Source organism: Pontibacter deserti (assembly GCF_023630255.1).
GTDB lineage: Bacteria > Bacteroidota > Bacteroidia > Cytophagales > Hymenobacteraceae > Pontibacter > Pontibacter deserti.
In genome coordinates, this window is record NZ_JALPRS010000001.1 from 2,191,512 (window position 1) to 2,249,182 (window position 57,671).

58 protein-coding genes and 1 tRNA gene (1 of these 59 only partly in view) are annotated in these 57,671 nt (G+C 43.9%); 31 read left to right on the forward strand and 28 right to left on the reverse strand.

Annotated elements, in window-relative coordinates; genetic code table 11:
- From MJ612_RS09540 to xerD, 5 genes are all read right to left on the reverse strand, one after another.
- Positions 1-23, reverse strand: partial view of a TlpA family protein disulfide reductase gene (locus tag MJ612_RS09540; RefSeq protein ID WP_187033256.1) — the 5' end (the start) only. The gene continues 505 nt to the left of window position 1, outside the view; only the first 23 of its 528 coding nucleotides appear in the window; its start codon is at positions 21-23; its stop codon lies off the left edge, out of view.
- A 41-nt stretch (positions 24-64) separates the two neighbouring features.
- Positions 65-1,129, reverse strand: a complete 1,065-nt coding sequence (locus tag MJ612_RS09545; protein WP_187033257.1) for a M48 family metallopeptidase — start codon at positions 1,127-1,129, stop codon at positions 65-67.
- Positions 1,130-1,134: 5 nt separating this feature from the next.
- Positions 1,135-2,115: a YjgN family protein gene (locus MJ612_RS09550; protein ID WP_187033258.1), complete on the reverse strand. Its 981-nt coding sequence runs from the start codon at positions 2,113-2,115 to the stop codon at positions 1,135-1,137.
- Positions 2,116-2,246: 131 nt separating this feature from the next.
- Positions 2,247-2,486 (reverse strand): hypothetical protein, encoded by a 240-nt coding sequence (locus tag MJ612_RS09555; protein WP_250419112.1) that lies wholly within the window; start codon positions 2,484-2,486, stop codon positions 2,247-2,249.
- Between the two features lie 200 nt (positions 2,487-2,686).
- Complete coding sequence (gene xerD / locus MJ612_RS09560) at positions 2,687-3,586, reverse strand: site-specific tyrosine recombinase XerD (RefSeq protein WP_187033259.1); 900 nt, start codon at positions 3,584-3,586, stop codon at positions 2,687-2,689.
- Between the two features lie 319 nt (positions 3,587-3,905).
- Between xerD and aroQ the strand changes: the two genes are divergently transcribed.
- The 6 genes from aroQ to MJ612_RS09590 all read left to right on the forward strand — a co-directional run bounded on the left by aroQ (position 3,906) and on the right by MJ612_RS09590 (position 7,791).
- Entirely contained in the window at positions 3,906-4,358 is a 453-nt protein-coding gene (aroQ, locus tag MJ612_RS09565) for a type II 3-dehydroquinate dehydratase (protein ID WP_187033260.1), read from the forward strand.
- 82 nt (positions 4,359-4,440) lie between these two features.
- Entirely contained in the window at positions 4,441-5,505 is a 1,065-nt protein-coding gene (locus tag MJ612_RS09570; RefSeq protein ID WP_394802022.1) for an aminotransferase class V-fold PLP-dependent enzyme, read from the forward strand.
- Between the two features lie 43 nt (positions 5,506-5,548).
- A complete protein-coding gene (locus MJ612_RS09575; protein WP_187033545.1) occupies positions 5,549-6,115 on the forward strand; it encodes a MarC family protein in 567 nt (188 codons plus the stop codon).
- 105 nt (positions 6,116-6,220) lie between these two features.
- On the forward strand, positions 6,221-6,685 hold the full coding sequence (gene rnhA, locus MJ612_RS09580; protein ID WP_187033261.1) for a ribonuclease HI: 465 nt from the start codon (positions 6,221-6,223) through the stop codon (positions 6,683-6,685).
- 26 nt (positions 6,686-6,711) lie between these two features.
- Positions 6,712-7,068 (forward strand): helix-turn-helix domain-containing protein, encoded by a 357-nt coding sequence (locus MJ612_RS09585; RefSeq protein WP_187033262.1) that lies wholly within the window; start codon positions 6,712-6,714, stop codon positions 7,066-7,068.
- Positions 7,069-7,074: 6 nt separating this feature from the next.
- Positions 7,075-7,791: a tRNA1(Val) (adenine(37)-N6)-methyltransferase gene (locus MJ612_RS09590; protein ID WP_187033263.1), complete on the forward strand. Its 717-nt coding sequence runs from the start codon at positions 7,075-7,077 to the stop codon at positions 7,789-7,791.
- A 259-nt stretch (positions 7,792-8,050) separates the two neighbouring features.
- Here the strand turns inward: MJ612_RS09590 and MJ612_RS09595 are convergent, their stop codons facing one another.
- Positions 8,051-9,391: a saccharopine dehydrogenase family protein gene (locus tag MJ612_RS09595; protein WP_187033264.1), complete on the reverse strand. Its 1,341-nt coding sequence runs from the start codon at positions 9,389-9,391 to the stop codon at positions 8,051-8,053.
- 130 nt (positions 9,392-9,521) lie between these two features.
- On the opposite strand from MJ612_RS09595, the gene cdd reads away from it, so the two are divergent.
- From cdd to MJ612_RS09610, 3 genes are all read left to right on the forward strand, one after another.
- A complete protein-coding gene (gene cdd / locus MJ612_RS09600) occupies positions 9,522-10,007 on the forward strand; it encodes a cytidine deaminase (protein WP_187033265.1) in 486 nt (161 codons plus the stop codon).
- 57 nt (positions 10,008-10,064) lie between these two features.
- Complete coding sequence (locus MJ612_RS09605; protein WP_187033266.1) at positions 10,065-10,712, forward strand: alpha/beta hydrolase; 648 nt, start codon at positions 10,065-10,067, stop codon at positions 10,710-10,712.
- A gap of 258 nt (positions 10,713-10,970) precedes the next feature.
- On the forward strand, positions 10,971-11,801 hold the full coding sequence (locus tag MJ612_RS09610) for a hypothetical protein (RefSeq protein ID WP_187033267.1): 831 nt from the start codon (positions 10,971-10,973) through the stop codon (positions 11,799-11,801).
- Between the two features lie 123 nt (positions 11,802-11,924).
- Here the strand turns inward: MJ612_RS09610 and MJ612_RS09615 are convergent, their stop codons facing one another.
- The gene (locus MJ612_RS09615; RefSeq protein ID WP_187033268.1) at positions 11,925-12,326 is read right to left on the reverse strand and encodes a VOC family protein; all 402 of its coding nucleotides are present in this window, start codon (positions 12,324-12,326) and stop codon (positions 11,925-11,927) included.
- A 102-nt stretch (positions 12,327-12,428) separates the two neighbouring features.
- Here MJ612_RS09615 and MJ612_RS09620 point away from each other — a divergent pair, with 102 nt between their 5' ends.
- Positions 12,429-13,283 (forward strand): hypothetical protein, encoded by an 855-nt coding sequence (locus tag MJ612_RS09620; RefSeq protein ID WP_187033269.1) that lies wholly within the window; start codon positions 12,429-12,431, stop codon positions 13,281-13,283.
- A gap of 48 nt (positions 13,284-13,331) precedes the next feature.
- On the opposite strand, the gene lgt is transcribed toward MJ612_RS09620, so the two are convergent.
- From lgt to MJ612_RS09645, 5 genes are all read right to left on the reverse strand, one after another.
- Positions 13,332-14,183: a prolipoprotein diacylglyceryl transferase gene (gene lgt / locus MJ612_RS09625; RefSeq protein ID WP_187033270.1), complete on the reverse strand. Its 852-nt coding sequence runs from the start codon at positions 14,181-14,183 to the stop codon at positions 13,332-13,334.
- A gap of 148 nt (positions 14,184-14,331) precedes the next feature.
- On the reverse strand, positions 14,332-16,218 hold the full coding sequence (gene nadE / locus MJ612_RS09630) for an NAD(+) synthase (protein WP_187033271.1): 1,887 nt from the start codon (positions 16,216-16,218) through the stop codon (positions 14,332-14,334).
- A gap of 232 nt (positions 16,219-16,450) precedes the next feature.
- Positions 16,451-17,185 (reverse strand): ribonuclease III, encoded by a 735-nt coding sequence (gene rnc, locus MJ612_RS09635; RefSeq protein ID WP_187033272.1) that lies wholly within the window; start codon positions 17,183-17,185, stop codon positions 16,451-16,453.
- Positions 17,185-18,438, reverse strand: coding sequence for a beta-ketoacyl-ACP synthase II (gene fabF, locus MJ612_RS09640; RefSeq protein ID WP_187033273.1), 1,254 nt, complete (start codon positions 18,436-18,438; stop codon positions 17,185-17,187). Before fabF ends, rnc begins: the two co-directional genes overlap by 1 nt.
- A gap of 56 nt (positions 18,439-18,494) precedes the next feature.
- Positions 18,495-18,731, reverse strand: coding sequence for an acyl carrier protein (locus tag MJ612_RS09645; RefSeq protein WP_026462992.1), 237 nt, complete (start codon positions 18,729-18,731; stop codon positions 18,495-18,497).
- 154 nt (positions 18,732-18,885) lie between these two features.
- Between MJ612_RS09645 and MJ612_RS09650 the strand changes: the two genes are divergently transcribed.
- Entirely contained in the window at positions 18,886-19,314 is a 429-nt protein-coding gene (locus MJ612_RS09650) for an IPExxxVDY family protein (protein WP_187033274.1), read from the forward strand.
- Between the two features lie 2 nt (positions 19,315-19,316).
- Positions 19,317-20,744 (forward strand): pyruvate kinase, encoded by a 1,428-nt coding sequence (gene pyk / locus MJ612_RS09655; RefSeq protein ID WP_187033275.1) that lies wholly within the window; start codon positions 19,317-19,319, stop codon positions 20,742-20,744.
- Between the two features lie 188 nt (positions 20,745-20,932).
- On the opposite strand, the gene rpsT is transcribed toward pyk, so the two are convergent.
- From rpsT to MJ612_RS09670, 3 genes are all read right to left on the reverse strand, one after another.
- Positions 20,933-21,190 (reverse strand): 30S ribosomal protein S20, encoded by a 258-nt coding sequence (gene rpsT / locus MJ612_RS09660; RefSeq protein WP_187033276.1) that lies wholly within the window; start codon positions 21,188-21,190, stop codon positions 20,933-20,935.
- Between the two features lie 274 nt (positions 21,191-21,464).
- Entirely contained in the window at positions 21,465-21,923 is a 459-nt protein-coding gene (locus MJ612_RS09665) for a hypothetical protein (protein WP_187033277.1), read from the reverse strand.
- Positions 21,924-22,034: 111 nt separating this feature from the next.
- Entirely contained in the window at positions 22,035-22,400 is a 366-nt protein-coding gene (locus MJ612_RS09670) for a hypothetical protein (RefSeq protein ID WP_187033278.1), read from the reverse strand.
- Positions 22,401-22,556: 156 nt separating this feature from the next.
- Between MJ612_RS09670 and MJ612_RS09675 the strand changes: the two genes are divergently transcribed.
- Positions 22,557-23,522: a YheT family hydrolase gene (locus tag MJ612_RS09675; protein ID WP_187033279.1), complete on the forward strand. Its 966-nt coding sequence runs from the start codon at positions 22,557-22,559 to the stop codon at positions 23,520-23,522.
- 244 nt (positions 23,523-23,766) lie between these two features.
- Here the strand turns inward: MJ612_RS09675 and rsmG are convergent, their stop codons facing one another.
- The 4 genes from rsmG to MJ612_RS09695 all read right to left on the reverse strand — a co-directional run bounded on the left by rsmG (position 23,767) and on the right by MJ612_RS09695 (position 26,520).
- Positions 23,767-24,405, reverse strand: coding sequence for a 16S rRNA (guanine(527)-N(7))-methyltransferase RsmG (rsmG, locus tag MJ612_RS09680; protein WP_187033280.1), 639 nt, complete (start codon positions 24,403-24,405; stop codon positions 23,767-23,769).
- Between the two features lie 32 nt (positions 24,406-24,437).
- Positions 24,438-24,659 (reverse strand): hypothetical protein, encoded by a 222-nt coding sequence (locus tag MJ612_RS09685; RefSeq protein ID WP_187033281.1) that lies wholly within the window; start codon positions 24,657-24,659, stop codon positions 24,438-24,440.
- Positions 24,660-24,817: 158 nt separating this feature from the next.
- Positions 24,818-25,426 carry an RNA polymerase sigma factor gene (locus MJ612_RS09690; protein ID WP_162347085.1) on the reverse strand — a complete coding sequence of 203 codons (609 nt, stop codon included), beginning with the start codon at positions 25,424-25,426 and terminating at the stop codon, positions 24,818-24,820.
- Positions 25,417-26,520: a glycosyltransferase gene (locus MJ612_RS09695; protein ID WP_187033282.1), complete on the reverse strand. Its 1,104-nt coding sequence runs from the start codon at positions 26,518-26,520 to the stop codon at positions 25,417-25,419. Before MJ612_RS09695 ends, MJ612_RS09690 begins: the two co-directional genes overlap by 10 nt.
- A gap of 295 nt (positions 26,521-26,815) precedes the next feature.
- On the opposite strand from MJ612_RS09695, the gene tgt reads away from it, so the two are divergent.
- The 3 genes from tgt (at position 26,816) to MJ612_RS09710 (ending at position 30,057) form a co-directional block, all read left to right on the forward strand.
- Positions 26,816-27,946, forward strand: coding sequence for a tRNA guanosine(34) transglycosylase Tgt (gene tgt / locus MJ612_RS09700; RefSeq protein WP_187033283.1), 1,131 nt, complete (start codon positions 26,816-26,818; stop codon positions 27,944-27,946).
- A 93-nt stretch (positions 27,947-28,039) separates the two neighbouring features.
- Positions 28,040-29,116, forward strand: a complete 1,077-nt coding sequence (locus MJ612_RS09705; protein WP_187033284.1) for an LptF/LptG family permease — start codon at positions 28,040-28,042, stop codon at positions 29,114-29,116.
- Entirely contained in the window at positions 29,116-30,057 is a 942-nt protein-coding gene (locus tag MJ612_RS09710) for a DMT family transporter (protein ID WP_187033285.1), read from the forward strand. The genes MJ612_RS09705 and MJ612_RS09710 overlap by 1 nt, the downstream gene beginning before the upstream one ends.
- Here MJ612_RS09710 and ispE read toward each other — a convergent pair.
- A complete protein-coding gene (gene ispE, locus MJ612_RS09715) occupies positions 30,013-30,822 on the reverse strand; it encodes a 4-(cytidine 5'-diphospho)-2-C-methyl-D-erythritol kinase (RefSeq protein ID WP_187033286.1) in 810 nt (269 codons plus the stop codon). The genes MJ612_RS09710 and ispE overlap by 45 nt on opposite strands.
- Positions 30,823-31,160: 338 nt before the next feature.
- Between ispE and MJ612_RS09720 the strand changes: the two genes are divergently transcribed.
- Positions 31,161-32,300, forward strand: coding sequence for a DegT/DnrJ/EryC1/StrS family aminotransferase (locus MJ612_RS09720; RefSeq protein ID WP_187033287.1), 1,140 nt, complete (start codon positions 31,161-31,163; stop codon positions 32,298-32,300).
- Position 32,301: 1 nt separating this feature from the next.
- Here the strand turns inward: MJ612_RS09720 and MJ612_RS09725 are convergent, their stop codons facing one another.
- Entirely contained in the window at positions 32,302-33,432 is a 1,131-nt protein-coding gene (locus MJ612_RS09725) for a trans-sulfuration enzyme family protein (RefSeq protein ID WP_187033288.1), read from the reverse strand.
- Between the two features lie 215 nt (positions 33,433-33,647).
- Here MJ612_RS09725 and MJ612_RS09730 point away from each other — a divergent pair, with 215 nt between their 5' ends.
- The 3 genes from MJ612_RS09730 to MJ612_RS09740 all read left to right on the forward strand — a co-directional run bounded on the left by MJ612_RS09730 (position 33,648) and on the right by MJ612_RS09740 (position 38,567).
- On the forward strand, positions 33,648-35,738 hold the full coding sequence (locus MJ612_RS09730) for a prolyl oligopeptidase family serine peptidase (RefSeq protein WP_187033289.1): 2,091 nt from the start codon (positions 33,648-33,650) through the stop codon (positions 35,736-35,738).
- 480 nt (positions 35,739-36,218) lie between these two features.
- Entirely contained in the window at positions 36,219-37,985 is a 1,767-nt protein-coding gene (locus tag MJ612_RS09735) for a glycoside hydrolase family 13 protein (protein ID WP_222619737.1), read from the forward strand.
- A 201-nt stretch (positions 37,986-38,186) separates the two neighbouring features.
- Complete coding sequence (locus MJ612_RS09740; RefSeq protein WP_187033291.1) at positions 38,187-38,567, forward strand: rhodanese-like domain-containing protein; 381 nt, start codon at positions 38,187-38,189, stop codon at positions 38,565-38,567.
- 78 nt (positions 38,568-38,645) lie between these two features.
- On the opposite strand, the gene atpC is transcribed toward MJ612_RS09740, so the two are convergent.
- From atpC to MJ612_RS09755, 3 genes are all read right to left on the reverse strand, one after another.
- Positions 38,646-38,891, reverse strand: coding sequence for an ATP synthase F1 subunit epsilon (gene atpC, locus MJ612_RS09745; protein WP_187033292.1), 246 nt, complete (start codon positions 38,889-38,891; stop codon positions 38,646-38,648).
- 95 nt (positions 38,892-38,986) lie between these two features.
- Positions 38,987-40,492 carry a F0F1 ATP synthase subunit beta gene (atpD, locus tag MJ612_RS09750; protein ID WP_187033293.1) on the reverse strand — a complete coding sequence of 502 codons (1,506 nt, stop codon included), beginning with the start codon at positions 40,490-40,492 and terminating at the stop codon, positions 38,987-38,989.
- A gap of 236 nt (positions 40,493-40,728) precedes the next feature.
- A complete protein-coding gene (locus tag MJ612_RS09755) occupies positions 40,729-40,959 on the reverse strand; it encodes a hypothetical protein (protein WP_187033294.1) in 231 nt (76 codons plus the stop codon).
- A gap of 227 nt (positions 40,960-41,186) precedes the next feature.
- Here MJ612_RS09755 and purL point away from each other — a divergent pair, with 227 nt between their 5' ends.
- The 8 genes from purL to MJ612_RS09795 all read left to right on the forward strand — a co-directional run bounded on the left by purL (position 41,187) and on the right by MJ612_RS09795 (position 49,525).
- Positions 41,187-43,403 (forward strand): phosphoribosylformylglycinamidine synthase subunit PurL, encoded by a 2,217-nt coding sequence (gene purL, locus MJ612_RS09760; protein ID WP_187033295.1) that lies wholly within the window; start codon positions 41,187-41,189, stop codon positions 43,401-43,403.
- A gap of 108 nt (positions 43,404-43,511) precedes the next feature.
- Positions 43,512-43,584 (forward strand) — tRNA-Gln (locus MJ612_RS09765).
- Between the two features lie 167 nt (positions 43,585-43,751).
- Positions 43,752-44,681 (forward strand): ribose-phosphate pyrophosphokinase, encoded by a 930-nt coding sequence (locus MJ612_RS09770; protein ID WP_187033296.1) that lies wholly within the window; start codon positions 43,752-43,754, stop codon positions 44,679-44,681.
- 140 nt (positions 44,682-44,821) lie between these two features.
- Positions 44,822-45,409 carry a 50S ribosomal protein L25/general stress protein Ctc gene (locus tag MJ612_RS09775; protein WP_187033297.1) on the forward strand — a complete coding sequence of 196 codons (588 nt, stop codon included), beginning with the start codon at positions 44,822-44,824 and terminating at the stop codon, positions 45,407-45,409.
- Between the two features lie 285 nt (positions 45,410-45,694).
- Complete coding sequence (gene pth / locus MJ612_RS09780; protein WP_187033546.1) at positions 45,695-46,258, forward strand: aminoacyl-tRNA hydrolase; 564 nt, start codon at positions 45,695-45,697, stop codon at positions 46,256-46,258.
- A 7-nt stretch (positions 46,259-46,265) separates the two neighbouring features.
- Positions 46,266-47,342 carry an acyltransferase family protein gene (locus MJ612_RS09785; RefSeq protein ID WP_187033298.1) on the forward strand — a complete coding sequence of 359 codons (1,077 nt, stop codon included), beginning with the start codon at positions 46,266-46,268 and terminating at the stop codon, positions 47,340-47,342.
- Positions 47,343-47,455: 113 nt separating this feature from the next.
- Entirely contained in the window at positions 47,456-48,715 is a 1,260-nt protein-coding gene (locus MJ612_RS09790; protein ID WP_187033299.1) for an MFS transporter, read from the forward strand.
- A gap of 153 nt (positions 48,716-48,868) precedes the next feature.
- Positions 48,869-49,525: a GAF domain-containing protein gene (locus tag MJ612_RS09795; protein ID WP_187033300.1), complete on the forward strand. Its 657-nt coding sequence runs from the start codon at positions 48,869-48,871 to the stop codon at positions 49,523-49,525.
- 76 nt (positions 49,526-49,601) lie between these two features.
- Here MJ612_RS09795 and metG read toward each other — a convergent pair whose 3' ends face one another.
- Positions 49,602-51,647 (reverse strand): methionine--tRNA ligase, encoded by a 2,046-nt coding sequence (gene metG, locus MJ612_RS09800; RefSeq protein ID WP_187033301.1) that lies wholly within the window; start codon positions 51,645-51,647, stop codon positions 49,602-49,604.
- Positions 51,648-51,789: 142 nt separating this feature from the next.
- Here metG and MJ612_RS09805 point away from each other — a divergent pair, with 142 nt between their 5' ends.
- Entirely contained in the window at positions 51,790-51,999 is a 210-nt protein-coding gene (locus tag MJ612_RS09805; protein ID WP_187033302.1) for a hypothetical protein, read from the forward strand.
- Between the two features lie 66 nt (positions 52,000-52,065).
- Here the strand turns inward: MJ612_RS09805 and MJ612_RS09810 are convergent, their stop codons facing one another.
- The 3 genes from MJ612_RS09810 to msrB all read right to left on the reverse strand — a co-directional run bounded on the left by MJ612_RS09810 (position 52,066) and on the right by msrB (position 53,895).
- Complete coding sequence (locus MJ612_RS09810; protein ID WP_187033303.1) at positions 52,066-52,386, reverse strand: hypothetical protein; 321 nt, start codon at positions 52,384-52,386, stop codon at positions 52,066-52,068.
- Between the two features lie 97 nt (positions 52,387-52,483).
- Positions 52,484-52,744, reverse strand: coding sequence for a hypothetical protein (locus MJ612_RS09815; RefSeq protein ID WP_250419113.1), 261 nt, complete (start codon positions 52,742-52,744; stop codon positions 52,484-52,486).
- A 599-nt stretch (positions 52,745-53,343) separates the two neighbouring features.
- A complete protein-coding gene (gene msrB, locus MJ612_RS09820; protein WP_187033304.1) occupies positions 53,344-53,895 on the reverse strand; it encodes a peptide-methionine (R)-S-oxide reductase MsrB in 552 nt (183 codons plus the stop codon).
- Positions 53,896-54,107: 212 nt separating this feature from the next.
- Between msrB and typA the strand changes: the two genes are divergently transcribed.
- Together typA and MJ612_RS09830 are read left to right on the forward strand one after the other, a co-directional pair.
- Positions 54,108-55,919: a translational GTPase TypA gene (gene typA, locus MJ612_RS09825; protein WP_187033305.1), complete on the forward strand. Its 1,812-nt coding sequence runs from the start codon at positions 54,108-54,110 to the stop codon at positions 55,917-55,919.
- Positions 55,920-56,157: 238 nt separating this feature from the next.
- Complete coding sequence (locus MJ612_RS09830; RefSeq protein WP_187033306.1) at positions 56,158-57,363, forward strand: OmpA family protein; 1,206 nt, start codon at positions 56,158-56,160, stop codon at positions 57,361-57,363.
- Positions 57,364-57,671: the final 308 nt, after the last annotated feature.

Genomic DNA, 57,671 nt, shown 5'->3' on the forward strand with positions numbered 1-57,671 from the left:
AAAATAGCAAGGAGTATTTTCATGTTAGTAGTATTTCAGGCTTGTTACTGGCCGGAATGTCTGATTACTTCTTCAGCTTTGCCCAGTCTGCTTCCAACTCGTGGTTTGGCTCAGGTTTATACTTTGTCTCTTTTATCTGGATTTCTATTTCTTTGATGCGGTCGTTGGTGCTGGGGTGTGTGCTGATAAATTTCAGGAACTCAGGATCATCTGACTGTAGTCGCTCCATCAGCCACACCATACCTTTGGGGTTCAGTTTGTTTTGCTTCAGGAGTTCCAGACCAGCTTTGTCAGAATCTGATTCGGCACTGCGGCTGTATTCCAGGTTATTCAGGGTAGAAGCATTATCTACTATCACGGCTGCAATGCCACTTACATCACCAAAAAGTATAGACAACAGCATATAATAAGATAAACTGCGGGCTAAGGCTTTGGTAGAGTGGCGCATCTGCACGTGGCCTATCTCGTGGCCCAGCAAGCCAGCCAGTTCTTCGTGATGCTTCATCTTATCCAATATGGCATCATGCACCACTACAAACCCGCCCGGTACGGCAAAGGCATTTACTGCATCATCTTTTACTACCGTAACTGTTATCGGAAAATCAGATTTCACATCCAGCGCTGCCAGATACTCACGTAATGCAGCAGTTTTAGCGGAATCTATCGTTTGACCCAACATCAACTGCTCGTGCAACTGCTCTCCCATAGCCCGCTCATACGCTAACGGAAAATGTGCTGCGGCTTTTTCGGCCAGTGCCGGTACTCCCCACACAAACAGCACTATAGCCAATGTCAGCAAGCTTAGTCCACCTACCAGCAAGCCTTTTATACCTGTTTTCTGAAAGGCATTATACTTTGATCTCAGGAATTTGGCGTCGCTATACTTCTGCTCCAGCGCCTCTCTAAAGCCCTGCTCAAACACAGCTATACTTTGCCTCGGAAAATCGCCGTACTCTAGTAGGGTAGTTGCATCATTAAATTCTGATTTATGTATTTCAGACAGTTGCCAGATCTCAGTGCCGCTTTCTTCGCCGGCCTGCCAGGCAACACGGATGTAAGTGGGCTCGAGTGTAATGAAAGCGGGCATACCTTTAGAGGTACGCCCGTTATAATATTTTCCTTCAAACATAATTGCTATACTAATCCAATGTCCAACATGTCGGCCATGTCTTCAAAGGTAGCATTTTTATAGTCTTCTTCGGTCTGCGCCAGCGCATCCGGATTGAATTCTCCAAGTATTTCGCAGTTGTTAAAGATCGCAGCCATTGTTCGGGTAACTACCCAGGCGTAACCAAGACCAAGTGTAAATATCATGATCAGCAGGTTACCAACAGCCAGTTTAAAATACTGCCCACCCGTCAGCGACGAATCGAGGCGGCTATACTTGCCATCCTGCTCAATTAAAATGTTATTGATATAGAAGTGTATCAGGTCTTTCATGTACCAGAAGCCATAAATACCAAAAGTTATTACCGTCAGGAAATAGCCTTTGATGTGCACCAACAACAGGTCGCTGCCATCGCCGATAAAGCGGAACTTTGCATTTCCGAAACGGGTGTTGCCCAGTATCTCTTTGCGCAGGTTTGTTTCGAACCAGAAGCCATAAATACCCAATGTTATTACGCTTAGGAAGAAACCTGTAAAGTACACTTTATACATGTTGCCCAGCGTGCCACGGTAGCCCATATGTATGCCACGCCAGCTGGTGCGCGACGTGCGGTATCGCATCATGCCATGTATAGCCAGCGGTATAAGAGCCAGTATACCAATAAAATAAGCTGCGAAGCATAAGAATTTAACGCCGTTATCGCCATGCATATAACCATACATGAACACGCCAATCAGCACAGCAAATATGCCCAGGCCCTTAATAAAGCCAATAAACATTTCTTTACCAGTACCATGAAAGGTAAAAGGGCTGCCAGCCAGTTCGGTTTTGCGGTAAATGTACTGTAGGTTTTTAGCTTTCGCCCATGGGTAGTATAAGCCCAGCGTTACCAGCATAAGCGCTATGTTCACGATCTGGATGCTGAAAAGCTCAGAGCCCTGTCCTTTAAAAGCCAGGGTTGGATTGGTAACAGTTGTTTCCTGTTTTAGAGTAGAAGTTTCGTGCATAAGGTTTGTTTAGGTTGGTTGATAGATTAGTAAGTATAGCCTGCATCTTTAAATCATACAGATTATCCTCTTCTAAATATATATAACACAAGCTATATTACCAAATGCGGGAGGGAGTTTTTGGTTAGAATTTAATCTCTATAAGTACCTTCAACTATAAACTTTTCGCCAAATGCTTCCTGCAGCCACTCCTGGTATACTTTAGTTGTATGACGCTGCCAGATGTATAGTTTATGCGTCTTACCGGCTATAGTTACATACACTTTGTTTTGCCAACTAGAATGTTTGAGTAATATTCCACAATCAGAGCCATAGCTAACTTTCTTATAGGTATGTTCTTTTAGAAAGTTCTCAAAGTTTTCAAGAGTCAAGCCATCTACGGGGTCTGTGAAAATTGGTAATTCACGGGAGATATAATATTTGATCGAAGCTTTCCTATTTAGTGTTACAAAAAAAAAGTGATAGTCTAATAGTAGTAACACCGCAGTATTCCACCCAAGATACCCGAATTGACCAAGGACTTTCATTGGCTTCAAAGACTAATTTTTCAGTTCTTAAAGTTTGAAACAACCTAACTCCTCGGATGAAAATCCTTGATCACCTGTTTCAGGTAATCTCTGTCTAAGTGAGTATATATCTCGGTGGTGGTGATGGATTCGTGGCCCAGCATTTCCTGCACGGCACGCAGGTCGGCGCCGCCTTCTATTAAGTGCGTAGCAAACGAGTGACGGAACGTGTGCGGGCTTACCTGTTTCTGTATTCCGGCTTTGGCGGCCAGGTCTTTAATGATCGTGAATACCATAACCCGAGTAAGCTTGGCACCTCGACGGTTCAGGAACACAAAATCCTCATGCCCTTTTTTGATCTTGAGATGGCAGCGCACACCCTCGCGGTATAACTGGATATGCTTCAAAGCATCGCGACCGATAGGCACTAATCTTTCCTTGTCGCCTTTACCGGCCACTTTTAAAAAGCCCATATCTTCGTACAGGTTGCTCAGTTTCAGATCCAGCAACTCCGAGACACGCAGACCAGAACTATAAAGTGTTTCGAGCATGGCACGATTACGGGTACCTTCGGGCGTAGACAGGTCTATGGCTGCCAGCAGTTGCTCGATCTCATGAAAATTCAGCGTATCGGGCAGTTTGCGATCCAGTTTAGGGGCTTCTATGGTTTCGGTAGGATCGGTGGTCATCATATCTTCCATGATCAGGAACTTGTAATAAGCCCTGATACCGGAAAGTGTTCGTGCCTGAGAGTGCACCGTCATGCCCAGTTCGTTTACCCATTCCAGGAAATCGCGAAGTATAGCCGGCGTTATGTTTTCTGGTGCAACCTGTAATCCTTTCAGTTCCAAGAAATCTGTCAGCTTACGCACATCGCGCAGGTAGGCTTCCACGGAGTTACCCGACAACGATTTCTCCAGGCGCAGGTATTGCTCAAATTGCTTTACAGTGATATTCCAGGTCATGCGGAGTTAGAAAGTTTACAAGTTAGAAAGTTTAGGAGTTGTCCAACCACCCCTACCCCTCCTTGTCTAAGGAGGGGAGCCTGTAGTTACCAATTATTAACTACAGGTTCTATAGTTAAATGTCTTTACACCTAAAACACTAACTATAAATAATAAAGAAAGAGAAGCAAAACTCCCCTCCTTAGACAAGGAGGGGCAGGGGTGGTTTGACTCCTCTCAACAATTCAACAATTATAACAATTTAAAGTATGGCAAATATAGTTATTCCTTACCTTTGCAGCATCCGTTTTATGCGGAAAACCAGCTACACGCAAACTCTATGAAAATACTGATCCTGAATGGCCCTAACCTGAATTTGCTGGGCATCCGTGAAAAAGCAGTTTATGGCTCCCGTTCTTTTGAAGATTATTTCGAAGAACTGAAGGAAACTTTTCCGGCGCTGGAGCTTTCCTACTTCCAGAGCAACACCGAAGGCACCCTGATCGATAAGCTACACGAAGTTGGATTCAGTTATAAAGGAATCGTGTTCAACGGCGGTGCGTATACGCATACTTCGGTTGCTATTTCAGATGCCGTTAAAGCCATCGAAACACCGGTTGTAGAGGTGCACATCTCTAACATTTACGCCCGTGAGGCTTTCCGTCATAAAAGCATGATTGCGCCTTATTGCGCCGGAAGTATAGTGGGTTTCGGATTAGAGAGCTACAGGCTGGCGCTGCAATACTTTGAGCGGTTAAAACCAAAACAAATAGGCTTTGGCTCTAATAAATAAGAAGTAATGCCGTTAGTGTAGCGAATTTAAGTTTTCACATAGAGACTATAGGATTAATACTATATTTTCTTTATTTTCCCGAATGATGCTCAATTTTTACCCAGGCCCATCCAAAGTATACCCCGAAGTGCGCACCTACATGACAGATGCGTACGACGAAGGAATATTGGGTGCACCGCACCGCGGAGAGCAGTTTGTACAGCTTTCGAGAGCTACGGTTGGCCTTGTAAGGAGAAAACTAAACATACCGGAAGATTATTATGTATTCTTCACCTCATCGGCAACCGAATGTTGGGAAATACTGATCCAGAGCCTTACAAAACATAAAAGCTACCATATTTATAACGGCTCTTTCGGGGAGAAGTGGCTGGAGTATGCCAAGAAACTTCGTCCGAAATCAGAGGGGCATGCCTTTGACCTGAACGAACCAATGCCGGTGGAGCAACTTACTATCAGTTCTGATACCGAGCTTATCTGTTTTACACAGAACGAAACATCGAATGGTACGCAGGTATCATCCACAACTATACTTAACCTGCACAACCGCTACCGCGATACCCTGATTGCCGTAGATGCTACTTCCTCTATGGCTGGACTTAACCTTAAAATAATTAAGGCTGATATCTGGTTTGCATCCGTGCAGAAATGTTTTGGATTACCGGCTGGCCTTGGTGTACTGGCATGTTCGCCACGTGCTATTTTCAGGGCAAAGCAGATGGCCGAGCGCGGACATTACAACAGCTTGGTGAGCATGTACGAAAAAATGCTGAACTACCAGACCACCCATACACCTAACGTGCTTAACATTTACCTGCTGCGGCGTGTGCTGGAAGACCGACCGTTTATTAAAGGTTTAGAACAGGATCTGATTGACAGATCGGCAGGCCTGTACGAGTTCTTTAGCCAGTTCCAGGACATACAGTTGCTGGTAGAAAATGAAGAAGTTCGTTCTAAGACTGTTATTGCCCTGCAAGCCAGCGAACGATTGGTAGACGATATTAAGAAACGTGCTCTGCATCACAACATCAGGCTGGGCAATGGCTATGGTCCATGGCTGCGCAATACGTTCAGGGTGGCTAACTTCCCGGCTATACTTGACGAAGAATACGAAGAACTTAAACGCTTTTTCCTGCACTATTACAGCTAAACTTATACCTTTGCGCCAAAATCAAGTATAAGCGCACATGGATATTTTTAACTTCAAGGAAATCATATCAGTTACGCTGATCCTTTTTGCGATCATCGATATTCTGGGCTCTATACCGATCATTATTAAACTGCGTCAGCGCGAAGGTGTCATTCAATCTGAGAAGGCAACCATCATTTCCGGCATCCTGATGATCGCATTCCTGTTTGTGGGTGATGGAATCCTCAAACTTTTCGGAATTGATTTTGAGTCGTTCGCTATGGCGGGTGCTATCATCATTTTCCTGATTGGTCTGGAGATGCTGCTCGGCAAAGACTTTTTCCATACCGATCCTGAAATTAAAAGTGGCTCTATAGTTCCGCTGGCTTTTCCGCTTATAGTTGGTGCCGGCACCATGACCACCCTCCTATCGCTGCGTGCCGCTTATTCGGTACCTAACATTCTGGTGGGTATTATACTTAACCTGCTGTTCGTGTATGTGGTACTAAAAGGCTCCGGCTGGATAGAGCAAAAGCTTGGCAAAGCAGGCGCTGACGTACTACGTAAAGTATTCGGGGTTATACTTCTAGCAATCGCTATCAAGTTATTCAAGAGCAACCTGCCGATTTAATCCTTATAATTTGAAAATATGGAGATGTGAAGATGTGGAAATGACTCACCACATATTATTTATCATTTTCAAATCTTCAAATTCTCAAATCTACAAATCATATAAATGATCGAAATATTTACAGACGGTGCTTCGCGAGGGAACCCGGGGCCAGGCGGCTATGGTGTTATACTTCGCTGGGGCCCGCACGTGAAAGAGCTGTCTGCCGGCTTCCGCAAAACCACCAACAACCGCATGGAGTTGCTGGCCGTGATCGTGGGGCTGGAAGCAATTACCAAACCAGGCATACCTATTACCATTTACTCCGACTCTAAGTATGTAGTGGATGCTGTTGAAAAGCGCTGGGTGTTTGGCTGGCAGAAAAAAGGCTTTGCCGGTAAAGCCAATGGTGACCTGTGGGCTCGTTTTTTGCGCATTTACGCTAAGCACAATGTTAAATTTGTATGGGTACGCGGCCACGCCGGCCACCCCGAAAACGAACGCTGCGACGAATTAGCCGTTGCCGCTGCCCTCTCGCCTAACCTGCCTGCCGACGAAGGCTTTGAATCGGGTATGTTTAATTCCAAGTAATATATATTTTTACTATTCTTGTCTATATGACAATAGGTGAAAGAATTAGAACTGCGCGGAAAGCTGCCAAAATGAGTGGAGAGCAACTTGGCGCAGCTATTGGAGTGAGTAAATCTCAAATTTCCAATATAGAAAAAGGGACTAGCGATGTAACAAGAGCCAATGCTATTGTAATTTCATCTATTCTCAATGTAAGCTTGAACTGGTTATTGTTCGGTTTAGAAGATGAGACAACTACTCAAATTATCACCATCAATGATACGTCGCCACATAAACATTCTGAATGTGAACAACGTTTGGCTTTAGCATTAGTAGAAATTGATGGACTGAAAAAAGAAATAGAATTGTATAAGCAGCTTGTTGAAGCATTAAAAAATAAATAAGCCTAAATGGCAAATTCCTATTTCCAGTTCAAGCAGTTTCGGGTAGAGCAGGGTAATTGCGCCATGAAGGTTTGCACCGACTCGTGTTTGTTTGGGGCAATGGTAGATGTGCGGCAGGCAAAGCGCATCCTGGATATTGGTACTGGTACAGGTTTGCTTTCGCTGATGGTGGCGCAACGGTCGGAGGCAAGTATAGATGCAGTGGAGATTAATACGGAGGCAGCCACACAGGCCGCTGAAAACTTTGCCCTCAGCCCTTGGCAGGATAGACTACAACTGCACCCGGTAAGTTTGCAGGAATTTGCCAAGTATAACCAGCAGTACTACGACGTTATACTTTCAAATCCTCCCTTTTTTCTGGCCTCGCTTAAATCGGGCAATGCAGCTAAAGACAGCGCCAAACACACCGGCGATCTTTTTTTTGAAGACATCCTGGCCTTTGCACAAAAGCATCTAACTCCTGAAGGGAAACTATACATTTTACTTCCTCCCCCCGAGGCCAGACACTTTGCAGAACTGGCAACCGATCACCAGCTATACTTAGCCGGAACAACAGAGGTCTTCACTTACATCAACGGGCAGTGCATCCGCCACATCCAAACTTACACTTTTGTAGAACAGCCCTCCCCAACTATAAACCAACTCCACATCCGCGAAGCTGATAAAGTAACCTATACTTCTGAATTTACTGAGTTGCTACGCCACTATTACCTGCATTTATAGTTTTAATAGCGCGAGCGTCTCGCCCTCGCTCGCCTCTGGCGAGTGTGAGCTACCAGCGGACTCTGGCCGCTTTAGTTTAAATTTTAGCTATACTTTAGATTAGTAGATAAACGTGGCGAGACACCACCAAATAACTTATACTCCCCAGAGGCGAGCGAGGGCTTCGAGGGTAACTAGAGTGAATTTAATACAAGATTGGCCGGAGGTCCAACTATAATTCGACACAAGAGAGGACGCTCGCGCCATAAAAATATTATAGTTAAGTCAGAACGGTTTCCCGCTCTACAAAATTAATTCCATAGGCTTTCAGTTCTTCCAGCACCGGCTCGTATAGCTCCGGATGAATTGGAATAACTACTCCTCGGTGGGTGATTTTGCCCTGCAGCAGCAATTTGGCAAGTATAGCAACCGGCAAGCCTACAGTTTTTGCCATGGCGGTGTGCACTTCATCGTCACCTTTCACTACCAACGAAGAGGTAAGTTCGTGCTTTTCCCCTGCCAGTTCGTATTCAAACAAATGCTGCATCACGATCATATCCTTATCGCCGGGAGCCAGCTGCCATTTCTCTTTCAGTATCTTTTCCAATACCTGCGCCGGAGTGGCACCTGCAAGTTCTACAGGCTTCTCAGTAAACAGATCCAGCCAGGCTAATTTCTGAAGCACAACACTTTGTTCGTCTATATTTAAATAAGCAGCCACCCTTTTTTCTATACTTTCGCCGTTATAGGCAGGCGGCAGAAAAGCTTCCAGGTAGCTGCGGTAGGTCATGTTCTCCGAGTCCTCTAAAGTATAGCTATCGTCGGTAAGGCCTAGTTGCACAAAAGCATCCCAGGCAGCACAGTAACCGGGTTTGCGCAAAGTGCCACGTAGCATGGTTGGTATATCGAGCAGGTTGTATGGTTCGCGGTAACTAAGCGAGTCGCGATTGGCATAGCCCTCAAAGTAACCGTATCCTTCCACATAAATCTCATCGGTGCGGCGGAAAAGCTGGTGATACGGAATGTACTTGTACCCACCATCTTTTATATACTTGGCGGTACCCTGCCCGGCTAATACTACATTGCGTGGGTTCCATGTAAACTTATAGTTCCAGGGGTTGGTGTCAGACTCAGGTGCTACAAGGCCACCGGTATAAGATTTAAAAGAAGTAAGCTTGCCGCCTTTAGCCTGAATGTGATTAATTGCTGCCATTGCCGACATATGGTCTATACCCGGGTCTAGTCCAGACTCCATAAGTATAGTCAGGTTCTTTTGCTGTGCTTGGGTATGCAGTTCTAAAAAAGCAGGTGTAACATATGATGCCGTGATCAGGTGCTTTTCCTGCTTCAGACACTCCTTCGCTACCTCAATATGAAACATAGCCGGCAATAGCGATATTACCAGGTCTGCCTGCTTTACCTCTGCTTCGCGTTGCGCATCATCGTGCACATCAAACACAATTGCTTCGGCAAACGATAGCTCATCAACGATAGGGTGCAGGTGGTTTACCACGATATCACCTATTCTAATGTGCCAGCTTTCTGTAGGAGCATGCTGTAAAAGATAAGCGATGAGTGAGGAAGCGGAACGGCCGGCGCCAAGCAGCAGTATATTTTTCATAGGTAGTGCAAGTCTGAATCTGTTTTCAAGATAAGGATTAAGGACAATAAGCGAAAGCTTTCATTGCTTTTCAGGAATATAGCGCTAAATTTATAGCCCTTTTCTAATTTTTGTATTGATACGAACCTGAATGGCAACTAAACTGACCATTAACATAAACATTGACGTGCTGGAGTCGGCTGCTGAACTAAGTGAGCAGGAACTGAAGGCCATGGAACTGGCACAACAGGCCGCCGCCGATGCTTATGCCCCTTATTCTAATTTTCTGGTTGGCGCAGCCCTGGTACTGGAAGACGGCACCATGTTTAAAGGCAGCAACCAGGAAAATGCAGCTTACCCATCTGGCTTGTGTGCAGAACGTACGGCCTTGTTTGGCTTAAGTGCCCACTACCCTAACGCAAAAATTAAATTACTGGCTGTTACTGCCCGCCGCCGTCATGAGCAGGAGTTTTTACCGGCTATGCCCTGTGGGGCCTGCCGCCAGGTAATGGCAGAGTACGAGTTCAAGCAAAAGGAGCCGATTCCGGTGTTGTTGCAAGCCGCTGATGGTAAATTCTATCGTTTTAAATCCGTAGCTGACCTGTTGCCTTTCCAGTTTACTCCAGAGCACTTATAGACAAGAAGATTAAGCGTTGGTACTGCCTTAAAGCAGCTTTATAGTCATCCCTTTTTCATGACCGAACAACACCTGCTAACACAGCGCACCGCCCGGTACTATACTTTAGGCACAGCATCAGAGCAAATCACTGATCTTTGGATCGTTTGTCACGGGTATGGGCAGCTGGCGCGTTATTTTCTTCGTCATTTTGCCCCACTGGATAATGGTCGCACCCTTATAGTTGCCCCGGAAGCTTTGTCGCGGTTTTACCTGGACGGCTTTTCGGGGAGAGTGGGTGCCACCTGGATGACCAAGGAAGATCGACTTGCTGAAATTGAAGACCAGGCTACTTATTTGAACCTGCTGTTACAGACCCAACTTCAGCAATTACCTGCCAGCGTGCGGGTAACTATACTTGGCTTTTCGCAGGGTGGTGCTACGGTTAGTCGCTGGCTGGCCTCCGGTGCTGCACCTGTGCACCGGCTTATACTCTGGGCCGCCTCCTTCCCCGAGGACATTGATTTTAGCAGCGGCAAAGCTGCGTTTGAGCACCTGCCCGTAGTTATAGTTTATGGTACCCAAGATGAATTTATAACCTCGGAATCCCTGAAGAAGAAGCAGCAACTCATGAACGAACTAGGCATACAACCCCAGGTTTATACTTTTGAAGGCGGCCATACTTTACATAGTGAGACTCTTCTACTGGTAGACAAAACGCTCTGATCGCTCGTCTGTCTTTATTCCTTAAACTTCAGAAGCTTCCCTTTCTTCCTGTTTCTTAGCCTTATTGGCTATAGTAGCTGCTCCCTATATTATATGCTTTACATATAAATTGGGTAAACATACATTTTTAGTTAGTATAAATATTTAAATATTTTATTTACATATTTATATTTGCATCAACTTGCTCTCTACCTATAGTTCGCATTGGCAACCCTGTTTTGCGACTCGAAATCCATTTAACAATCTAAAAAACATCTTATGAAAAAACTATGGATGCACAGCCAGAAACTGGTGCAAATGATGTCGTTAATTTTTGTAGCAGCTTTAGCCGGGTGCGATAGTAACCAGGATATAGCACCATCTGCTTCTACTGCTAATCTGCAAAAAGCACATGGAGCCGAAACAAAGATCTTTTATGGCCCTGCGACTGAGGTTGGAGAAGGTACTGCCAGGGTATGGGTAGAGACGCTGCAAGGCAAACCAACTGCATTAGGTATAGAACTTACCGAAGAAGCTTTGAACAACCTGGAGGCTTACGACCTGTTTGAAACGACATTGAAACTGCCAGGTCAGGCGCACGCAACTGGTTTCAAAACTGTTGCAGTTGGCTGGAACCCAATGGGCCACGAACCTGAAGGAGTTTATACGTTGCCACACTTCGACTTCCATTTTTTCCTGCAGACCGAAGGACAGATCATGCAGATAGAAGGTGGCCCTGATCCTGAAGCCTGGTCTTTAGCAGGAACTGTATTTCCAGCATTTTATACTTTCGGCCCGGAACCTTTAGCTGTACCGCATATGGGCGTGCATTGGGTCGATTTCAGATCTCCTGAATTTTCTCCTGCAGGTTTTTCCAGAACGTTCATCTATGGTTCTGACCAGGATAAAGTTACTTTCTTAGAACCTATGATAACCCTGGAGTACTTACTAGGCTTAGCTGTGGGCGAATCCGAAACTATACCTGTACCATCACTGCTTTCTTACGAAGATCCGGGTTATTATCCTGAATCTTACACCATCAGCCACAACACCGACGGAACCTACTCTATTATACTTACCGATCTGGTTTGGCATAACAGCAACAGATAACAACTAATCTATTCTGTTGATACCCTTCGAAGTATAGGCAACTCAGTTTATACTTTGGAGGGTATTTTATTTTATCTGAGTCAAGAACCTCGATTATGTGAATCGAGGTTCTTGTTTTATAGTTTATTCCTTACCCCTCTCCCACATGCCTTCCATCACCACTTCCAGCAAGTGTAGGTCAGGGTCCCGGAAGTAAAACGATAAAAAGCCGCCGCCCCAGTCATACTCCTGTTCCAGTTGTATACCATTCTGTTCAACTTCTGCTTTAGTTTTGTGATACTGCTCTTTACTAACCTCAAAGGCCAGGTGTAATTGTCCGCTCCCGAAGTGTGGTGGCAGACTGCCGGGCTTCCGCGATACAGCTGCTATGAAACACAATAATACAGAGCTCCCTACCCTGAAAAATATGTGTCGCCCAGGCACCTCCCCTATCACTTTAAACTTCAGTAGCCCGTTGTAAAAGGCTTTGGTCTGTGCAAGGTCGGTTACGTAAAGGCAGGTTTCTTTTATTTTAATGCTATCCATTGCTCTTCAAAAAAGGTCATTCTCATATTTCTATATAGCAAACGTATCTCCTGATGGTACGTTAAGGGAGGGTATCAGCACCTTTTATACTCCACAAATGCTATGAAGCTTATGATTAAGATTTTTATTGTTTTCTTATCTGTACTGGCTATTGCCTTTTACTTTTTACGAGATAATATTTTTCCGGAAGCTACAACATCTGAAGTTGCCACTGATAAGTTTGAAACATTAGCCCAGCTGCCCCACGATGTGCAGGAAAGCTCAGGTATAGAAGTGATGCCCGGTGACGGTAATTATATTACACACAACGATGCAGGTAACCAGCCTTATCTGTATGAGATAAACGGGAAAGGCAAACTGGTAAAAACTCATAAAATGAAGTTGCCCAACGTAGACTGGGAAGACCTGGCCCGTGACAATAATGACAATTTATACATCAGCGACACCGGCAACAACGACAATAAACGCAACGATTTTGCTATCTATAAAGTGAGCTTCAGTAATCTAAAAAAGCCTGAAGCTATCCGCTTTACCTACGAAGATCAGAAAGGCAAAACCTCTAAAAAAGATAAGAATAGTTTTGATTGCGAAGCCCTTTTCTGGAATAATGGTAATTTATACCTGGTTACAAAAGACCGAAATGGCAGCGACGAAGCCAAAGTATACCAGCTAACAGATAAACCCGGGAAACAAAAAGCACGGAAAATTGGTGTAGTAAAAATGAAAGAAGCTGTTACCGGTGCTACTGTCAGTCCTGATGCAAGTATGGTAGCCTTGTTAAGCGAAGAAAGAATTCACCTGTTTCAGAATGTAGCATCGCCGGATAAATTCTTTAAAGGCAAGGCCAGAGAGATAAGCATTACTGGTGCCGGACAAACCGAAGGAATCACATTTAAAGACAACCAGACGCTTATACTTACCAGCGAAGGCGGCAGCCTTTTCAGGTATACTTTGTAAGCACTACCTATAAAAAAGGGCTGTAGTTTATCTCTACAGCCCTTTTTGTTATCTCGCTTCTGCCAGTTTACCACCTGGCAATGCTGGCCTCGGGTTCTGCCATACTTTGAACAATACAAACAAACCAACAAGTATAAGTGGTATACTTAATAGCTGCCCGATATTCAGTGTCATAGTTGCTTCTTTAGCTACCTGGTCTTCTTTCAGAAACTCAACTATAAAGCGGAAGCTGAACAGCAGCGTTACAAACAGCCCGAATAGTAAACCAAGTGGCAGCGCCTGCTTATACTTTTTCCAGAGCCAGTATAATAATACAAAAAGTCCGAACACCATTAAAGATTCATATAACTGTGCCGGATGGCGCGGGTCTTGTGATGCGGCTACGCCGTTAATAATTTCGTTGTTACGCAAAAACTTAAACGCCCAGGGCACATCGGTTACTTTACCAATTATCTCGGAGTTCATCAGGTTACCCAAACGGATAAGCGCACCACCCAGGGCTACAACTATCACAATGCGGTCTAACACCCACATGTAGTTAAACTTATGATTGCGGCTAAACAACCACAGCGCGAAAAGTATACCTATAGTTGCTCCATGGCTGGCAAGTCCGCCTTCCCATATTTTCAGTATCTCAATGGGGTTTTTCAAGTAGTATTCCGGCGAATAAAAAAGCGTATGTCCTAAACGTGCACCAACCACTGTACCGATGATCATGTAAAGTGTAATAGCATCTACATCGCCTTCGGTGCGGCCTTCGGTTACATAAATTTTACTTAGGATGCGTTGCCCGAATACAAAAGCAAGTGCGAAAAATAAACCATACCAACGAACAGAAACAGGTCCGATATTAAATATTTCAGGATCTACGTTCCAGGTAATAAAATTCAGTAAGCTCATAATAAGGGTGATGATCGTGTGTAGCCAAAGTTACAATAAATCGGGCAGGTACAAAACGGAAGGTTTACTACTATAAAGTATAGGCTTCTAAAATAGAGATTTGTACTTCATAAAAAAGGCTTCTTTAAAAGAAGCCACTTTTTAATTTTTATTCCTGCTCAAGCTGTTTCAGTTCATCCCTGAAGCTACCACTCAGTATCGGGAAGCGCAGCCAACTGCGCGGGTCAAGGCTATAATCATCTAGGTGGAAAGAGGGAGCAAAACGCTCGCGCTTCCATTGGTTACGACTCCACAAAGTATAAAACTTCTGTACCCATAGCTTTATAGTATCGGTATCGGCTATGCCTGCTTCCAGCAGTTTATTGTATACTTCGTTTGGTGAGTAGCGATCATAAAAGGCCAGCCGTTCTATCTGGTTCAACACTTCGTATGGCATCAGGTCTTTTTCGTCAGTCTGTGCTTCTTTTGCCGGGCGTAGTTCTGCGGTAGGTTGTAGCCTGTTTACATATTGTAATCCTTCGTATCCGAGTTCCCGCTCGCACCAAACTAGGAACTGCCTCACAAATGCTTTATCTATACCTGCAATAGGAGAAATACTACCGGCTGTGTCGCCATCCATGGTTGCGTAACCAACAGCAGCTTCACTTCTGTTTGATGTTGCCAGTAGCAATGCACTCTTTATGTTTGCCAGCATCCAGATAGCAGGAGCACGTACCCTTGCCTGAATATTTTGAAGTGTTATGTCATCTTCGGCCCATGTAAGAGGTCTGTCAATAGCTCCTTCAATAATAGAAGTATATCCTTTTACCTGCTCGTCTATTGTCCAGCTATAAAATACGGCCCCAATGCTGTTAGCCAGTTCTTTCGCAGAAGTATAAGTATCATCAGAGGAGTTTATAGTTCCCTGGTATGCGCAGGTAAGTAAACGGCTAACTAATTCTCGGGTAACCTGTTCTTTAGAAAGTGTGTCGAAATAAGCAGCATCTTTAAGCGTGAACATCTTTGTTTTGCCCACAAACCCTAATACGCCCAAACTTTCTATACCCCGACGCACCATCTCTGCTACAGCCACTGCGCACAACGAAGAATCGGCACCACCACTCAACGACAGCACAAATCCACGGCTATAACTTTTGCGCATATAATCGAACAGGCCAAGGCTTAAAGCAGCCATTAGTTCTTTGTTCTCATCTATTGGAGGCAGGTAATGTATAACTTCTTCCGAGACAGGGGTATCAGTGAATGTAACTTCTGCCACTTCCATGTCCACATTTTTGAAGCAGAGCAGGTCGTTGCGTTTAATCACCCTCCCGTTTTGTGCAATAAGTACTTCACCGTCATAGATCACTTTCCCGGCTTCGTTGCCCAGCAGGTTAGCATACAAGTAAGTACATTGATATTTTTTTGATGCTTCTACTACCAAACGGTAACGCACATCTGTTTTACTCAGAGCAAAATGACTGGCACTTGGGTTAAGTATAAGCTGTACTCCTTTAGCCATGTGGCGCTCAGCCGGACGGTTTGGCCGCCACGCATCTTCACATATCTCGAAGGCAAATTTTACACCCTGCTCCTCGTAAATCAGGTCACCAATTTTATACTTCTGCCCCAGTATCTCAAACTCGCCCACCTGGTTAGCCGGCCATTCGGTAAACCAGCGAGGTTCGTAATGTATGCCATCTTTAGCCAGAAATTGCTTAGCTGTAAAACCTACAATCTCTTGATTCCTGATAACGCAAGCCGTGTTATATACTTGTTTATCAATCCAGATATGAATTCCAACACACACTGTAATACCGGCGCACCAATCCTTTATCTGCAGCAATTTCTGAAACGCTTCCTCACCCAGCCATGGGCTCAGGAAAAGATCTTCGCAACCATAGCCGGTAATACTTAATTCAGGCAGCAGCAGAATATCAACGTCATGGGTAATCGCCTCAGTAATGGCATCCTTAATATTTTGCAGATTGTTGTCCCAATCGAGTGGGGTTTGGTTCAGAGCAGCGCCTGCCAGCGTGAGTCGGATTTCTTTCATAGGGTAGTTAAACGCAAGTATATTGAGGCAAGTTAAAGTTAATTGCTGATTGTTGGATGTTTAATTGTTGCTGGACTACCTGATAAATTCTAAGATTTCTGGCAACTGAAATTGGAGTGCTTCACAAGAGAAGTATATTACTAGGTACCTTATTTAGCAACTATGGCTATAAAACAAAAAAGGCCGAGAAACATATTCCCAGCCAAAAATTCAGCAATTTAACAATCAGTAATTAAGAAATCTTCAGTATTTCGAGGCTCTTTTCAGCAGCTGCCTGGTCGGCTTTCTTCTTAGACAGGCCAACACCTGTAGCCACAGGCTTATCGCCAATGTATACTTCGGTTGTGAATTCGGTAGTGTTACCCTGCTGCTTCTTTTTTATGTTTTCGAACCTGATCTCCATGTTCTGGCTCTGCGCCCACTCAATCAGCTTACTTTTAAAGTTAGCAGTAGTGTTTACCAATTTGTGCAGGTCAACGTGCGGTTTAATGAGCTTACCAAGTATAAACTGGCGCGTCATGTTATAACCTTTATCCAGGTAAATAGCACCTACCAATGCCTCCAGCGCATTACCGTTAACTGACTTATGCCTGTTAGAGCCGGTTTCTACTTTTACCAGCAGGTTTAACCCGATTTTTACGGCAATATGGTTCAGCGACTCACGGTTAACAATACGTGAGCGGATTTCGGTTAGAAAACCTTCGTCTTCGTACGGAAACTTACGGAAAAGCAGTTCAGCTACTACGGCACCTAATACGGCATCCCCCAAAAATTCCAGTCGCTCGTTTGTATCGTGCTTGCTGCTTGCTGCCTGGCGTGCAAACGAGGTATGCGTAAGCGCAAGTTTATACAACCTAATATTATCGGGTGTATTGCCAATAATACCGGCAATAGCGCGTACTAAATCTCTGTCTTTGTTAAAAACTCTCTGGTAGAAACGCCGAACCGGTTTAATAGGACCAAACACTAATCTTTCAGTTCTCTGAAAATTACAGATGTGTTATGACCACCAAATCCGAATGTATTGCTCAACGCTACTTTCACGTCGCGCTTCTGTGCCTTGTTGAACGTAAAGTTCAACTTCGGATTAAAGCTTTCGTCGTCAGTAAAGTGGTTAATAGTTGGCGGAACCAAACCGTTTTTGATGGCCAGAATAGACGCAATTGCCTCTATAGCACCGGCAGCACCCAACAAGTGGCCCGTCATGGATTTGGTAGAGCTGATGTTCAGCTTATAGGCATGTTCTCCGAACACGGTTTCTATCGCTTTAGCTTCGCTAACGTCGCCAAGTGGTGTAGATGTACCATGTACGTTAATGTAATCTACCTCTTCAGGTTTAATTTTTGCATCACGTAATGCATTTTTCATTACGTTAAGTGCACCTAAACCTTCTGGGTGTGGAGCTGTAATGTGGTAAGCATCTGCTGACATACCGCCACCTAATATTTCGGCATAGATCTTCGCACCGCGGGCCTTTGCATGCTCATACTCTTCCAGTATAATAGCACCGGCACCTTCGCCAAGCACGAAACCATCACGGTCTTTATCAAATGGGCGGGATGCAGTTTCAGGAGAATCATTGCGCTCTGAAAGGGCTTTCAGGGCATTGAATCCACCTATACCAGCTTCTGTTACTGCTGCTTCCGAACCTCCCGAAACGATGACATCAGCTATACCTAAACGGATATAGTTAAAGGCATCAAGCAGGGCGTTGGTAGCAGAAGCACAGGCTGAAACTGTTACAAAGTTTGGCCCACGGAAGCCATACTTTATAGATATTTGTCCTGCGCTGATGTCAGCGATCATTTTTGGAATGAAGAACGGGTTGAAACGCGGAGTTCCATCGCCATTGGCGAAGTTCACGCATTCTTCCTGGAACGTGCGCAGACCGCCAATTCCAGAACCCCAGATCACCCCAACTCTGTCAGGATCGAAGTTTCCTTCTGTTAGGTTTGCGTCTTGTACCGCCTCGTCGGCTACTACAAGCGCAAACTGCGTAAACAAGTCCATTTTTCGGGCTTCCTTACGATCAAAGTATTTTTCAGGATCGTATCCCTTTATTTCACAGGCGAACTGTGTTTTAAACTTACTCGCGTCGAAGCGTGTGATAGGCGCGGCCCCACTCACGCCATTAGACAGGCCGTCCCAGTATTCTGCAACGGTATTTCCAAGTGGCGTGAGTGCGCCTAGCCCAGTAACTACAACTCTCTTAAGCTCCATAAGCTGTTACCAGAGGATAGATAGTAGAAAAATTCTTATAATAAAAACAGAAGGTATTATTTAGCGTGCTCTTCCAGGTAGCTGATAGCTTGACCTACAGTGCCGATGTTTTCAGCCTGATCATCTGGAATAGATACGTTAAACTCTTTCTCGAATTCCATGATAAGTTCAACTGTATCCAATGAATCTGCGCCAAGGTCGTTTGTGAAGCTAGCCTCAGGAGTAACCTCTGACTCTTCCACGCCAAGCTTATCGATGATGATAGCTTTTACTTTTTCTGCGATTTCTGACATTTTTCTTATAGTTTATTAAAACACTGTGCAAAGAAATATAAATAGACAGACAATGTCAAAAAAAATTACTCTATTCGTGTTATTACAAAAGTTTTGACGTCTGACTATAGTTTTACGAACTAGCTTCTTTAAATTTAGGGGCCAAAGTTTAAACATGAAAACATTTTACCTTGATACCGACTATGCGTACGATTTTGACCTGTATGGGTTGGTTTCGCCGGACAAAGAGTACAAGGTGGCCTGGTGGTTGAACAAGCTATTTTCGATGCACCTAACCAAACAAAAAGATTTGTGTTATACTTTGCCAGGCAGAGAACAACTACTGGTTTCTAATTACGAGTTTAGTACCGACCATAGTATCATAAGACTGTTCCGGAACAGAGGCGTAGGCACAAGTACTATTCGTAAGCCGTTTTTGCTCCCTGATATAAAGGAATATGATTATGTATTACAGATAGCAGGATCAACTTCTAAGTTATCTGCTCAGAATTTTATTAACACACTGCTTCGCATCCCGTTAGTACAGTATGTGAAAAAGTTCGACCCCCAATTACTTAAATTTAAGGAGAATCTGATTTTTTAAATATGAATATTACCTTTAACAAAACAAAAGTACTTGCAACGGTAGGTCCCGCTTCCAACACTTTCGAGAGCCTGTTAGCACTGGTGCAGGAAGGTGTTGATGCTTTCAGACTTAACTTCTCTCATGGCGAGCATTCAGAGCACCTTGAAGTTATTAAGCATGTAAGAGAAATTAATCGCCAGTTTAACACAACCGTTTGCCTGGTACAAGACCTGCAGGGACCTAAGATCCGGATGGGTGAAGTTGAAAATGGCGGAGTTGAAATAAAGCAGGGACAGGAGATCTTACTTCGCTGCGACGGTTCTCTAAGCACAGCGGATAAACTAGCCACTAACTATAAGCAACTGGCAAAAGATGTAAAAGTTGGTGATGCTATACTTATAGATGATGGTAAACTGGAGCTTAAAGTGCTGCATACCGATCATGACATGGAAGTGCGCTGCGAAGTTATTTATGGCGGCGTGGTAAAGCCACGTAAAGGAATCAACCTACCTGACACAAGTGTATCTGCTCCTTCACTTACCGAAAAAGATTTACGTGATCTGCACTTCGGCCTTGACCATGACATAGAGTGGGTAGCCTTGTCTTTTGTAAGAACTGTAAAGGATATTCAGGAGATCAAACGCATTATTGAAGAGCGTGGTAAAGATACCCGCGTTATAGCCAAAATCGAGAAGCCGGAAGCGATCAAGAACATTGACGAGATTATAGATGCTACGGATGCGATCATGGTAGCCCGCGGAGACCTGGGTGTAGAAGTTGGTATGGAGAAAGTACCTATGATCCAGAAGATGGTGGTTGAGAAAAGTAATCGTGCCGCTAAGCCGGTAATTATTGCTACCCAGATGATGGAAAGTATGATCGTGAATCCGCGCCCTACCCGTGCCGAAACCAACGACATTGCTAACGCTGTAATAGACGGGGCTGACTGCCTTATGTTAAGTGCGGAAACTGCTGTAGGTGCTTACCCTGTTGAAACTATCCGCAGTATGAACCTTACCATCCGGACGGTAGAAACCCATGCAGATATCTTCAACAAAAACTTTGTGCTAAACCCGCACTCGCCTCACTTCTGCAACGATAGTTTGGTAGCCAATGCCTGTAACCTGGCCCGCGACACCAATGCCCGTGCTATTATCGGTATGACCAAGTCAGGATACACAGCGTTTCAATTAGCTAAGTACAGACCAAAATCAGATATCTTTATTTTTACAGAGAACTATAAGCTGCTTTATACTTTAAACTTGGTTTGGGGTGTAAGAGGCTTCCACTATGATAAGTTTGAATCTACAGATGCTACCATTGCTGATATTAAGCAAGCACTGTTAGATGGCGGCTTTATAGATAAAGGGGATGTTTTCATCAACACAGCCAGTATGCCTATTAACGAACAAAAGCGTACTAACATGATCAAGCTAAGTATAGCTTAGACAGTAAATAACAAAATAAAAGCGGCGGCAATAGATGCTCTATTGCCGCCGCTTTTATTTTGTGGCTATACTTCCCTTCTTTTATAGTAGTCCTATCTTATCAGTCTCAGACACAAGTAGAATTATTCAGAAACACAAAAAGCCTTGCGCGTATGCACAAGGCTCTTGCTATTATATTCCTGCAAAAATTAAGCAGCTAGTCCGTTTACAAACTTAGCAAGTTTAGACTTGTTATGAGCCGCTTTGTTTTTGTGGATGATGTTTTTCTTAGCCAGACGGTCAATCATTGAAGAAACTGTTTTGTACAGCTCTTGCGCCTCGGCCTGATCAGTCGTGTTTTTCAATTTCTTGATAAATGTACGAGTAGTTTTCGCCTGGTATCTGTTGCGAAGACGTTTAGCGTTGTTCGCTCTGATTCTCTTTAATGCCGACTTATGGTTAGCCATGTTATTTTATACTGATTAAATATTTTGTTCCGTATCTTGAATGAGTTTGCAAAGGTAAATGCTTTGCTTCTAATTTCCAAAGGTAACTCCTGATAAAATATTTTGAAGCCCCTCTGTTTGTAACTCTGCAAAGGTAGCATTTACATTATATATTCTGCAACTCTAACACTGCATATATTATGCTACTACTATAAAGATTGCGGAATAAAGCATGAAAAACAAAAGCCGCTGCAACTATAGGCTGCAGCGGCTTTTGTTTTTATACTAACTGATCTTAGTTATTATCGTTATCGGCTTTAACATCAACGTCTACATCAATGTCATCAATTTTACCCAAGCGTTTCTGAACTTTGTTTTCAAACTCATTCCAGTCAGCTTTGGTTTCTTCCCAATCACGACGGGTTTCGTCATCCCATGTAGAAGACTCCGCTTCAAATTTGGCTTCTTTTTCCTTATACTCTGCACGCATCTCACGGTATTCGTCAGCAGTTACAGTTTCAGCTTTATCGGTATTTGTTTTTACCCAGCCAGAGAACTCATCGTACTCTTGGTTAGCTTCAGCACCAGCTTCGTTCAGCTCAGCATTAGCTTCTGCGTTCTCTTCACTTACCTCAGTTTGTGCTTCATCTACTTCAGCATTGGTTTCGTTCTGAGTTTCCTGGTTACAGGCAAAAGTAAATGCTCCTAAGGCTAGAGCAAGACCTATCGTTTTAAATTTAGATGCAATTTTCATAGTAATATATTATTTGTTTCTGCTCTCTTATACGCTATATATCAAATATTGATATAGTAAATATTCAATTTCAATATTCTGGCTAAGACCAAGCTCTTTTTAATTGCAACATCATTCTTCCTTTACCGTGTCCATGTCTAAGTCGGCATCAACAGCTTCCACTCTCTGATCTTTTTGTTTAACCTGCTGTTCTGCTTCTGCCCATTTTGCTTTTATCCCCTCCCATTGCTGCCTGGTCTGGTCATCCCATTTATCACTTTCGGCCTCCAATTCAGATACCCTGTTTTCATACTCTGTATTCAACTCCTCCCACTCCTCGTTGGTCAGCATCGGGGCACGTTCAGCATTCTGATTTACCCAATTACTGAAATCGCTGAGGTCGCGACTGGCTTCCTGTTTTGTATTTGGATCGCAGGCAATAAGACAGGTACATAGCAGTACCGGCAGCCACATTTTTAGATTAGATATAAACTTCATAGTCTTTATAGTTGTTTTGCTTAAACCGTATACGAGCAATTTGGCTGTAGCATTTGTCTTACTTAAAAGATATAAATTTGCAATGCGCTGTAAGCATAACATTTTATTTGCACTCGTATACTATACTATCTAGTGTAGTACTTCAACTTTACCGCCATGCCTATCCTAACATCAACTCACAAGGCACCCTTTTACCTTTTTAACGGCCACCTCCAAACTATTATCCCTGGCTTGTTCAGGCAGGTAGAAGGAATAACGTACACACGCGAACGTCTTTTTACTCCTGATCTGGATTTTATTGATGTAGACTGGTCTCAGGTAGGCTCAGAGAGTTTAGTTATACTTTCGCATGGCCTGGAGGGAGATAGTAGCAGACCTTACATATTGGGCATGGTGCGCGCTTTTAATGAACGTGGCCTGGATGCCCTTGCCTGGAACTACAGAAGCTGTAGCGGCGAACCTAATAAACTGCTCCGGTCTTATCACCTTGGTGCTTCCGACGACCTGCAGTTTGTAATAGAACATGCTTTGCAAACCGGCAACTATAACACCATACATCTGATCGGTTTTAGTGCAGGCGGAAACATAACGCTTAAATATCTGGGGGAGAACCCGACTCAGGTACCATCAGAGGTAAAACGTGCTGTAGTATTTTCTGTACCGGTAGATCTGAAAGCATCTGCCCAAAAGATCTCGCGTGTGTATACGCAGCGCTTTCTTAAAACTTTGGGAGAGAAACTGGAGCAGAAGCGACAACTTTACCCGGAAGAAGTGGACCTGACTGACTACAGTATTTTCTGGACCTTTCCTGAATTTGATAATCGGTATACAGCGCCCATACATGGCTTTAAAAATGCTGATGATTATTATGCCCGCGTTAGCTCTAAACAGTTTCTGCAGGACATACAGAAGCCGACACTGTTGGTAAATGCCAAGAACGACCCGTTTCTGGCAGAAGAATGTTACCCGTTCGAAGAGGCAAAGACCAACCCCTACTTTTATTTTGAGATGCCTGAGAATGGCGGCCACGTAGGCTTTGCCGAGGACTTCAGAAAAAATATTTATTATTCTGAGGCGCGGGCTGTAAGGTTTTTATTAGAAGAGGGAAGATATTGCTTGTAATGCTTTGGTTTGTATCTAGTTGACCTTATGAGCCTTAACAAGATACCTGTTCTTTTTTCTAAGCAAAGTCAACTATAGCAGTTACAGAAAAACTCCCTTCCTTAAACAAGAAAAGGATAAAGGGGTGGCTAGATTCCAGTAACCATAAAACTATAGATTAGACGATCACTGGATCTGCGCACGCTGCGAGGTTTAGAAGCCTCCTATTAATCTTCAAAATCCTGGAAATCCTAATTTGGACATTTTATTTCAATGGAACATACACCACTTTCTTTGTCTCGAAGAATTCTTCTGTAAAGTAGTCACTAAGATCAAACTGTTTGGTAATTAATCCTGATTCGGCAATCTCTTCTTCCAGGTCGCCGCCCTTCAGGTAGTATAAGCCTTCTATCGGGGAGCCAGTTTTCTTAAAACTGTTCATGATCCAGGGCCAGAAATTAGCCAGACGGGTAACGGCTCGACTTACTACAAAATCAAATTTATCACGCACCTGTTCTGCCCTGGTATGGGAGGCAGTTACATTTTGAAGATGCAGCTCACGTGCAATCTCCTGCACCACGTGTATCTTCTTACCAATAGAATCTACAAGGTGAAACTTTACATCCGGAAACATAACGGCTAGTGGCAAACCCGGTAAGCCACCGCCTGTGCCCACATCCAGTACCGAAGTATGCTCCGGAAACTGAACTACCTTTGCTATGCCCAATGAGTGTAAGATATGGTGCACCCCTAACTGGTCCATGTCCTTACGCGAGATCACGTTTATTTTCTGGTTCCACTCCTGGTACAGCTCGCCCATACGCTCATACTTTTGCAGTTGGTCTTCGGTAAGCTCCGGAAAGTAACCCGATAATAAAGTGCGGATAGCAGTAGAATGAGGCATGTTTATAGTTAGAAAGTTAGAGAGTTAAAAAGTTATACGGTAGTAAAATACAGCAGCACAGCCACCAGGCCTACTACAGCCACTACAGCCAGCGCCATAAGTATATCGAACAGCAGCATTACTCCGGCATTGCGGTACTGGCCTTCGTATTTTATACTTAGCTCCCGCTCTATCTTTTCTATGTTACGCAAACGCAACTGTAAGTATAGTTTACCTGCACGCGAAAGTATAGTATCTGTTAAGGAACGAGGCATTGTTATCGTATACTCCTGAGTCTTGCTACTTGTATTCTAAATAGGCTGCAAAAGTATAAAATAAGTATGGTATTGGCACTAAAAGTATAAAGCCCCTGCTGCTTACGGGCAACAGGGGCTTTTAACGTAATCAATAGTAACCTTAATTTTATTTCGTATTAGATCAGGTGTTTCTTGTTTTTCACCATATCATAGAGCAACTCGCGGGCGCGGTGCAGCTGGGCTTTTACAGTACCCAGTGGCGCGTTCAGCTCGGTTGCTATTTCTTCGTAGCTTAGCTCGTTAAAGTAACGCAGTGTAACCAGTCGTTGGTATTTTTCTGGCAGCTTAGCCACCACATACTGCATAATCTCGATCTTCTGATTTTTGATCGCCTCTTCCTGCGGGTTCAGGTTCTTATCCTTAAAGTCTATCGTAATCTCATCGCCATTATCAATTTTAATAGCTGAGTCGATGCTCATGGTCTTGATCCTGTTTTTTCGGATAAAGTCGATGCAGTTGTTTGTAGCAATTCGGAACAACCAGGTACTGAAGGCATATTCCGGGTTAAACTTGTGCAGGTTTCTGAAGGCCTTTGCAAAAGCTTCTATCGTTAAGTCTTCGGCATCGTCGGCGTTGCGCACCATTTTGAGTACCACGTGGTACACAGGCTTTTTATAGATACTCATCAGCTCAGCATACGCTTTCTCGTCGTTATCTTCAACGGCTGCTTGTATCAGCTTGAAATCGTGTTTTGCTTTCGCTGAGAATTGTTTATTTACTTCCATCTGATTCGTTTATACAGTAGTACAGATATACCAAGGAACAGGTAATTAAAAAAGTACACAATGTCGAGTACCGGCAATAAAAACAAGGAGAGCTTGTCGTTTAGTCTGCGAGCTACTGATGTATACGCGGAAAACATTACAATGTACCGCAAACCGACTAAAGCGGCTAATATAGCTAAATGACTATTTACAACAAGAAGAATGATAGCTAATACGTAAAAAAGAATGTTCGAGATTACGAATGCGCCAACTTTTCTTTTATCATTTGCCTTGTATTGCTTACCAACAGATAAATGTCTTCTTTTTTGGGTAAACCATTCCCGAAACGTCTTTTTGGGAATACTCCAGGTCTGTGCCTCTTTGTCTATAACAATATTTACTTTGCTATTGTTGACGGCATCTCTAACAAAAAGGTCATCATCGCCGCCAGTTGTTTTGATATGAGAGGCAAACCCTTTGTTTCTAAAGAAACACGCTTTCGTATAAGATAAGTTTCTGCCTACCCCCATATAGGCGTGTCCTTTGTTTGCCTGAGACAAATACTGAATAGCCGTTAGTAATGTTTCATAACGGATAAGATGATTCAAAAATCCTTTTAATTGTGCATATGGAGAGTAGCCAAGTACCAAATCACCCCCTGTTACATATCCACTTTGCATCTTTTCTATCCATTTCGAACTATAAGGCCGGCAGTCAGCATCGGTAAATAGCATGTGCTCGTACTTTGCTGCACGTATACCTAAGGCTAACGCATATTTCTTCGGGTTAAGATATTCCGGTGTCTTTTTTACAGTAACAACTTTAAAATTCGGGAACTGCCGCTCCAGCTCGAACAGGTAAAATTCAGTATCATCTTCTGAACGGTCGTTTACTACCAGCACTTCAAATTCAGGATATTCCTGGTCCAGCAGCATAGGCAAAAGCTCAAACAGGTTGTCCTGCTCGTTATGGGCAGCAACTATAACTGATACCGGAACATGTTTTGTAACCTCCGGATCCCGGTGACGACTGAGAGGGAAAAAGTAGACAAGAGCGTAATATAACTGCACCAGCACACAAAGGCCAAGCAGCACTAAAAGTATAAGTGAGATCAAGATGAGTAAAAGTTTATTTCAGATTGTCGGATCGTAAAATTATCAGGTGGTTTAATTGCATCACCAGCAGCAACAGTTCAATCAGGCTGCAAACAAACCAATTTCCAAATATCTCTCAAAAATAGGTATTCTATGGGCATTTCCGAATGCTGATGCTAATTATTAAATGTTTAAGGTTTGTACTGCTGCTATTCGTATCTTTGCGGCTTATTTACAGGAAGTATAATAAACTGCTGGTGAGCACACATAGCTGCAGGCAGGAGCTTCTCTATCCGAGGAGCATTTAAAGCACGATATGCAATTTTCGTTAGTAGCAACAGATAAACAATCCAAAGCGCGTGCAGGCGTAGTACAAACTGATCACGGTGCCATCGAAACGCCTATTTTTATGCCGGTGGGTACGGCAGGTACCGTTAAAGCCGTGCACCAGCGCGAACTAAAAGAAGACATAAAAGCTGAGATCATACTGGGCAACACCTACCATTTATACCTGCGCCCGGGCCTGCAGGTACTGGAGCAGGCTGGTGGCCTACACAAGTTCAATGGCTGGGACAGACCTATACTTACCGACAGTGGTGGTTACCAGGTATTCTCGCTGGCAGGTACGCGCAAGATCAAAGAAGAAGGGGTAAAGTTTAAGTCGCATATAGATGGCTCTGCCATGGACTTTACACCAGAGAATGTGATGGATACGCAACGCACCATTGGCGCTGACATAATCATGGCCTTCGATGAGTGTACTCCCTACCCTTGCGATTATACTTACGCCAAGAACTCGATGGAGCGCACACACCGCTGGCTGCAACGCTGTGTAAACAGGTTTGACAGTACCGAGCCAAAGTATGGCTATTCGCAAACGCTATTCCCTATAGTGCAGGGTAGCACTTACAAAGACCTGCGTGTGCAATCTGCAGAAACTATTGCAAGCTTCGGTAGAGAAGGTAATGCTATCGGTGGTTTGTCGGTAGGTGAACCTGCCGAGATGATGTATGAGATGACAGAAGTGGTGTGCGACATACTGCCAAAAGACAAGCCTCGTTACCTGATGGGTGTTGGTACACCAGCTAATATACTGGAGAACATTGCATTGGGCGTAGATATGTTTGACTGTGTATTGCCAACCCGTAACGCCCGTAACGGAATGTTGTTTACCACGCAGGGGGTTATCAATATCCGTAATAAAAAATGGGCCGATGACTATAGCCCGATAGATGCGGAACTGGGCGGCTATGTAAGCACGTTCTACACCAAGGCTTATTTACGACATCTGATACACAGCGGCGAGTACCTGGCAGGGCAAATAGCCAGCGTGCATAATCTTACCTTCTATTTATGGTTGGTAAAGCAGGCACGCCAGCAGATCATTAACGGCACTTTCCGGGATTGGAAAGACGTGATGGTAAAGAAATTAATGACACGGTTGTAGTTAGAGAGTTAAAGAAGTAAGAGTTAGAGAATGTATCTTTAATTCTTAAATTCTTAAACTCTCTAACTCCTAAACTCTTAAACTATAAATCTATTGAAGCTCCTCGATTGGTATATACTGAAGAAGTTCCTGAGCACCTTTGTGTTCGCGGTGTTGATATTGGTGTCCATTATTTTGGTAATTGATTTTACTGAGAAGAACGACGACTTTATCCAGGAAAATGTAGCTGTATCAGAGATCATATTTGATTATTACATCAACCTGATCCCCTTTTACGCGAACATGCTTAGCCCCATTACGGTGTTTATAGCAACTGTATTTGTTACAGCTAAGCTGGCATCGCATACAGAGATTGTGGCTATGCTAAGTAGTGGTATTAGTTTCCGCAGATTAATGGTGCCTTATGTTGTTGGTGCTACGCTTATTGGTGCGCTCATATTTGGTTTAATTGGCTGGGTAATACCAAATGCCAATAAAAAGAGCGTAGCCTTCCAGGTGAAGTATGTAAAGAGCCCTTATACTTACGACAGTCGTAATATCCATATCAAAATAGCGCCGGATACTTATGTGTACATGGAAAGCTATAACAACAATGCCCACATTGGTTATAATTTTGCGCTGGAGCAAATTACTGGAACTTCACTGAAGAGTAAGCTGACATCCAATAGTATTTCTTGGGACGAAGAAGCCGGCAAATGGCACATGGATTTTTATACTTTGCGTACCTTTAACGGCGAAAAGGAAACCATCTTTAAAGGTCAGGATCTGGACACTACACTGAACATGCGCCCGAAGGATTTTGAAAGTACCTATAAACTGGAGCAAACCCTTACCCTGACAGAACTTAACAAATTTATTGCTGAGAAAAAGCAACGCGGAGCTGACGACCTTGAAATTTACCTGGTAGAGAAGTATGAACGCTTCAGCTATCCTTTTGCCATTATTATACTTACCGTTATAGGAGTGATTGTAAGTGCGCGTAAAGCACGTGGTGGTGTAGGTGTGCAGATTGCGTTAGGTTTCTTCCTGGCATTCGTGTTTATTGTTTTTGTTATTACCAGCCGCAGCTTGGCGCAGGTTGGTGATATTCCGCCATCTATTGCCGCCTGGATACCCATTATAGTTTTCACCGGGATCGGCTTTTTACTTTACCGTTACATACCGCGCTAATGCCCCGATTAAAAGATTTTTTAGAGCTTCACTTTGTTATTTTACTGTGGGGCTTCACAGCTATACTTGGTAAGCTCATAACTATACCTGCCGTTGAAATGGTAGCTATACGTACACTGATAACTGCACTGGCACTTGGCCTGATCATCTATAAAACAAACGCTCCTTTCTGGCTGGGTCATGTTAGAGGGCTGCAGATGCTGGGAGTTGGTTTTTTAATAGCAGCCCACTGGATTCTGTTCTTTGCTGCTGCACGTGTATCATCGGTCTCTATCTGTTTAATTGGTATGGCCACCGCCAGCCTCTGGACTTCTTTCCTGGAGCCAATGTTTACAAAGAAAAAGATAAAGCCTTACGAGGTATTCCTGGCGCTCCTGATCATACTTGGTCTATACATTATTTTCCGGAAAGAAACAGACTTTAACAGTTTCCTGGGTATTAGCATGGCCATAGGCTCGGCTCTACTGGCATCTATCTTTACTATCATAAATGCTGGGCTGGTAAAAAAGATACCATCCACTACCATTACCTGCTACGAAATGGGCGGTGCTTTTCTGGGTACAATCTTATTCCTACCGGTTTATGCGGTATATTTTGTAGAGGGAAATCAGCTGAATTTTAACCTGATCCCGATGGATTGGGTGTACCTGGCAGTACTTATACTTGCCTGTACAGTTTATGCCTACACAGCCGGTGTACGTTTAATGCAGCGCATCTCCGCCTTTACCATGAACCTGACCGTGAACCTGGAGCCTGTGTACGGCATTATCCTGGCTATTTTTATTTTTAACGAAAGCAGCCAGCTATCTGCAGAGTTCTATATTGGCGCAGGCATAATTCTGATGAGTGTATTTATCTACCCTGTAATTAATACGGTTGCAGAACGACGCAAAAAATTACAGAAGGCCTTTCCAGAGGAGGTAGTGCTTCGGGAAGACTAAATTCGCCGGAGCATCGCCTTTAAAAATGCCATACACAGCAGAGCCTGAGCCTGTCATAGAAGCATAAGCAGCTCCTGCCTCGTATAAATTTGCTTTTAGCTCCGCCAGCTCCGAATACTTTGGAAACAGTGACTTCTCAAAATCATTGTGCATGATGTCTTTCCAGAGCCTGATATCCTGTTTCAGCACCATTTCGATGGTACAGGTTGGCTTCTCGGGTGTTACGCCGGCATATGCCTCAGCGGTTGTAATGTGTATGCCCGGATACACGATCACGCAACTATAGCCACTCAAATCTATAATGGCAGGATCAAAAACATCGCCTCGTTCTACAGCAATTACAGGCTTGTTCTCTATAAAAAAAGCGCAGTCGCTGCCCAGCTGACGTGCATAATCCTGCAAAGCCTCTACTGACAGGTTCAGTTCGAACTGCTTGTTCAGGATACGCAGTACAAAGGCAGCATCTGCAGAGCCTCCACCCAAACCGGCTCCCATAGGTATAACCTTGTGCAGGTGCATGTGCACAGGCGGCAGCTTATGTTCCTTCTCCAGCAGTTTGTAAGCTTGCAAACACAAGTTGGATTCCGGATTGCCGGGTACAGGTAGCCCGCTCATTGTAAAGCTATTCTCTTCAGCAGGCAAAATCTCCAGCGCATCGCACCACTGCACCGGGTAAAAGCACGACTCCAGGTTATGGAAACCATCAGGTCGCTTCTTTATTATCTGTAAGCCTAAATTTATCTTGGCGTTCGGGAAATCAAGCATAAAGGGTAGTATTATTGCTGCAAGTAAGCAAATAACGGTTATTGTCTGTACTTGTTCGGGTCTGTTTTTACGGCCAGCACTTTATTTTTAAAACTTCAGTATCCGTGGCAAACATACTGAAAAGTATATACGTATGCGTTAGCTGCACAGCTGCCAATACCTGGTACCTCTCTTTTTAATGCTTTAATTATAAATTTCAGGAGCTGCACTTACAATAAAAAGAAGTATAATCGTTGGCAAAGTATAGTGCTTATTATTCCGCAACAGCTGGCTGATTGCCAGTATGTTCTTCAAAAGATTTTCGCTTACTTGTATAGCAGTAACTGCCACCAACCCTGATGAAGCAATTAAATTACAGACCGGGTCGCATCTTTTTATCGGTGCCGCATATGGGCGGGCATGAACGCAACTATGTGCAGAAAGCACTGGAAGATAACTGGGTAACAACAGCTGGCCCTAACATACCAGGGTTTGAACACGACGTTTGCCAGCACACCAATGCACAACATGCCGTGGCGTTGAGCTCTGGCACGGCAGCACTGCACCTGGCCCTGCGCGTTCTAGGCGTTCAGCCCGGCGATGAAGTGATCTGCTCTACTTTTACGTTTGTGGCATCAGCTAACCCTATTTTGTATGTAGGCGCTACCCCGGTTTTTGTAGACAGCGAACCGGAAACCTGGAACATGAGCCCCGAGCTACTGGAGCAGGCCATAAGTGCAGGTATAGCGCGCGGCAAAAAACCTACTTGTATCATGCTGGTGCACCTGTATGGTATGCCCGCTAAAATGAAGGAGATAATGGAGGTGGCTGACCGTTATGAGATACCTGTTCTGGAAGATGCTGCCGAGGCACTTGGCTCCAGGTACAGCGGCCACCAGGTAGGCACCTTCGGTAAAATTGGTGTATTTTCTTTTAACGGGAATAAAATAGTTACCACTTCGGGAGGTGGTGCTCTGGTTACTGCAGATGCCAGACTGGCTGAAGAAGCTGCTTTTTTAGCTAACCAGGCAAAAGAACAGGCGCCTTTTTACCTGCACTCCCAGATGGGCTACAACTACCTGTTAAGCAATGTAAGCGCAGGTATTGGCCGTGGGCAGTTAGAAGTACTGGAGAAAAGAGTGAAGCAGCGTCGCGAGATTTATACTTACTACAAAGACCAGTTACGCGACATAGAAGGTTTATACTTTGCCCCTGAGCCGAAAGGCTGTTTCTCGAACCGCTGGCTTACTACTGTGCTGCTACCTGAGGGTTTTAAACCGGAGCAGGTACGCCAGGAACTGGAAAATGACAACATAGAAACGCGCCCACTTTGGAAGCCCATGCACCAGCAGCCTCTTTTTGCTGAGCATACATTCTTCGGCAACGGTACCAGCGACCAGTTATTTGAACGTGGCCTTTGCCTGCCAAGCAGCAGCAGCATGACCGAAGAAGAACAGGAAAAGGTGATCAGAGCGCTTAAGCAGGCGCTAGCTGATTAAGCTATACTTTACTTAGCCCTCGTTCAAGGTCAGCAAGTAGTTCCTCTGGCTCTTCTATACCTACTGATAAGCGTATTACCCCGGTTGTTATACCTATCTTTTTTTGCTGCTCCGGCGAGAGTGCTCTATGTGACGTGCCAAGCGGGTACGAAATAGAAGTACTTACCCCTGCCAGCGATGGTGCAAAAGGTATCTGCTCCAACCCTTGCATAAACCTGTTCACAGCCTCCGTGTCATCCTTAATCCGGAAACTGAGCATTCCTCCGAACATGCCTTTACCCTGGTTTTTAGTTAACTCATGCTGCGGATGCTGTGGAAGCCCCGGGTACCATACCTGCTCTACTTTTGGGTGTTGCTGCAGGTACTCAGCTATAGTTTGGGCATTGCTGCAGTGCTGCTTCATACGCAGACGTAACGTTTTTAAGCCACGTGCAGCCAGCCAACTCTCAAAAGGGCTTAGGTTCAGGCCATAGGTCATCATAACTTTCTGCACACGCTGCAGGTCCTCCTCCGTCTGGCATACTACCACACCCGCTGTTACATCGCTGTGCCCAGACAAGTATTTGGTTACACTATGGATCACGATATCTGCCCCTAAGCCAAGTGGCTTGGTAAGTACAGGGGTGGCAAAGGTGTTATCAATAACTAATTTAATCTGATGCTTCTTCGTCTGCTCAGCTAGTTGTTTCAGATCAAACACCATCAGCAGCGGGTTGCTCATAGTCTCAGCTAAGAACAGTCGCGTATTTGGCTGTACCAGTTCATCAAAAGTATAGGTAGCCTCCGACGGTACATAAGTTACCTCAATGCCAATACGGCTCAACTCCTGTGTTAGCAGAGATGATGATCCGCCATATATTTCTTCTGCACACAACACATGGTCGCCAGCCTTACAAACTGCAAGTATAGCTGCCAGTATAGCCGACATCCCCGAGGAAGTAACCACTGCTCCTACTCCACCTTCCAGCTTATTAACCTCATTTGCCAGCTCATCTGAATTAGGGTTTGCATAGCGCGAATACATGTAGCGTTGTCCCGGCTGTTCAAAGTATAGCTCCAGCTCGTTCACGTCATCAAACGTAAAAACAGAGGTCTGGAAAATGGGCGTAGCTTTAGGTTTTATGTGCGGCATGATCAGGGCTTAAATCGAGCATTAAGTTAAGCAGGAAACTATAAATATTTACCATTAAAAGCCGCTATATAAGTTATTGTTAATTAAACTACTTTAAACTTAAGCACATCGGTTCGCCATTAATTAAAATTATAGTACTTTAGTATTAAATTATCTGGTTTTAAGCATTTCTTGTCCAGATAAGCTGCTTATGCTTTCCAACTATAAACCCTTTTATGAAACACATTCTACTCCTTCTATCACTCTGTCTGCAAACAAGCTTATTACTTGCTCAACAACTTGAATACCCAACAACAACTAAGGTAGCAGTTACTGATACTTTCTATAACCAGCATATTGTACGGGATGAATACCGTTGGCTGGAAGCGCAGAACAGCCCTGAAGTTACAAAGTGGGTAGATGAGCAGAACAAGCTTTCAAAGAAACATTTAGTAAAAGCCTCGAATCAAACCAATGCTTTCCTGGCTATAGATAAGTATTCTTATGTAAGTGTTTCACAAAACTATACTAAAGTTGGTAACTATTATTTCCGGTATTACTATTATAACAATAACGGAACACCTGCGCTTTACTATAAATCAGAGATGAGCGATAAACCTGAACAGGATGATCTGCATCCGCTGGTTGACCCGTTACACATTTCTGCTAAAGACAAAATTACACTCAGAGGATTTGATGTATCTAAAAACTCTGAGTTGCTTGCTTACCAGTTTAGCCGGAACGGGAGCGATTGGGCTGAAATAAAAGTAGTTGAGTTGAAAGGTGCTATACATCGCAAAGATCACCTTAAAGATGTAAAGTTCTCCAGCATCTCTTGGAAAGGGAATGGCTTCTTTTATGCAGCATACCCAAATGGTGGAAATCAGAAGATATTCTACCACCAGATGGGCACCGACCAAAGCGATGATAAAGTAATTTATGAAAGCGCTAACCCTGCTACTACCTTAGATTTTCTGACAACAATTGATGAGCGCTATTTTGTATTAACTGTTAGGAATGAGAAAAACGGCTCTAAAACGTTCTATTATATAGATTATGATGAACAGGAACAGTCCCAGCTAAAGCCTTTACTGGCAAACATCCGGTTCGGACTTGATATTTTGGGCACGCACAATGGCAAGTTTATAGCTCAAACCAACCACAATGCCAACTTTCATAGATTAATAGAAATAGACCCGGCTAACCCTACAAACTGGAAAGTTATTGTTCCTGAATTTGAAAAAACGGCTATGCTTGAGACCTTTTTATCGAAGGACAGAATTATAGTTACTTATCTCACTAAAGGACACCCGTTACTTACTGTTTTTGACTATACCGGTAAACTGCTTTATAAACTCGATCTACCTGTAGCGACAACAATTGGAAACTTTACCGGCTCCCCAGATGACGAAGAAATACTTTACAGGTATTCTTCATTTACTTTCCCTACAATAGTTTATAAATTCAATGTAAAAACGTTTGAACGAAAGCTAACTGAACGAACCACTGTAACTTATGACTTAGATAAATTTGAATACAAGTATGTAGAATATCCTGCAAAAGATGGTACTCTTATACCCATGACACTTGTGTATGAAAAGGGTTTGAAACTGAATGGTAAGAACCCTACACTGCTGAAAACCTATGGAGGCTTTGGTGCTATTTCTGAACCTGGGTACTCCCCTGGCCTGATCCACTTCATAAAAAACGGTGGTGTGTTTGCCTTTGCTTCTGTTAGAGGTGGTGGAGAGCTAGGCTCTAAATGGGCAATGGAAGGGCGAGGGAAGTATAAACAAAATACTTTTGACGACTTCATTGCCGGAGCAGAATATCTGATCTCTTCAGGCTATACTTCTCCTGAAAAACTGGCAACTACAGGTGCTTCAAATGGAGGCCTTGTAGTTGCGACGGCAGCAATTCAACGTCCAGATTTGTTTAAAGCTGTAGTACCTGTTGTAGCCCCACTAGATATGTTACGCTTCGAAAAATTTACGATCGGTGTATTTCATACAGATGAATATGGTACTGTAACGAATAACGAAGGCTTTAAGTCGCTGATCAACTACTCGCCGTTGCATAACATTAAGGACAACGTTAACTATCCGGCAATGCTCATCATGACTTCTGATACTGATGATCGTGTACCGCCGCTGCACTCTTTTAAGTTTGCAGCCAAGCTCCAGAACAGTAAGGCCCAGACTAACCCCGTTCTACTTCGCGTTGAAGGTCAGGCCGGTCACTACGGAGCAAACGGCATCTATTCAAACGTGCGGGAAGAAGCTGACATTTATGCTTTTATCATGCAACAGCTTTCAAACAGCAAATAGCTTATCTAACTATAAACCCGGCTACAAATTAGCCTGGTTTATAGTTAGATAAGCTTTATAGTAGCTTGACTTATCTCTGAATTTGCACTATGTCTTCAGTTATAGCTTTTTCAGTAGTTCTGCTTTTGCCAATCATTTTCATAGGCATTGGCTATTACTTTGATTATAAACAGGATAAGCAGACTTTTCTTAGGACACTTAAAGGCGTTATAATAGCCATTGTTACTTTAGTGATGAGTTATGCCTGCAAGAATACAGTCGATGGCATTTTATATTCCCTATTGCAGAAACTTTGGTAATTTAAATTTTTGTATCAAATTCTTTTGCAAAGAGTTATTTAAGATAAGTTTCATGATCCTCAAGTCTTATTCTGAAAAAAAATTACTTCTAAAACTAGGTTTAGTTTCTCTTTTCTTGTTTTCAGGATGTAAACAACCTACTCAGAAGTCAACACAAACTATAGAAAACCAGAAAACTGAAATGAGCTCTGAATTTGTACCGCATTGGTCTAAAACTGTAGTGTGGTATCAGATATTCCCGGAGAGATTTAGAAATGGAGATAAGAGTAACGACCCTACTGTTGCAGATATTAAGGGAGCCGACCCAAAAGAAAGCCCGAAAGCCTGGCAGGTTCACCCATGGGGAAGTGATTGGTACAAACTCCAGGATTATGAGAAAAAAAATGGCGAACCTGAAATGTGGAAACACCTGCTCAGACGGCGCTATGGAGGCGATCTCCAAGGAATAATTGATAAACTGGATTATCTCCAGGAGCTAGGTATTACTGCTATCTACTTAAATCCCGTATTCCAATCGCCCTCATTACATAAGTATGATGGGGAAAGCTATCATCACATTGATCCTACTTTCGGACCGGACCCGGCAGGAGACAGAAAGCTGATCGCAACAGAAGACCCCTTAGATCCATCTACCTGGGTATGGACCAGCGCCGATAAATTAGCTTTAAAGCTGATCAGAGAAGCACACAACAGGGATATGAAAATCATATTTGATGGTGTTTTCAATCACTTAGGCTATAACAGTTTTGCTTTTCAGGATGTCGTAAAAAATCAGCAGAACTCACCTTACAAAGACTGGTTCATTATCAAATCCTGGGATGATCCTAAAAAAGGAACTTCCTTCGATTATGAAGGGTGGTTTGGAGTAAAGTCGCTTCCTGAGCTACGGGAAGACAGTACCGGAATTGTGGCAGGTCCTAAGCACTATATTTTTAATGCTACAGAGCGCTGGATGAACCCTAAAGGAGAGGGAATTGAAAACGGAATTGACGGTTGGAGATTAGACGTGGCCTTTTGTGTTGGCCATCCCTTCTGGAAAAAGTGGAGAAAGCATGTCCGGTCGATAAATCCTGAGGCTTATATGACAGCTGAGATTGTTGATACACCAGACAAAGTAAAGCCCTATATGCAGGGAGATGAATTTGATGGCGAGATGAACTATAACTTTGCTTTCGCATCGGCTGAGTTCTTTTTTAATCCTGATGCTATGCGCATTTCTGCAACAGAATATGATAAAAGATTAAAGGAACTGAGAGAGTTATACCCTACAGGTGTAGCCTACGCTTCACAAAACCTGTTCGGAAGTCATGACTCAAACAGAATAGGCTCACATATTGTAAACCGGGGTATTGGTAACTTCAGAGACTGGGGGAAATATTTTAACACTTCCGTTGCCCTAAATAACTCAAATTACTCCACACGTAAGCCTCAACCCGAAGACATTCAGCTACAGAAATTGTTTGCTATTATGCAGATGACTTATGTTGGCGCACCTATGATCTACTATGGAGATGAAGTAGGCATGTGGGGTGGCAACGATCCTGATGCCAGAAAACCAATGATCTGGGATGATATTAAATATGAGGATGAAGTATTCAATGCGAATGGCACCAGACATGCTCCTGATAAAGTAGAGATAAACCAGTCTTTATTTAACCATTATAAAAAGCTTGTCCATATCAGAAAAAACAACCCTGCTTTACAATTAGGCACCTACAAAACGTTACTTGCTGACGATGAAAATGATCTTCTGGTATTTGAACGCAACTATAACGGGGAAAACGTTATTGTTGTCATAAACAATAGCTCTAAAGAGGCAGAAGTTAAGCTGCCTGAACTAGGTGGCAAATGCTTTAAAGATCAATTAAGCTCCAATGAGTTAAAAAAAGGTGGCAGAATTATAGTTCCGGGTAAATGGGGGCTAATCCTATCTAGCTGTTCTGAATAGTTATAGTTTACTATAAACGAATCATTTCTATTGGTTATAAGACTTTACTTCACGCTTATTAAGTAAACGAAAACGCAGATAAGCACTATAATCTTTCCATTTAAGAAATCGTTTAAGGAGCATTAAGTATCAAATTGTAGCCATAAAAGTTAGCAACTTACAAGCGCGTTCACATCTACTTAAACTATAAAATCTGAAACTATGGCAAAGTCTGCAACCGATTTAGTAAAAGAAGCTAAACAAAACATCGAGAACCTGACCCCTGAGCAGGTACACGAAGAACTGAAGAATGGTAATGCAACACTTATTGATATCAGGGAGAGTGAAGAACTGAGCCAGAATGGTAAAATTGCAGGGTCTACGCACTCTCCACGTGGTATGATTGAGTTTCATGCAGACGAATCATTGCCTTACCACAAACCTGAGTTCGACAAGAACAAGCGACTGATCCTGCATTGTGCTGGCGGAGGACGTTCGGCTCTGGCAACTGTTACATTAAAGCAAATGGGTTATAACAATGTCGCACACATGGATGGCGGCTATAATGCCTGGAAAGAGGCCGGTTACCCTGTTACAGAATAAGTATAATTAAGTATAAAACAAAAACGCCTTCTGCTCATAAAGAACAGAAGGCGTTTTTGATATTGTAGATAGATATCGTTACTCGATCACAGATTCGGCAAGTACAATGATCTTATTGTTCAGTACTTCTACCACACCGCCATCAACGGTAAAGAACTCCTGTCCTTTTTTGGTAGTTACCCGGATTCTGCCTCTTTCCATGGTGCTGATAAGTGGAGCGTGCGAGTTCAGAACTTCGAAAGAGCCGTTAGCTCCCGGAAACTGTGCAGCATCTACCTCACCGGCAAAAACCTTTTTATCTGGTGTGATTATCTCTAAATACATCTTTATTAGTTATGAGTTTTGAGTTCCGAGTTCCGAGTTATAAGGAGCAATGCTCACTCGTAACTCAGAATTCGTAACTCGTAACTAACTTATACTTATTTTGCTTCGGCAAGCATCTTCTCACCTTTCGCTACTGCATCTTCAATTGTACCTACAAGGTTGAAGGCAGCCTCCGGAAGGTGGTCATATGTACCATCCATGATCGCGTTAAAGCCTTTGATAGTGTCTTTAATATCAACAAGAACACCTTTAAGACCTGTAAACTGCTCAGCTACGTGGAACGGCTGAGATAAGAAACGCTGCACACGGCGTGCTCTTGATACAACCAGCTTATCTTCATCAGAAAGTTCGTCCATACCAAGGATGGCGATAATATCCTGAAGTTCTTTGTAACGCTGAAGAATCTCTTTAACGCGCTGTGCTGTGTTGTAGTGCTCGTCGCCAAGTACGTCAGCAGACAGGATGCGTGAAGTAGAGTCCAGTGGATCCACCGCAGGGTAGATACCAAGCTCAGCAATTTTACGGGAAAGTACTGTAGTTGCGTCCAGGTGAGCGAAAGTCGTCGCCGGAGCAGGGTCAGTCAAGTCATCCGCAGGTACGTAAACCGCCTGTACAGATGTAATTGAACCACGCTTAGTAGACGTGATACGCTCCTGCATGGCACCCATCTCAGTTGCCAGCGTTGGCTGGTAACCTACCGCTGATGGCATACGACCTAAAAGAGCCGATACCTCAGAACCCGCCTGTGTAAAGCGGAAGATGTTGTCGATGAAGAAAAGGATATCACGGCCAGCACCAGAACCATCACCATCACGGAAGTTTTCCGCTACTGTAAGACCTGCAAGTGCCACACGTGCACGCGCCCCTGGCGGCTCGTTCATCTGACCGAACACCAGCGTAGCCTGAGACTTAGCCAGTTCATCCATGTCAACTTTAGTAAGGTCCCAACCACCTTCTTCCATTGAGTGCTTGAACTCCTCACCATATTTAATAACGCCAGACTCGATCATCTCGCGTAGTAGGTCATTACCTTCACGGGTACGCTCACCAACACCGGCAAATACAGAAAGACCTGCATAAGCTTTCGCGATGTTGTTGATCAGCTCCATGATCAATACTGTTTTACCAACACCGGCACCACCGAACAAACCGATTTTACCACCTTTTACATAAGGCTCTAAAAGGTCGATTACTTTGATACCTGTATAAAGTACTTCAGAAGAAGTAGCCAGTTCTTCGAAACGAGGGGCTGCTCTGTGGATAGAAAGACCGCCTTCGCTTACAGGCTGCTGAATACCATCAATGGCTTCGCCGATAACGTTGAAAAGACGACCTTTAATGCCTTCACCTGTCGGCATTTTGATTGGAGAACCCAGGTCAAGCACTTCAGCGCCACGGGTCAAACCTTCTGTAGAGTCCATCGCAATGGTACGTACACGGTCCTCGCCAAGGTGCTGCTGACACTCCAGGATGATCACCTGGCCATTGTCTTTCGTCACTTGAAGGGCATCCAAAATATTTGGTAGTTTTGCGTTTTCACCCGCAAAGCTAACGTCCACAACTGGACCGATAACCTGGGTAATTCTGCCAATATTCGCCATTTGACTTTTTATATTGATTAACTTGTATAACGGAGTTATTTCAGGGTGCAAAACTAATGCATAAATCTCTTAAATCCATGTAACACGACAAAAACTTTTAGTTTACTGTATATTATAAGGTTAGCTATAGTTACACACATTATTTACCAGGAAGCTGCAGCATTTAGAAAAGGCTGTTACAACGTATAACGTCGGGTAATAACAGTCTTTATGCTAAAAGAAGAGAGTTCTATATACTATAGATGTTTCAGCAACTCTATCTGATCATCGTTAAGCAGAATATACCTGTTGTTAAAAGGGTTGGCATAAAATTTTTCGGCAATAATATACTCTCCGGTTGTTAGCTTATGGATATTGTAGCTAAACAAACTATTGGATCGCTCAATTACCAGCTCCGTTGTACTTAAGTCAAGCTGACGACCACAAGTGGTCGTGATCATTTCCTGGTTAGAAGTTGTTGTTGGCATAATAGTATAAGAATAAGGGGAGTTTTTTCTTTACGGAACAGCTATCAGTTGGTGACACTTCTGTAGCATAAATCATGATTTATTTTTTTCCTGACCCCGTTTCTTATTAAAATATACCATTGTTATAGCTGGCACTACAGGCTTAAAGTATAAAATCATCAAAACTGCTGTGCTCTTAAAGTATAAGTTCCTACTTTTGTTAATCCGTTAAATCAAGCCAGACAAACGTGGAACAACAACTGACAACAGTAGAAACCGCCCAGAAGCTTGGCCTTCTGGAAGAGGAATTTGAAAAGATCAAACAGATTCTGGGTCGCACACCCAATTTTACCGAGTTAAGTATCTTCTCCGTAATGTGGTCGGAGCACTGCTCTTACAAAAACTCCATAGTTTGGCTGAAAACACTGCCTAAAGACTCGCCACGTATGCTGGCAAAAGCAGGCGAAGAGAACGCCGGCCTTGTTGATATTGGAGATGGTTACGCCTGCAGCTTCAAAATAGAATCTCACAACCACCCGTCTGCTATTGAGCCTTACCAGGGCGCCGCAACCGGTGTGGGTGGTATAAACAGAGATATTTTCACCATGGGTGCCCGCCCGATCGCGCAGCTTAACTCGCTTCGCTTTGGCAACCCACGATCTGAGAAAACACAGCGCTTATTAAGAGGTGTAGTTAAAGGCATTGGCGATTATGGCAATGCCTTTGGTATTCCTACGGTAGGTGGTGAGCTTTTCTTCGACGAGTGCTACAACATCAACCCACTTGTAAATGCTTTCTCTGCCGGTATCGTTAAAGTAGGCGAAACAGCTTCTGCCACCTCTTACGGTGTAGGCAACCCGGTATTTATAGTTGGTTCTGCCACCGGTAAAGACGGTATACACGGGGCTGCTTTTGCGTCTAAAGATATCACCGAAGATTCTGCCAAAGACCTTCCATCAGTTCAGGTAGGTGATCCGTTCCAGGAAAAACTTTTATTGGAAGCCACACTGGAAATCATTAAATCCGGCCACGTAATTGGTATGCAGGACATGGGCGCTGCTGGCATAACTTGCTCTACCTCTGAGATGAGTGCTAAAGGCGAACACGGTATGGACATCTGGCTGGATAAAGTTCCTACCCGCCAGGCGAACATGGTGCCATTCGAAATTCTGCTTTCTGAGAGCCAGGAGCGCATGCTTATAGTGATGAAAAAAGGCTATGAGCAAACTATAAAAGGCATCTGCGATAAGTGGGACCTTTACTGCGAGCAGATTGGTGTGGTAACGGAAGGCGGCATGCTGCGCTACTACATGAATGGCGAACTGGCTGCCGAAGTACCTGCCAACGACCTTGTATTGGGTGGTGGTGCCCCGGTTTATCATAGAGAATACCGTGAGCCGGCTTATTTTCAGGAAGCCAAGAAATTTAATATAGAGCAGGTAGAAGAACCACAGGATTACCAGGCTGTAGCTGAGTTCCTGACCACACACCCGAACATTGCCTCGAAGCGTTGGGTATACCGCCAGTATGATTCTATGGTTGGAACTGCCACGATGACGACAAATGCCCCTGCTGATGCAGCTATCGTTAAAGTAAAAGGAACTGACAAATCAATTGCTGTAACTGTAGATTGCAATAGCCGCTACGTATATGCCGACCCTGAAGAAGGTTGCGCAATTGCCGTAGCAGAAGCTGCAAGAAATATAGTTTGTTCTGGTGCCGAGCCGCTAGCTATAACCAACTGCTTAAACTTTGGTAACCCATATGTACCGGAAGTATACTGGCACTTTGTAGGCGCAATTAAAGGTATGGGCAAAGCCTGTACTGCCTTGGGCACGCCGGTAACAGGTGGTAACGTAAGTTTCTACAACCAGTCATCCGACGAAGGTCCGGTTTTCCCGACACCAACTATAGGTATGCTGGGTATATTGGAGAACAAGGATAACAAAATGACGCTGGCTTTCCAGAACGCCGGTGACCTCATCTATATGATAGGCGATGCGCAGAACGACATTGCCTCTTCTGAGTATCTGTACTCTTACCATAATGTAAAACTCTCTCCTGCCCCATACTTTAACATGGATGAGGAGTTAAAACTACAGGCAACTATAAAAGAAGTTATCGAGCAAAAGCTTATCAGGTCGGCACACGATGTAGCAGATGGTGGTTTATACATTACTTTGTTGGAGTCAGCGATGCCAAAAGAACTGGGCTTTGATATCGAAACAGATAAAAATTTCAGAAAAGATGCCTTTTTATTTGGCGAAGCACAGAGCCGCGTAGTTGTGTCGGTTTCTCCGGAACAACAAGCTGCTTTTGAACAGGCGCTTCAAAATAAAGGGGTGAATTTCACCAAATTAGGTGCTGTAACAAGCCACGATTGCCACATAGATGGTGAGCTTTTTGGTGGCATTACAGTGGCTAAAAAACACTATGACACAGCGCTAGAGCAGATTTTAGACTAATTTTTTTTGAAAATTTTTGAAGCAAATGTTTGCAGTTTAAAATCGTCTCTCTATCTTTGCATCACTGAACGACGAAGGGGCTTCCACCCTGAAATCTAGTAGGTAACTTGTCCGATGGTGTAACTGGCAACACGTCTGATTTTGGTTCAGAAGAGTCCAGGTTCGAAACCTGGTCGGACAACGTTTAAAAAGGCAACCTACAGCAATGCAGGTTGCCTTTTTTCGTTTTAACACCCTCCCTAACCAATTAAAAATCAGAAATTTCAGCTGCCGGATATTCTAAATTTCGTAGCTTTGCAGGCATAATAACCTTAACCTAAACCCTTCATTTAGTATTAAGTTAAAACTATGCCCCAGGTAAAAATCTTCTCCGGCTCCGCTTCGCGCTACCTAGCTGAAAAAATTGCAGCTGCTTACGGCACACAATTAGGCGACTTAACTATCTCCCGCTTCAGCGATGGTGAAATTGGTGTACACTACAATGAGTCTGTGCGCGGTGCCGAAGTATTTATAGTACTTTCTACTTTTCCGCCTGCCGATAACCTGATGGAACTGATGCTACTGGTTGATGCTGCCAAGCGCGCTTCAGCACACAAGGTAACAGTAGTGATGCCATACTACGGTTATGCCCGCCAGGACAGAAAAGATAAGCCTCGTGTATCGATAGGTGCCAAAGTTCTGGCAAATGCTGTTCAGGCTTGTGGCGCTGACCGCCTGATGACCTGCGACCTTCATGCCGGACAGATCCAAGGTTTCTTTGATATCCCGGTTGATCATTTGGATGGATCAGCCATATTTGTTCCTTACCTGCGCAGCCTGAACCTGGGTACAAATCTTATCTTCGCATCTCCTGACGTGGGTGGTGTGGTTAGAACAAGAGCCTTTGCCAAAAACTTTGGAGCTGAAATGGTTGTCTGCGATAAGCACAGAGTACGTGCCAACGAGATTGCCTCGATGCAGGTAATTGGTAATGTTGAAGGCCTTGATGTAGTGCTGGTAGATGATATGGTAGATACTGCCGGAACTATAACCAAGGCTGCTGAACTGTTAAAGGAAAAAGGTGCCAGAACAGTACGTGCTATCGCCACGCACCCTGTACTTTCCGGACCAGCTTACGAACGCATCGATAATTCTGTGCTGGAAGAACTTGTAGTTTCAGATACAATTCCGTTAAAGCAGGCATCTTCCAAAATAAAAGTGCTTACGTTCTCAGAACTGTTTGCCAGAGCTATCAACAATGTGGTAACTCACGAGTCTATCAGCTCGCTGTTTATATAATTTGTGTTTCGTTTTTGGTGTTTTGTGTTTCGATAAGAGAAATTTCAAAAATGTTTTTCCGAAAAACTATATACAAAACACTAAAAACGAATTAAAAAGCCCTACCTTTGTGGCTCGAAAATTTTAACAAATTCATTTTTATGAAAACTTTAGAGATTATAGGGTTTAAAAGAGCAAATCTCGGCAAAGCGCAGACGAAAGAACTGCGTAATGAGTCTTATGTACCAGGTGTATTATATGGCGGCGCTGAGCAAGTACACTTCTACGCACCAGCTATCCTGTTCAGAGACTTAGTTTATTCTCCGGAAGTATACGAAGTAGACCTGAATATTGAAGGCACACACTACAGAGCTGTGATGCAGGACGTACAGTTCCACCCAGTTAACGAAATGCTGTTACACGTTGACTTCCTTGAGCTACAGGATGACAAGCCAGTGAAACTGGATATCCCGGTTAAAATTGTTGGTAACTCTCCAGGTGTAATGGCCGGTGGTAAACTTGTAACTAAGCTTCGTAAGCTTAAAGTAAAAGCTTTACCTGCTAACCTACCTGATTATGTAGAAGTTGACATCTCTGACCTTGAACTTGGTAAGTCTATCAAAGTTAACAAAATCAAAGGTGGTGAGTACGAGATCCTTACTAACGCACTTGCTCCGGTTGCAACTGTAACTATTCCACGTGCTCTTAAGAGTGCACAGATGGAAGAAGCTCGCGCTGGTAAAAAATAAGCAGCAAACGCTACTTTATAGTACAAGATCCTGTCCTGCTGCAAGCGGGGCAGGATTTTTTGTTTAACTCATTTTTAAGACACAGGATAGTAGACGCAAGACACAAGACTTTTATACCTTTGAAAGTATAACCGAGCAATGACTTTAAAGATACAGGCTCTTTTGATTTTTGTCCTGAATCCTGTGTCCTGAGTCTTTTGTCCAGAATAAATGCTAAATACATTGAAACAATGGTTAGGAATAGGGCTTGCACCTGACACTCCGGCCACACCCGAAGATACAAGTATGAAATACCTTATAGTTGGTTTGGGAAACATAGGTCCTGAATACGCTGAAACAAGACATAACATCGGCTTTATGGTGTTAGATTACCTGGCTAAAAAGCACGATGCGAAATTTGATGTAAGCCGCCACGCGTTTGTAACCGAAATAAAAGTAAAAGGTCGTACTTATGTATTGGTAAAACCTACTACTTACATGAACCTGAGCGGAAAAGCAGTTGGTCATTACCTGAACTCGTTAAAACTTACGCCAGAGCAGATGCTTGTAATTACAGATGATATTGCCATACCTTTTGGTAAGATACGCATCAGAACGAAGGGCAGCGCCGGCGGGCACAACGGCTTAAAACACATAGAGCAAACACTGGGGCATAATAATTACCCACGCCTGCGTTTTGGTGTTGGTGATGACTTTCATAAAGGCAAGCAGGTAGATTACGTACTAAGCAATTTCAGTGATGATGAGCAGGCCGAACTACAGACACTGATTGAGAAGTCAGCAGATGCAGTACTTTCTTTTGGCTCTATCGGGCTGGAGCGCACCATGAACCAGTTTAATACAAAGTAACACTACTATGACCACAACACAGGTACAACAGGCGCCAAGCAGAGTAACCTCCCTTGATTATGTTCGGGGGCTGGCTGCATTGGGCATATTGCTGTACCATTTCCAGAGCTGGACGCTGGGCCACATGGCAGCTGAAAGTTTCTGGGGAAGGATCGGATTGTATGGTGTTGCTATTTTTTATGTGCTGAGCGGGCTTACGCTGTACCATGTGTATGAGGCAAGAATGCAACCGCAAAAAGTACCACTAGCCGATTTCTACCTGAAACGTATCTTCAGGTTGTTTCCGCTGCTCTGGCTCATTATGCCGGTATACCTGATCATTGATCCAACTATGCGTGAGTGGGATCGTGTTTTGCTAAATTTTATCGGCCTCTTTGGCTTTGTAGCCTGGGATAAACCTATTGGCACAGGTGTATGGTCTATTGGTAATGAGTTGGTGTTTTATCTGTTCTTCCCTATTTTTCTGTTCTCCGCCAAGTATAGCCGTGCAGCTTTTGCCTTTGTATGCCTGGTTATACTTACAATAGGTGTATACTTTGCTTTTTATAGTATAGACGACGCTGTGCCGCTAGCCACCCAGTGGCGTGATTATGTAAATCCATTAAATCAGATTTTTCTGTTCCTGGGTGGTGTTGCCATAGGGTACTTTGCAAAATATAAGTCCCTGCCTTCGCTACCCCTGGTGTTGCTGTTACTGGCCGGCATAGCTGTTTTTATACTTTACCCCGTATCCGGAAATACCGTAACGCTGGTAACAGACTGGAACCGGTTTATTTTTGCAGGCACCTGTCTGGCTATCTGTTTTGCCATGTATAAGCTGCCCATAACGTTACCAAAGCTGTTGCATGTGCCGCTGCATACATTAGGCGAGATAAGTTATGCTTTATACCTGCTGCACCCGCTGGTTTACAAGGTCGTACAGTTTGCTGCCAAACAGTTACATTTCTCTCCCTGGGTCACTATAATCCTGGCTATGGTTGCTACCCTTATACTTAGCCAACTGGTGTACCGCTACTACGAACAGCGTTTTGTCCGGCTGGGCCAGAAAGCCAGTGCCGCGGTTACCAGCCGGCTGATAAAATAAGCAGCTGCAAGTATAGCCCTTTGCTCTTCCTGAAAAGGATAGGTACCGGACTTATACTTTCAAACCTTATTTCTTACCTTGCTGTTATTCGCACACGCTCTACCTGATTAACTATGAACCCGCTATTGCAACTATACCGCAACGCTTTTGGAGGCCTCTCCCGGCAAGCCTGGATGATGTCGCTGGTAATGCTGATAAACCGGAGTGGGGCAATGGTTATCCCTTTCCTGGGTGTATATCTTACCACAGAGCTTGGTTATACTTTAAAAGAAACAGGTGCTATACTAAGTATCTATGGGTTGGGCTCGGTTTGCGGATCATTTCTGGGTGGTTGGCTTACAGATAAGATCGGGCATTTTAAAGTGCAGTTTGTGAGCTTAACACTGGGTGGCGGCTTATATTTTATATTGCTTAACCTGCGGCAATTTGAATACATGGCAGCCGGCGTATTTATACTTAGCTTGGTAAACGATATGCTACGACCAGCCAATGCTTCTTCAATCGCATCGTATGCCAAACCCGAAAATGTAACCCGCGCCTTCTCACTGAACCGGATGGCCATTAACCTGGGCTTTTCCATTGGTCCGGCTGTAGGTGGCTTACTGGCTGCCTTATCATATAAATGGCTTTTTATTGCTGATGGGGCAACCTGTATTGCAGCAGGGCTTTTCTTCTTTTTATACTTCAGGGCACAGCAGGGGCACAAGCCGGTAATACCAGAAAATAAAGCCGATGTACCTGCTGTAATGTCCCCGTACCGCGATATGTGGTTTATACTTTTCGTTATTCTGTGCAGCTTGTTCGCCACTATTTTCTTCCAGCTTTTCTCCACTTTACCTCTATACTATAAACAGGTGCATCAATTATCTGAGGGGAGTATTGGATTGCTGATGGCACTAAATGGCCTTATCGTTTTTTTGCTGGAGATGATCGTGGTTTACCTGCTCGGCGAAAAGGCATCAAAAGCCATGTTAGTGGCAGGTGGTTTATTAATGCTGGGGCTCTCTTTTGTGTTACTGAACCTATTTGGGCAAGTAAGTATACTTTACGTTTCGATGTTGCTGTTGAGCATCTCTGAGATACTTGCCATGCCGTTTATGTCAACTATAACAGTAGAGCGCTCTGGCCTGAGCAACAGGGGTGCTTACATGGGGTTGTATACTATTTCGTATGCAGCTGCCCACGTAGTTTCCCCATACCTGGGAACCAGTATAATTGCAGCTTATGGATTCAGCACGTTGTGGTGGGCTTGTGGCATACTGACTATAGTTACTGCGCTTGGGTTTTATTTTGTAATTCACCAGATGGAAAAGCAGCGATTTGCGAAACAAGCTATACTTGCTGATACCAGCAAGCTAGTTTCGACAACTTAATGCAGGCTTTATTTCTGAAGTTAGCTTATACTTCACTGTATTATAATAAGGAAATTAATATTTGTAACTACTTCTGAAGAAAAGGGGCAGCCACGCTTGATTTTCACCAACCAGTATAATTGCCTACATTAGTACAAAAATTGTTTTAAGCACATGTCTGTAGATACACCCGAAATAAAGCGGATTGCTGCTTTAAAACGTTATGAAATTCTCGACACACCTCAGGACGGCACCTTTAACAGATTAACAGAACTAGCATCCAAAATATTTAACGTCCCAATTTCTATCATCAGCTTGGTTGATACGGACCGTATCTGGTTTAAATCACGATATGGTTTAGAGGTAGATGAAATACAACAAGAGCCTGGACTGTGTACTTCCGCCATCTTGTCGGATGATGTATATGTAGTAGAAAATGCGAGGGAGGACCCACGCACTCTTACAAACTCTCTGGTAGTTTCAGATTTTGGGTTACAGTTTTATGCTGCTGCTCCCCTACGTACCTCGGATGGGTTTAACCTGGGCACACTCTGCATTATCGATAGAAAGCAACGCTTCCTAAACGAATCCCAGAAGGAGATGCTGAAAGAGCTGGCAAGCATTGTAATGGATGAACTTGAGATACGGCTGGCTGCGCGAGTTAATGCTAAAAAAACTTACGACCTGCTACAGTCTACACTATCTCACTTAAAACAAACTAACAGCAAACTTCAGAGTTTACCTGATGTTGTTAGAACCGAAGAACTGGACTCAATTATAGCTGGAAATGATCAGCTTAGCCGGCAACTGGATAACTTTCTAAAACAGTAACTATCATAAAGCCATAAACAAAAAGACCTAACAATTGCTGTTAGGTCTTTTTGTTTATCATAAGTCTGGGCTATACTTAGCTTACTGTTCCGCCATTTTTAACTGCCACACTTGGCTGCATAAATGCCAGCGATCCATCCGCATTCTCTGCCATCAGGATCATACCCTGGCTGGTAATGCCTTTAATATCACGCGGTGCCAGATTTACAAGTATACTTACCTGCTGCCCTACAATTTCTTCCGGGTTAAAGAACTCGGCAATACCACTTACCACCGTACGCTGGTCTATACCTGTATCTATAGTTAGCTTCAGGAGCTTTTTGGTTTTGGCTACTTTTTCGGCGGCAAGTATAGTTCCGATACGGATGTCCATTTTAGAGAACTCATCGAAAGTGATATTCTCCTTCGCTGGCTCTACCACGGCATTTGCCATTTCGTTTGCCTTTTTGGTATCCAGTAATTTCTGAACTTGTGCTTCTACGGCTGCATCTTCTACTTTCTCGAACAGTAAGGCTGGCGTACCTATTACATGTCCTTCTTTCAGCAGGTCGGCAGCACCGGCAGCGGCCCAGCTGTTGCCTAAGGCCATGTTCAGCATACCACGCAGTTTGTCCGCAGAATCCGGCAGGAATGGCTCCATCAGTATAGCCAAACTACCAGAGATCTGCAGGGCAATGTTCATGATGGTCTTTACACGTTCTTCATCTGTCTTGATCAGCTTCCATGGCTCTGTGTCGGCCAGATATTTGTTACCCAAGCGCGCCAGGTTCATCAGCTCGCCTAGTGCATCTCTAAACTTGTAACGCTCTATGTGCGCGGCAATTACCATCGGCATTCCAGCCAGCACTTCCAGTACTTCCTTATCGTACTGCTGCAACTCGCCTCGGGCTGGCACCGCGCCGTTATAATACTTTTGGGTAAGCACTACCGCACGGTTTATAAAGTTACCAAGTATAGCCAGCAGCTCGTTGTTGTTGCGGGCCTGGTAATCTTTCCAGGTAAAGTCGTTGTCTTTGGTTTCAGGGGCATTGGCACAAAGGGCAAAACGCAGCACATCGCCTTTGCCTTTAAAATCTTCCAGGTACTCATGCAGCCATACCGCCCAGTTACGCGACGTTGAGATCTTATCGCCTTCAAGGTTCAGGAATTCGTTGGCAGGTACGTTATCCGGAAGTATATAGTCACCGTGCGCCTTCAGCATACTTGGGAAGATAATGCAGTGGAACACGATGTTATCCTTACCGATGAAGTGCACCAGCTTAGAGTCTTTGTCTTTCCAGTATTTCTCCCAATCGTCAGTAAGCGCTTTTGTTGCAGAAATATAGCCTATAGGTGCATCGAACCATACATAAAGCACTTTACCTTCGGCTCCTCCAACAGGCACCGGCACGCCCCAATCCAGGTCGCGGGTTACGGCGCGTGGCTGCAGTCCCTGGTCTATCCAGCTCTTGCACTGTCCATACACGTTTGGTTTCCAGTCGCCTTTGTGGCCTTCTACAATCCATTCGCGCAGCCATGGTTCATACTCGTTCAGGGGCAGGTACCAGTGCTTTGTTTCACGTAAAACAGGCGGCTCGCCGCTAAGTGTGCTTTTCGGATTGATCAGGTCAGTTGCATTCAGCGAAGTACCGCAGCTTTCGCACTGGTCTCCGTAGGCATTTTCGTTGCCGCACTTAGGGCAGGTACCTACAATGTAACGGTCGGCCAGAAATTGCTGGGCCTTCTCGTCGTAGTACTGCTGGGTGGTCTGCTCTATAAATTTGCCATCGTTGTATAGTTTCAGGAAGAAATCTGAAGCTGTTTCGTGGTGTATTTTTGATGAAGTGCGATCGTAGATATCAAAAGAGATATTGAAGTCTTCGAACGACTTTTTGATCAGCTCGTGGTATTTATCTACCGCCTGCTGCGGCGTAATGCCTTCTTTTTTAGCACGGATCGTGATCGGAACACCATGCTCATCAGAGCCACAGATAAACTTTACATCGCGGCCCTGCAGGCGCAGGTAGCGCACATAAATATCAGCCGGCAAGTATACCCCTGCCAAGTGACCGATATGAACCGGACCATTGGCATAAGGCAGAGCTGCCGTTACAGTATAGCGTTTAGGAGTAGTTGTTGTCATCTTTCTTCTTAAAAAAGCAAATATACGAATAGCAGCCACAATGCGCCCTGCTATACTTCCACATCCGATAAATTCAGCAAAGCAGGCTTACTTCTGTTGCCCTCTTCCGTAAACTGGAACATTACCTACTGTATACTTTGAGATGAAGAATAAAGATAGTTTTAAGACAGGAAAAGACGACAGCGACAACCTGGGCAGCAAAGGCAAGAAAAGAGAAATAAGTAAAAATCCCGCTCCCCGGGAAGATGCCCACGAATCAGACACTACCCTGCCCGACCATGAAGTTTACGTGGACCTGGAACCAGATGAACTGCACATTGGCGATGAAGAACCGGATGATGTAAGTAAATAACATAAACAGCTAAAATATAAAAGCCGGGCAAGGTTAGTTACAGCAACCTTGCCCGGCTTTTATATTTTAGTTACCGCCTCTCCTGGGTGCAACGGGCCGTGGCGTATGTTTAGTAGTATCAACAGGTGAATTAGGTAAACGCTCCGGCCTTACCTCAGGTGGTTTCATGCCTGGACCATTCCGGTTTTCTTCAATGTTTTTTTTCCGATTTATGTCGCTGGACTGTTCATCCATCTGATCTCTTAAATCAGCATTTGCATTTCCACGGTAGCGCGTTCTTCTGTTCTCCTCTACTCCTGCTGCTCCTTCCTCCCCTTCAGACAACGAGGTACAGGAAACTAAACCTACCATTACCAACCCGATTATACCTGTTACAGCTCTTCCCATAATCATTTTGCTTTAGCTCAGCACATACTGCGCTTGTACTTAATGTATACGGACTCGCTACAACTTCTAACAGGATAATAACAGGTTTGTTCTTGTATTACTGCTCGTTAAGTGCCTGTTGGCCAACCTCTGTCAGCATCAAACCATCCGGTGCCGGATTTACATATGCCAATTTTGTTAAATGTAATTCAGCCTCTTTCTGCACATCTTTATACTTCGGGTACTCCTCCTGCAGAATCGGGTACAGGTCCTGGTAGCGCAATACCTCTCCGGCCTGCACATTCATCGTTCTGAATGCCTTCATCATGCACTGCGAAAGGTTCTCTATATTCTCTGCTTCTGAATGTAGCTCTGTCATAGTTTTATACTTTATAGTTCAGGATAAAAAGTACGGCAGCTACATTTTATAGTTTATAGTTGATTGGTATATGGGTGGTTTATTGAATGGCTTAATTGTTAAATTGTTGATGGTTCATAATACTATAGAATCTTTAAATTCTGCTGGCGCGAGTCTCCAGACTCGTGACTAATGATGGTGTTGAGTCTCCCGACTCAACTGGCCCGTCAGGGACAAGCATAGGCAGTGACTATAGTTCTATAGTAGTCCAACCACCCCCAACCCCTCCTTGAAGGTGTGAGCTTTTAAGCCATTACTCTTGTCATCCTGTAAGGATCTTGTGTGAAGGGAAGTTAAGCCTTTGCTATAACACACCCCTGCCCCTCTCAAGAGGGGAATTGCTGCCTTTGCTATACTTTTTGCAGTTAAGGTTCTTTAGTTACTGTTGATCATCCCCCTGCCCCCTTCAAAGGGAGACTTTCTGCTATTGCTACAGCTACAAGTATTGTTTCATAGTTACAGTCCTTGAGCGGACAGGTTGTAACTTGTCCATACAAGAATAGAATCTCCAAATCCATCAAATTCCATTAATCCCGGTTCTGACAATCACCAAACGACAATTACTTTTTAGGCTCAAAATCCAGGGCTACGGAGTTAAGGCAGTAGCGCAGACCGGTAGGTTTTGGGCCATCATTAAATACATGTCCCAAATGTCCGCCACAGCGGGCACAGAGCACTTCGGTTCGTACCATGCCGCCGCTTTTATCTGCTACCTCCCTTATTCTATAGTTAGCAATAGGTTTCCAGAAGCTGGGCCAGCCGGTACCGGAATCGAATTTGGTTTCGGAGCTGAAAAGAGGATTGTGGCAGGCAGCACAGTAATAAATTCCTTTTTCTTTGTTGGCGTTATACTTGTTTCGGAATGCTGGCTCTGTTCCTTTTCTGCGAAGCACATAATACTCCTGAGCAGTTAGTACCTTTTTCCACTCTGCATCTGTTTTATAAATCCTGTCGCGCTGGTTCTGCTGGTTCAGGCTTTCTGTTTTGGCATCTGATAAAGGGGCGTCACCACTGATTGCAGTGGTATAAGCAGCATCCTGAGACTGCTCCTGTTGGTTACAGGCAGCCAAATTAAATGCTGCAACTATAAAAAGAAAATAGAGTGCGTTCATACGTATACTTACGATGTAGAATACCGGCTGGCTTTACCAATTCCATTATTTGTACAGGAAATGAACAAAGATGCAGCGGCTTATGTTTGCCCCATAACCAGTTACAATTAGCTGGCACAGAAGAAAAAACAATTACATAACATCTTTATTTCGAGCGGGCTACTAAAATATGAAGCCTTTTTAGTACTTTTGCGGCTCGAAAAACCAATTCAATGCAGAACATTCGTAATATCGCGATCATCGCACACGTAGACCACGGCAAAACAACGCTCGTGGACAAGATCATCCACGCATCAAAGCTATTTGCTGACCACCAGCACTTCGACGACCTGATCCTGGACAATAACGACCTGGAGCGCGAGCGCGGTATCACGATCGTTTCCAAAAACGTATCGGTTCGTTACAAAGATGTTAAGATCAACATCATAGACACGCCTGGTCACGCCGACTTCGGTGGTGAGGTAGAGCGTGTACTTAAAATGGCCGACGGTGTACTACTGCTGGTAGATGCTTTTGAAGGTGCCATGCCACAGACACGTTTCGTATTGGGTAAAGCTATCCAGCTTGGCCTTAAGCCGATTGTAGTGGTAAACAAAGTAGACAAAGAAAACTGCCGTCCTGATGAAGTGCACGAGCAGGTGTTTGACCTGATGTTTAACCTGGATGCTACTGAAGATCAGTTAGATTTCACAACCCTGTACGGTTCTTCTAAGCAGGGCTGGATGAGCACTGACTGGACGCAGCCAACTGACAACATTACGCCTCTTTTAGATGCTATCATTGATGTGATTCCTGCTGCTCCGTTCCGTGAAGGTACACCGCAGATGCAGATCACGTCTCTTGACTATTCTTCTTTCGTAGGTCGTATTGCTATTGGTCGTGTGCACCGTGGTACGCTTAAAGAAGGTATGCCAATTTCGCTTTGCAAAGCAGATGGTTCTATCAAGAAAGGTCGTATCAAAGAACTTCAGGTATTTGAAGGCCTTGGCAAGAAAACAGTTCAGGAAGTATCAGCCGGCGAAATTTGTGCTGTAACTGGTATCGAAGGTTTTGACATTGGTGATACAATCGCTGATGCGGAGAACCCAGAGCCATTGGCACGTATCTCTATCGACGAGCCAACTATGAACATGCTGTTCACGATCAACAACTCTCCTTTCTTCGGTAAAGAGGGTAAGTTCGTAACATCACGTCACCTTAGAGATCGTCTGTTCAAGGAAACTGAGAAAAACCTGGCACTGCGCGTACAGGAAACTGACCGTGAAGATTCATTCTTAGTATTCGGTCGTGGTATCCTGCACTTGTCTGTACTTATCGAAACGATGCGCCGCGAAGGTTATGAGTTACAGGTAGGTCAGCCACAGGTAATCTATAAAGAAATTGATGGCGTTCGTCACGAGCCTATCGAGCAATTGGTAGTAGACGTTCCGGAAGAAACAGCTGGTAAAGTAATCGAGCTGGTATCGATGCGTAAAGGTGAACTGAACGTAATGGAGCCTAAAGGCGACCTGCAGCACCTTGAGTTCACAATTCCTTCGCGTGGTCTGATCGGTCTGCGTAATAACGTACTGACTGCAACTGCCGGTGAAGCGATCATGAACCACCGTTTCTTAGCATACGAGCCTTACAAAGGTGCTATCCCAGGCCGTAACAACGGTTCTATCATCTCTATGGAGACAGGACCTGGTACGGCTTACTCTATCGATAAACTACAGGACAGAGGTGTATTCTTCGTTGATCCGGGTGTAGATGTATACATGGGTCAGGTTATTGGGGAGCACAACCGCCAGAACGATATCACAGTGAACATCCAGAAAGGTAAGAAGCTGACAAACATGCGTGCTTCCGGTTCAGATGACAACACTAAGATCGCTCCTGCTAAAAACTTCTCTCTGGAAGAAGCCATGGAATACATCCAGAAGGATGAGTACCTGGAAGTAACGCCAAAGAGCCTGCGTATGCGCAAGATCTACTTAGACGAGAACGAGCGCAACCGCATGAGCAAGAAAGAAGAAGTAGCGTAAGCTGCTTTAAGTATAAAGTATAAAATCCCCGGTTGGTTAATTCCTGCCGGGGATTTTTGTTTATCAAAAGCATTTGAGCTTTACCTGTACGCTTGCCAGCTACAACCCCTTCACCCTAAATAATATAGACTTTACCAAAGAAAAAACCGCGCCTCACAAATTACCAAAGTATAATTATTTATAATCATAGTTATAATAATTAGTTTTGTAGCATCTATAACCTATGCTTATTACAACTATGAAAAAATTAGTATCCTTCCTTGCTGGCACGTTCCTGCTGGCATTATTTGTTTTGCCTGCTCATGCCCAGTTTGATATCGGCAATAAGATCAAAAACAAAGTGAATCAGAAAATAGACCAGAAGATCGATAAAGGTATTGATGATGCGGTTGATGGCAAAAAGAAGGTTGCTGGCGGTAAAGCTGCCAAAGGCGACGCTGTAGGTAATGGAGGGGCATCTGCTGAAACAGAAGAGGGCAAAATGAAAGCCTGGTCGAAGTATGATTTTGTGCCGGGCAGTAAAGTGCTTTTCTCAGATAACCTGGCTGGCGAAGAAGTAGGCGAATTTCCTTCGCGCTGGGATTTAAATGATGGAAATGCAGAAGTAGCCATGTTTGGCAATGAGCGCGTGATAAACCTTGTGCGGTCTACTACAAGCATTAAGCCCCTCGTAAAAAAGGATCAGTGGTTGCCGGAAACCTTTACCGTAGAAATGGATTTGTTCTTCGACGATGACAACCCAAATGTAGCCTATTACATTTACTTTGTAGATGATAACTCCAACTATAAGCAGGAAGTGCATGGCGATTTCTGGGACGGCATAGAAATACGTGCCAACCAGGCAAGGTTTAAAACTTTCGGTTCTGAGTCTGAAGAACTGGCTGCACAGGAAATTAAAAACCAATGGCGCCACGTGGCTATTGCTTTTAATAAGCGTAGCATGAAAGTATACCTGGACAACCAACGCCTGATAAACATACCAAATGTAACTGGCAAACCAACCGGTATGCGCATAGAAATTGACAAACGCATAGATGCTAACTCGATGGTGAAGAACGTGCTGATAGCAGAGGGCGGCAAGAAACTCTACGACCAGGTGATGGCTGATGGCAAGATTGTGACTTACGGCATTAAGTTCGACGTGAACCAGGCAACTATCCGACCTGAATCTGCGGGTACGCTTGCCGATATAGCCAAACTGATGAACGAACAGCCAAACCTTAACTTTACTGTAGAAGGCCACACCGACAGCGACGGAGACGAAAAAGCAAACCAGAAACTTAGTCAGCAACGCGCCGAAGCCGTTAAAACATATTTAGTTGAACAGGGAATAAAAGCTGACAGGCTGCAAGCGAAAGGCCTTGGTGAATCTAAGCCGATAGATAAAAACAGTACTCCTGAAGCCAAAGCCAACAACCGCCGTGTTGAGTTTGTGAAGCTTTAAAGTATAGCTTTCTGCTTTAGAGAAAATGTGCACCGCCTGCAGTTTTATAGTTGCAGGCGGTGTTATTTTATAGCTATACCTAAGCTATAGTTTACTTTTGCTATATTTAGTCAGTTTAAAATCAGAAAGTTATAGCTTTAGTACAGATAATAACATATTTACTTTCATCCGGTAATTGTTAAATCTTTAAACATCTAACATTGAGTAAGAAGAAGAACAATCATTATGCTCCTCAATCATTACTCCGCAAATGGCAGACATTTGAAGGAAACAGGTGGGGTGTACATGTCTATGATCTCATAAAAAAC

Bases quoted from the DNA above. Each gene is read 5' to 3' on its own strand.
- MJ612_RS09545 (WP_187033257.1), bottom strand. From the start codon at position 1,129: ATGTTTGAAGGAAAATATTATAACGGGCGTACCTCTAAAGGTATGCCC.
- MJ612_RS09550 (WP_187033258.1), bottom strand. From the start codon at position 2,115: ATGCACGAAACTTCTACTCTAAAACAGGAAACAACTGTTACCAATCCA.
- xerD (WP_187033259.1), bottom strand. From the start codon at position 3,586: ATGACCTGGAATATCACTGTAAAGCAATTTGAGCAATACCTGCGCCTG.
- aroQ (WP_187033260.1), top strand. From the start codon at position 3,906: ATGAAAATACTGATCCTGAATGGCCCTAACCTGAATTTGCTGGGCATC.
- MJ612_RS09570 (WP_394802022.1), top strand. From the start codon at position 4,441: ATGATGCTCAATTTTTACCCAGGCCCATCCAAAGTATACCCCGAAGTG.
- rnhA (WP_187033261.1), top strand. From the start codon at position 6,221: ATGATCGAAATATTTACAGACGGTGCTTCGCGAGGGAACCCGGGGCCA.
- MJ612_RS09585 (WP_187033262.1), top strand. From the start codon at position 6,712: ATGACAATAGGTGAAAGAATTAGAACTGCGCGGAAAGCTGCCAAAATG.
- MJ612_RS09590 (WP_187033263.1), top strand. From the start codon at position 7,075: ATGGCAAATTCCTATTTCCAGTTCAAGCAGTTTCGGGTAGAGCAGGGT.
- MJ612_RS09595 (WP_187033264.1), bottom strand. From the start codon at position 9,391: ATGAAAAATATACTGCTGCTTGGCGCCGGCCGTTCCGCTTCCTCACTC.
- cdd (WP_187033265.1), top strand. From the start codon at position 9,522: ATGGCAACTAAACTGACCATTAACATAAACATTGACGTGCTGGAGTCG.
- MJ612_RS09605 (WP_187033266.1), top strand. From the start codon at position 10,065: ATGACCGAACAACACCTGCTAACACAGCGCACCGCCCGGTACTATACT.
- MJ612_RS09610 (WP_187033267.1), top strand. From the start codon at position 10,971: ATGAAAAAACTATGGATGCACAGCCAGAAACTGGTGCAAATGATGTCG.
- MJ612_RS09615 (WP_187033268.1), bottom strand. From the start codon at position 12,326: ATGGATAGCATTAAAATAAAAGAAACCTGCCTTTACGTAACCGACCTT.
- MJ612_RS09620 (WP_187033269.1), top strand. From the start codon at position 12,429: ATGAAGCTTATGATTAAGATTTTTATTGTTTTCTTATCTGTACTGGCT.
- lgt (WP_187033270.1), bottom strand. From the start codon at position 14,183: ATGAGCTTACTGAATTTTATTACCTGGAACGTAGATCCTGAAATATTT.
- nadE (WP_187033271.1), bottom strand. From the start codon at position 16,218: ATGAAAGAAATCCGACTCACGCTGGCAGGCGCTGCTCTGAACCAAACC.
- fabF (WP_187033273.1), bottom strand. From the start codon at position 18,438: ATGGAGCTTAAGAGAGTTGTAGTTACTGGGCTAGGCGCACTCACGCCA.
- MJ612_RS09645 (WP_026462992.1), bottom strand. From the start codon at position 18,731: ATGTCAGAAATCGCAGAAAAAGTAAAAGCTATCATCATCGATAAGCTT.
- MJ612_RS09650 (WP_187033274.1), top strand. From the start codon at position 18,886: ATGAAAACATTTTACCTTGATACCGACTATGCGTACGATTTTGACCTG.
- pyk (WP_187033275.1), top strand. From the start codon at position 19,317: ATGAATATTACCTTTAACAAAACAAAAGTACTTGCAACGGTAGGTCCC.
- rpsT (WP_187033276.1), bottom strand. From the start codon at position 21,190: ATGGCTAACCATAAGTCGGCATTAAAGAGAATCAGAGCGAACAACGCT.
- MJ612_RS09665 (WP_187033277.1), bottom strand. From the start codon at position 21,923: ATGAAAATTGCATCTAAATTTAAAACGATAGGTCTTGCTCTAGCCTTA.
- MJ612_RS09670 (WP_187033278.1), bottom strand. From the start codon at position 22,400: ATGAAGTTTATATCTAATCTAAAAATGTGGCTGCCGGTACTGCTATGT.
- MJ612_RS09675 (WP_187033279.1), top strand. From the start codon at position 22,557: ATGCCTATCCTAACATCAACTCACAAGGCACCCTTTTACCTTTTTAAC.
- rsmG (WP_187033280.1), bottom strand. From the start codon at position 24,405: ATGCCTCATTCTACTGCTATCCGCACTTTATTATCGGGTTACTTTCCG.
- MJ612_RS09685 (WP_187033281.1), bottom strand. From the start codon at position 24,659: ATGCCTCGTTCCTTAACAGATACTATACTTTCGCGTGCAGGTAAACTA.
- MJ612_RS09690 (WP_162347085.1), bottom strand. From the start codon at position 25,426: ATGGAAGTAAATAAACAATTCTCAGCGAAAGCAAAACACGATTTCAAG.
- tgt (WP_187033283.1), top strand. From the start codon at position 26,816: ATGCAATTTTCGTTAGTAGCAACAGATAAACAATCCAAAGCGCGTGCA.
- MJ612_RS09710 (WP_187033285.1), top strand. From the start codon at position 29,116: ATGCCCCGATTAAAAGATTTTTTAGAGCTTCACTTTGTTATTTTACTG.
- ispE (WP_187033286.1), bottom strand. From the start codon at position 30,822: ATGCTTGATTTCCCGAACGCCAAGATAAATTTAGGCTTACAGATAATA.
- MJ612_RS09720 (WP_187033287.1), top strand. From the start codon at position 31,161: ATGAAGCAATTAAATTACAGACCGGGTCGCATCTTTTTATCGGTGCCG.
- MJ612_RS09725 (WP_187033288.1), bottom strand. From the start codon at position 33,432: ATGCCGCACATAAAACCTAAAGCTACGCCCATTTTCCAGACCTCTGTT.
- MJ612_RS09730 (WP_187033289.1), top strand. From the start codon at position 33,648: ATGAAACACATTCTACTCCTTCTATCACTCTGTCTGCAAACAAGCTTA.
- MJ612_RS09735 (WP_222619737.1), top strand. From the start codon at position 36,219: ATGAGCTCTGAATTTGTACCGCATTGGTCTAAAACTGTAGTGTGGTAT.
- MJ612_RS09740 (WP_187033291.1), top strand. From the start codon at position 38,187: ATGGCAAAGTCTGCAACCGATTTAGTAAAAGAAGCTAAACAAAACATC.
- atpC (WP_187033292.1), bottom strand. From the start codon at position 38,891: ATGTATTTAGAGATAATCACACCAGATAAAAAGGTTTTTGCCGGTGAG.
- atpD (WP_187033293.1), bottom strand. From the start codon at position 40,492: ATGGCGAATATTGGCAGAATTACCCAGGTTATCGGTCCAGTTGTGGAC.
- MJ612_RS09755 (WP_187033294.1), bottom strand. From the start codon at position 40,959: ATGCCAACAACAACTTCTAACCAGGAAATGATCACGACCACTTGTGGT.
- MJ612_RS09770 (WP_187033296.1), top strand. From the start codon at position 43,752: ATGCCCCAGGTAAAAATCTTCTCCGGCTCCGCTTCGCGCTACCTAGCT.
- MJ612_RS09775 (WP_187033297.1), top strand. From the start codon at position 44,822: ATGAAAACTTTAGAGATTATAGGGTTTAAAAGAGCAAATCTCGGCAAA.
- pth (WP_187033546.1), top strand. From the start codon at position 45,695: ATGAAATACCTTATAGTTGGTTTGGGAAACATAGGTCCTGAATACGCT.
- MJ612_RS09785 (WP_187033298.1), top strand. From the start codon at position 46,266: ATGACCACAACACAGGTACAACAGGCGCCAAGCAGAGTAACCTCCCTT.
- MJ612_RS09790 (WP_187033299.1), top strand. From the start codon at position 47,456: ATGAACCCGCTATTGCAACTATACCGCAACGCTTTTGGAGGCCTCTCC.
- MJ612_RS09795 (WP_187033300.1), top strand. From the start codon at position 48,869: ATGTCTGTAGATACACCCGAAATAAAGCGGATTGCTGCTTTAAAACGT.
- metG (WP_187033301.1), bottom strand. From the start codon at position 51,647: ATGACAACAACTACTCCTAAACGCTATACTGTAACGGCAGCTCTGCCT.
- MJ612_RS09805 (WP_187033302.1), top strand. From the start codon at position 51,790: ATGAAGAATAAAGATAGTTTTAAGACAGGAAAAGACGACAGCGACAAC.
- MJ612_RS09810 (WP_187033303.1), bottom strand. From the start codon at position 52,386: ATGGGAAGAGCTGTAACAGGTATAATCGGGTTGGTAATGGTAGGTTTA.
- MJ612_RS09815 (WP_250419113.1), bottom strand. From the start codon at position 52,744: ATGACAGAGCTACATTCAGAAGCAGAGAATATAGAGAACCTTTCGCAG.
- msrB (WP_187033304.1), bottom strand. From the start codon at position 53,895: ATGAACGCACTCTATTTTCTTTTTATAGTTGCAGCATTTAATTTGGCT.
- typA (WP_187033305.1), top strand. From the start codon at position 54,108: ATGCAGAACATTCGTAATATCGCGATCATCGCACACGTAGACCACGGC.
- MJ612_RS09830 (WP_187033306.1), top strand. From the start codon at position 56,158: ATGAAAAAATTAGTATCCTTCCTTGCTGGCACGTTCCTGCTGGCATTA.